The sequence below is a fragment of the Bacillus sp. RC51 genome (assembly GCF_044908115.1).
GTDB classification, from domain to species: Bacteria; Bacillota; Bacilli; order Bacillales; family Bacillaceae_G; genus Bacillus_A; species Bacillus_A mycoides.
This window is the reverse complement of sequence record NZ_JBIYCW010000017.1, coordinates 1-57671: the sequence shown is the minus strand read 5'-3', so window position 1 is coordinate 57671 and position 57671 is coordinate 1. Positions and strand designations below refer to the sequence as shown.

Here is a 57671-nt window from a genome sequence, read left to right as displayed (position 1 = left end):
ATTGCCCACCTATTTCTTGTAGCATCGTATTTACAAATTGATCATAATCGATTTGTTCTCCCGTCACTTCATTCCACAGTGAATAAAAAGCGGCTTCGCCTATCTCTTCAATAAGCTTAAAATCAATTTCACTTTCTATATCTTCTACTTCATATATATCCTTAAATACAATCATGTTTTCAGTAATATATTCAAATGAATACGTTTCGAAACATTTCTTATACACATCATAATTTGGGCTTTTTGAAGAAATCTCAAATTGCAATTCTTCTATTCCATCTTTTTCAGCTTCAGCAACGCAATATTGCATTATCTCTTCTAATTGCTCTTCTGTAAAAACCTCTGCATCATTTTCTTTTATTATTATAGAAGAAGCATTTTTTCTTATTTTAAAATGTTTTTCTAACTGTTCTATAGTCATCATATACTTCCCTCATCTATGTCATACTCGAATTTCTACTTGTTCTCCTTGCATGAGCAGGATTGTCCTTGAATATATAGAATACTAGAAAACATTGCATCTTTAAAGTGCGGAGGAGGTTCTCCATTGGATATTACAGCGCTGCAACAACAGTTAGAGCTTATACAACAAAATGACTATACGCAACTGCAACATATAGATATTAATGAGTTAACGCTCAATATGCTTCAGTATATCGGAACAACTGATAGTTACGTTCGTTACCAACTTATATATAAATGTTTTGCACATTTCATTCATCATGAATTCCTTATGGACGATCAACTGAAATTACTTCTACAAACTTGTTTAAGTGATGAGTATTTATATTGTGACATTCACTCCCCACTTACAGATGGGGTTTTCACACGTTCTTATACTGTTTCGTTAATTGCATTAATACTCCAATTCGCTAACTCGCACTACTTTTTTACAGAGGAGGATATCGAAGAAATAAAAAACAAACTCATTACATACACAAACTTAGAAATGGATTTTCGAGGCTATATTGAAAATAAAGGATGGGCTCATTGTCTTGCCCACGTATCTGATGCCTTTTCTGAAATTGTTCACAATTCCTATACGACCTTTGAATGGTACGAGGAATTAATTCATTGTTTATTAAATAAAATTTTCATCCCATCGGATCTTTTTCATAATAATGAAGATGAACGAATTGTTACACCGTTACTATCTATGCTATATCATGACTTCCCGCAAGATGAGTTAATTTCAATTATTTATAAAAAAATAAAAAGGCTGCCTCAAATTAGAAAACGCCTTTCCCTTAATGAGTATTGTATTTTATGCGCAAACATTAAAATCTTTTTACGCACATTATTTTTTAGAACAAAAGATGATCATAACTTAGCATTTACAGCACGTAAAACAGAAAAAATGTTAAAAGAACTGCCTAATTATTATTAAATATAAGGAGAAGACATATGGGCTATATTGAAGACATGAGAAATCTAGTAGGAAATCATCCACTCATTTTAATCGGATCACACGCCATTATATTAAATGAGAAAAATGAAATATTACTGCAGCTCCGTACAGATTTTAATCGCTGGGGCATTATTGGTGGCGCCTTAGAATATAACGAAACGTTAGAAGACGCTTTACAACGAGAAGTATATGAAGAAACTGGACTTATCATTAAAAATCCAGAACTATTCCGTACATACTCAGGACCTGATTTCTTTCAAATCTATCCAAACGGCGATCAAGTACACGGTGTACTCGCTGTTTATATTTGCCGAGAATTCCACGGTGAGCTTGTATGCGATCAAACGGAATCGAAAGAACTGCGCTTCTTTTCACTTGATGAATTACCTAGTAATCTCCCTCCTGTTATTGAGAGAATTATTAAGGCGTTTCAGCACTCCAATTAAAAAACATTACATATTAAAACAACCTCATTTCCCGTTATTATAACGAGAAATGAGGTTGTTTTATTTCACTGTAAATCCTAATTATTACCTTAATAGTTAGATTGTTATCTCGATCTGGTTTCCTTCAGGATCACTTACTACACTTTCATAGTAACCATCCCCTGTAGTACGTGGGCCGTTTAACACAGGGTATCCTGCTTCTCTTAATGTATTAGTTAATTCATTCACTTTTTCTTTACTACCTACAGAAAAAGCAATATGCGCATATCCTATTGTTTGTGTTTGTCTATTATCGTCTATCCCTACTTGCCTCATAAGTTCTAGACGTGCTCCACCTTCAAAAGTTATAAAATAAGATTCAAACTGCTTTTTCGGATTGTGATATAAGCTATTTTCTTCACCACCGAAGTACTGTTTATAGAAATCACGCATTCCTTCTAAATCATTCACCCAAATTGCTACATGTTCAATTTTCATAATCGACACCTTTTCTTTTATGTTATTCAACCGACAATTGGATGCTTCATTGCCAGCACATTTAATTTTCTTTATTTGTTCTAGTAATCATAAGATCAAGCCCAAGGCTTTTTAACCCAAATAAATAATCTTCTTTCCAATTACTCACTGTTATTTTCGGAATATGTTCTTCTGGAATGTACTGCGGACAACTTTTTACAATTTGCTCTATTACGAATTGATTCACTTCATCATCACAGAAGATAAACGCATGCGGGTTAATAATAGCTATACATGTAGCTATTAAACGAGTAATAGCATCTATATTATATTTTTCTGGATTATTTGCATCGTTAACTTCGTCTTCACTTCTTAAAGCTTGTAAGAAATTTTTATTATCGTACTGCGGAACGAAAGATATCTCTCCTGAGAAAAAGGTGCTTCCTCTCACTACATCTCCATTTATCATAATCCCTGCCCCTGGGCCATTTTGACCTGAATACAAATACACAAGAGATGAATTGTCGTTATTTCCAGTGCTTTTATAATAACCAAGCACTGCTGCATTCATATCGTTTTCTATTACTACAGGTATTGAAAACAGATCCTCCAAGTGACTTTTTAAATTAAAGTTTTGGAACTTTTCATAACCAGGAATATAGAAAATACGACCATTATCAACCGAACCAGGCACACCAATTGATATAGAGCTGATTTTCGGAAATGTAGCTATAAGACCTTCTATATGTTCTGTTAATAAATGTACGCCCGTATCCATCAATACACTTGAAGTACTTCCTTGTTCTTTTACTTCCCCTAAACAGTTGAAAATTGTATAGTTTGTCTCATTTTTTTCTAAAAATATCGCTAAACCTAACATATATTCCGGATTATACGCATATCGTTTCGCTCTTCTTCCGCCACTTGAATCATCTAAACCGACTAAAGTGACTTCACCGTCTTGTTTCATATTTTCTATAAATTTACTTATCGTTGGAAAACTAATTTCTAATGTATTACTAAGCTCAACTTTCGTCGCACTTCCTTGCTCTAGAAGAGCTGTACGAATGCCGCGAAGGATCGTCTCTTTAATCGATTTTTGAGTAACAAATTGTTCACTCAAATCGCTCACCACCTTAATCAACATACTTATTAAACTCTTTTAATAAGTTGCGTTGACAATATATCATACATCATTTTCTAAAGCAATAGAGATGATATATTTCCGCTGCATGCCATTCTTATTTAACCCGATGTATTCTCTCTCGTAATAGACGATACAATTCCTGACAAAAGAACAAATAATAAAACAGCTAGCAAGGCATTACGTATTCCGAATGCTTCCCCAAGTATCCCTAAAAATGGCGGTCCGACTAAAAAGGCTGTATAACCAATGATAGAAACTGCAGCAACATTAGAAGTCGCATTTTCACGGTCATCTCCAGCAGCTGACAGACCAATTGGGAACCCTAGCGCTGCACCAATCCCCCACAGTACTACACCAAATGCTAGAAAATACGAATTACTCCCAAATATTACGATTGAAACTCCTAGAATCGCCATCATAATGGTGGCACGTACGACAGCGACACGACCGAATCGATCAAGGAAATAGCTGCTACACATACGAGTTAACGTCATTGCTAATACAAAAATTGTGTACATAATAGAACCTGCCACTATACTTTGCTCGTGTCCATCTACCATCACGATAGGTAGCCAATCATTTGCACTACCTTCTGCAAATGCCATTCCGAGTACAAAAAGACCAATTAAAAGCACCTTTTTTTCCATACGTAAGGTCGTATGCTTCTCTCTCCTTTTGTTCCGCGATTTCTCCGTCTTTCCTGTTCCATGCGGAAGAAAACGATACACCATACATACAAGTAATACAAACACGACCGAAATCGCAAGAAACTGATACAGAATCGGAATGTGAAGCGACGCTGCGACAGAACCACTGAGCGCGCCTACTAAAGTTCCTACACTAAAAAAGCCATGGAATTTCGGAAGAAGAGTTGTTCCTAATTTCTGCTCAATGGAAGAACCTTCTACATTCAATGCGACTTCTGCTAATCCGTATCCTACTCCAAATACTAGTAAGCTACTAAAAACCCCCATACTAGAAACAAAATAAATATTTATACCTAAACAAATCAATCCAACAATCATAAAAAACATACTGCCTATAATAACGTCTCTAGCTCCCTTACAGTCAATGAAGCGGCTTGCACTTAGTAAACCAATTATTGAACCGACAGATAGTCCGAACAAAATCCAGCCCATTTCTGCATTTGACACTACTAAAATATCTCGAGTAGCTGCTGTTCTTGAAATCCATGTAGCAAACGCGACACCTGGCAAAGCAAATAAGAGAAAAAGAGCATTTCGAGAGGCACGTAATGTCTTTGTATGATTGTCCGCACTATATTTCTCCATATGAAACACCTTTCACATTGTCTATACGATAATTTACGAACTAGTGAAAACGCCCTTTATTCGTCTATCGTTTTAATAACTTTAGCTGGATTACCACCAACTACTACATTATGAGGTACATCTTTTGTCACAACTGCCCCTGAGGCAATTACAGCATTATCACCAATTGAAATACCAGGGTTAATAATAGCGCCCCCGCCAACCCAAACATTGTTACCTATCTTTACCGGCTTTCCATATTCTTTGCCAGAGTTCCGCTCTACCGGATGCAACGGATGCGTAGCAGTATAAATGTGAACACCAGGTGCAAACATACAATTATCACCGATTCGCACTTCACAAACGTCCAAAATCACACAATTAAAATTTGCGAAAAAGCTCTTTCCAACATGGATATTGTAGCCGTAATCACAACGAAAATCAGGATTAATTTGGGCTTTCCCATCAGCTGAAGAACCTAAAAGCTGATTTAATAACGTAAAACGTTGTTCATCTCCTGTCTCCATCGCCTCGTTATAAAGGCGTGTTAAACGTTTTGCATCCACCCTATCAGCCACTAATTCTTCGTCATCCGCAATATACATTTCTCCCGCTAACATCTTTTCTTTCTCTGTTTTCATCCAAGCATCTCCCTCGTTATAGAATGAATTACACTTATTAAACAACTTTAATAAGTGACTTTAATTATACTTATTAAACACATTTAATAAGTATCCCTATATTAGCATATTTTTTAATATGTGCAACTAATAAGTTTTGAAAGGAAATGTGAACTCCTTACTTCACCTAATGATATTACTTGGTGGCATTTAACTAATATAATGATTGATCCATTGTTTTTCATTAAAACCATTGAGACTCATCATCATATGAAATCCTCTCCTTTAGGGGCTATACTATACATTTATTAATGAGCACACCAATATTCAAATCAATTGTTAATAAAAAGAGATTGACCCAAAAGTAGCTGAATAGCAACTTGGGTTAACCTCTTTTATTTATTATCCTTATTTAACTCTTCTACAATGTCCCTTTTCCCTATTCTATTAGCAAAAGGTATAAAAATAATAAGGACTATTCCGAACATCCCCGCTATTACCGTTACGATAAGTTTGAAATCAAAAAATAAAGGTGTACGATCTATTATACTTACCATATAGGTTAATAATGCTCCTATAACAGCCCCTAGTACGATTCCAATAAGTACATATAAATTAACTTGCGTCAAAATAATTTGTACAATCCCTTTTTTCTTAACTGTTATTGCTCGTAAAATAGCATACTCTTTTCTTTTAGATTGAATATTATTTATAAGTGTATTACATACCCCTAATGTTACACTAAACAAAATTACTACAATAACAACGATGAAAATGGACCACCTTTGCTTAAACATTAAATTAGATTGTTTTAACGATTGAGCATAACTACTTATTTTTAATTGTGGATATTGACCTTTCACTTTCTTTAATTGCTCCAACGTCTCTCTCTCGTTATTTGAACTAATAAATGCCCGCTCAAAAACTGTATAATCTTGTTTATATGTTACATTACTCCAATCCATAAGTACTGAAGGAGAATTCGGTAGCTCGTTAACAATTAATCCGATTTCTACCTTACTAGTCGGTCTAACTTTTTGTTCCTGTTCTGAAAATAGACCCAATTGAACGATATCACCTACATGAATTTTATACCGCTCCGCTAACTCTTTTGTAACAATTATACTATTCTCCAAATTTGCAGGTACTTCTGACAGTAATCCTTGCTTTTCCATTTCCTTTAAATCACCTAAATTATAGTCAAAAGTAATATATTTTTCACCTTGTTTTAATTCTGCCAGTGAGTTCGTACTAATTGTACTAGCTCCTTTTACACTACTTATTTCTTTAAATATGTTTTGTATATGAGGTAAGGTAATGGTTGAATCATTAGTCAAACGATTTTCCACAACAATATGTGTTGGAAATTCTCGTTTTAAATATCTTTCATTATTTTTTTGCATCGTTTTAAATATAGTGGAGCCGAAGACAACTATCACCATCATTGTACTTATCATTAAGATAACAAATGTATTTTTTCTCACTTGTGGAATTACATTTTTAATAGCAACAAATGTATTCCTTCCAAATATTTTTTTCATCATAGGTAGACATAATCTTAATATCCAAGAAAGATAAATAGGAAATAAAACATACACTCCTAAAACAAGAAATATAGATCCTATTAATATCACTATCGCCTGTGTATCTCCAGTATTTGCTACAAATCCACCTAAAGCAGTTAAAACTATGCTACTAATTAAAAGGAATTTCCCCATAATACTGCGTGTTTTATTATTAGAAAAATCGGATTCTTCATTTTCGCGCATAAGCTTTACTGGCAATATTTTCGAACTTCTATATGACGGATATAATATAAACAGTTCAATAAAAAAGATACTACAAATCACAGTTACAATTGCTAGTTTATAGTCGAAACTCATCGAATTAATTTGAAAAGCAAATAAATGCTCTAGCCAACTTTGTAAAAAACGGTTACTTATTACAGCTAGTAACAAACCAAATATTCCACCAAAGAAATTAATTACACTACATTGAATGAATATAACTGTAAACATTTGTTTCGTTGTTGCTCCCATTGATCGCATAATCGCAAATTGACTTTTATATTTATATAAAAACACTTCAAAATTAGACATTAATAATAATGAAGTAATAATAAGTATTAATACAGATAAAATAACTATAAAAATATGTAATGACGCTAAGTTACTTTTTAAAAACTCGTCTTCCTCCGCAATATCGATTCTTAATTCTTTGTCTATTTTATGAATTTGATTAGACAAAGCTAGTACATCCGCATTCGCTTTTGCTTTTATCAACACATAAGTAGCTTCATTGTGTTTACCCGTTTTTTCATATACGTGCTGTTTCACCGCACCTTTCGATAAAACGAGTATATCTGGAGCTGAACCTCCAGCTTCTATATCAGATAACACTTCTTTTACTACATAGGATTTATTTTCTATTTCAATCTTTTCCCCAACGTTTACTTGTAGAGTTTCTGCTAATCCATGATTTAATGTTACTTCTTCATTTGATAGATTTTTAGAGAAGTGATATCGACTTTTCGATAACGAATCATTTTGAACACCTACTGTATAAATAGCGGTATTCAATTTATTCACTTGCAAATGATTTACTAATACTTTTGATATGTATTCAATATTTTTTTGTGCTTTAATATTTTGTAGTAAAGATTTATCCATCAACTTATTTTGATCAGGGTTATATCCAACTGATAAATCCATATCTCCATATACATTTTTCACTTCATTTATAACAGACTGTTTCGCATGACTCGAAAATACAACCATCGTAATAATTAGAGAAACAGCCAACATAACGCTAACTATAGAGGAAATAGCAGTGAATTTATTCGTCTTAAAAAAGCGTAAACTTAATCCTCGTACTGATTTTATCATTTTGATTTCTCCAGTAATTTTTTAAATTTATCTAAAATGATATTCATATCATTTACTCCATGAGTACACGTATAATCATCAACATTTTCTCCATCATGAAAGAAGAGAACCCGATCTGCATACGTAGCAATGTGAGGATCATGAGTAACAAGAATCATACTTTGATTGAATCTTTGTTTCATATCGACTAGTACTCGTAAAATATCATTAGACGTATTCAAATCTAAATTTCCAGTAGGTTCATCTGCAAGAACAATTGGAGGAGATGTTATTAACGCCCTACCAATTGCAACACGTTGTTGTTGTCCCCCAGAAAGCTGAACTGGTCGATGATTTCTCCAATTTACTAAACCAAGAACATCTAATATTTTATTTGTTTTTTCTCGTATCTCCTCTTCTGAATCAGCTGATAATATGAGGGGTAATGCAATATTTTCTTCTACAGATAAATCCTTTAATAAATGGAATGACTGAAAAATAAATCCTATGTTATCCCGCCTGTATTCCGTCGCATATGGTTCAACAAACATATTGTTAGGCACTTCACCATTTACATATACAACTCCCTCATCAGGCTTGTCTAAAGCACCAAGTATGTTAAGTAATGTACTCTTCCCAGATCCACTCGTCCCCATTATGGCAAGGAGTTCTCCTTTATTTAACTCCAAAGATACATTTTGTAACGCCCTAACATTTGTATCAACACTCTCATATGTTTTACTTAAATCTTGAACTGCTAACACAACTTCACTCATCATTATTCACCTCAACATTATTAAGTTTTATTCCCTCCACCAAATTAACCTGAATTAAAATTTTTTCTTTCAAATTACTAGGTGGTACAATTTCTGTTCCTATTTGAAATAACAACATTTTTAATTCGAGAATTGCATCCATCTCTATCCCTCCCTTAATCTATATTGGTAACAAATTTAAATTTCGTTCGATTTTTTTATAAAAAAACAAGGGAACGCTTAACGTTCCCTCTCAAATCCAATTCGTTTTTTAATTTCCGCTAAATTCACCTTCGCGATAGCTCGTGCCCTCTCAGCACCTCTCTCTAACGCTTCATATAATAAATGCGGCTCATTCATATACATTTCGTATTTTTCCCGAGGACCTGCTAATTCACGGTCAACAACACGGAATAATTCTTTTTTCACATCGCCCCATCCAATGCCGGTCTCATACTTTTCACGCATCGACTGCATTTCATCTTCTGTCGCAAATTCTTTATAAATTGTAAATAACGTTTCTAGCTCTTTCGGTTCATTTGGAAGTGAAGAATCGGTTTTGATTTTAAATATTAACTTTCGTAGCTTTTCTTGCTCTGCAAATAATGGGATTACATTTCCGTAACTTTTACTCATCTTTCTTCCATCAAGGCCAGGTAAAATGGCACCCTCTTCTTGTATGACATACTCCGGAAGCGTAAATGTCATGCCAAATGTATGATTAAAATACGTCGCAATATCACGCGCAATTTCAATATGCTGAATTTGGTCTTTTCCAACTGGTACATGAGTAGCTTGAAATAGTAATATGTCAGCTGCCATTAAAATCGGGTACGTATATAACCCCAAATTCACTCCCGCATCTACCTCTAAACCCGCTTCTTTATTTTGCTCCACCTTCGCTTTATACGCATGAGCACGATTCATAAGACCTTTCGGAGTTAGGCAAGCTAATATCCAAGCTAATTCTAAAATCTCCGGCACTTCTGTTTGTCTGTAAAAAATAACTTCTTCACCAAGTCCAAGTGATAACCAAGTAGCTGCTACCTCTTTCGTATAACTACTAAACTGACTCGGATCATGCACAGCATTTAACGCATGATAGTCAGCTATAAAATATAATGCTTTTCCTTCATTATTTTTTGACATTTGTAATGCTGGTTTAATTGCACCAATATAATTTCCTAAATGCGGATAACCTGTCGGCTTAATTCCTGTTAACATTATTTTTTCACTCACACTAACTCCTCCTTCCTCAACATAAAAATAAAAAGAACCCCTCATCCTATAAAAAGGACGAGAGACTCCCGCGGTACCACCTTAATTAGCTATCATTAGCTCACTTCATACTTCGATAACGTGAAGTAACCGTCTTTACCTACTCATTTCAGTGAGAAGCTCCAGAGCCCATTCCATATTCATCCCTTACTGATTTCCACCACATATCAGCTCTCTGAAAAGTTTTGAATATGTACTCTTCTCTTTCATTGCTTTTTAGTTATTTTTTACAGTTTATCACATTCCCTTTCCAATTAAACCCTAATTTTCTGTTTTATATAGCAGGAATTTCCACCTTAATTGTCTAATAATATATAGGTTTGCAGAAATACTCGAAACAACTTTGGAGGTTTTTTCATGGTAAAATATATATCCATTTTAGGTTCAACAGGATCCATTGGTACATCTGCATTAGATGTCGTTTCCGCTCATCCTGAACATTTTAAAATCGTCGGTTTAACCGCAAATTATAATATCGATCTTCTCGAAAAACAAATCGAATCGTTTCAGCCTCGTATTGTAAGCGTAGCGACAAAAGAATTAGCGGACACATTACGTTCTCGTATTTCAACAAATACAAAAATTACATATGGAACTGATGGTTTAATTGAAGTATCTACCCATCCTGATACAAATCTTGTATTAAGTTCAGTTGTCGGTGTTTCAGGTTTACTCCCAACAATTGAAGCATTAAAGGCGAAGAAAGATATCGCTATCGCTAACAAAGAAACTTTAGTTGCAGCTGGACATATCGTCACCGAACTAGCGAAACAAAACGGATGCCGCCTAATTCCAGTTGATAGTGAACATTCAGCCATTTTCCAATGTTTAAATGGGGAAAATAATAAGGAAATCGAAAAATTAATTGTTACAGCTTCTGGCGGCGCTTTTCGTGATAAAACACGTGAAGAAATGAAAATATTAAAAGCGAAGGATGCTTTAAAACACCCAAACTGGTTAATGGGCGCAAAACTAACGATAGATTCTGCCACGTTAATGAATAAAGGGTTTGAAGTGATGGAAGCTAAGTGGCTATTCGATATTCCTTATGAAAAAATTGATGTTATGATTCATAAAGAAAGTATCATTCACTCTTTAGTGGAATTTATTGATGGATCAGTCATGGCACAGCTCGGTGCTCCTGATATGAGAATGCCGATTCAATATGCATTTCACTACCCTACTCGACTACCTTCATCCTATGAAAAATTAAATTTATTAGAAATTGGTAGTTTGCATTTTGAAAAACCAAATTTAGAGAAGTTCCCCTGTCTACAATATGCATTTGAATGTGGAAAAATTGGCGGTACAACTCCAGCCGTATTAAATGCAGCGAACGAAATTGCAAATGCACTATTTCTTAAAAATGAAATTGCATTTTTCGATATAGAAAAAACAATTTACAATACAGTTGAAGCTCATCATAACGTAAAAGATCCTTCACTCGATGCTATATTAGAAGCTGATCAATGGGCACGCCAATACGCAAATCAATTGTTAATGAAAAAGAGCTAAAACAGATTTCTCTGTTTTAGCTCTTTTTTTTACGTATTCAACTTAACAAATCTATAACTATGCGTAACTAACACTTTTAATATCGCATATCCTGGAATTGCTAAAATAATCCCCATAATTCCAAATAAATTTCCAGCAGTTAAAATAATAAAAATGATAGTAATTGGATGAATGTCTAACTTTTTGCCCATTACTTGTGGTGAAATAAATTTCCCCTCTGCTAATTGTACAACCATCATGACAATAATTACTTTTAAAATCATTGCTGGCGAGTCAATAAAAGCGATAATTAACGCTGGCGTTATAGCGATAATTGGCCCTACATACGGAACAATGTTTACAATCATCGCCAAAATAGCAAGTAATACAGCGTATTTAATGCCGATTATTAGATAACCAATGAATAGCATAATACCGATAAATAAACTAACAATAATTTGTCCTCTAATATACGAACTAATCGCATAATGCATATCATCTAGTATTCTCTTCGCAGCTGGCTGTCTTTGCTCAGATATAAACTTTAAAAAATGATTCGGTAATTGCTCACCATCTTTTAAAAGATAGAACAAAATAAATGGAACCATTACAAATGTTAAAACAACTTCAGTAATTGTACTTAAAAATCCAGTTACATTTCCTGTTACTGATGATAATGATTTTGTAAAGTTCATTGTAGAATCTTTTACGATATTAGCAAAATCAATATTTAAACTTTCCTGCATTCTACCAATTACATTACTTTCTCCAAATTTACGTGCTGCTCTTTCGATTTCATGCCCGAAATATGGCAAGTTATCTATTAAAGCATTTACTTGATCTTTAATAATTGGAATAACCGTGACCGCAAGAAAAACAAATAATCCAAGAACAATTATATATATCGAGGCAATTGACACAATTCTCGACACACCTTTTCTTTCTAAAAGAGAAACGAATGGATGCAATATATAAAATAGTACTCCCGCTAATAATACTGGGAAAAAGATTGTTTTTAAAAATACGACGAACGGTGTAAAAACGAATGATATTTTTGTAAGTAATAATATATTTACAAACAGCAACGCGAATCCAAGTAGTACAGCTAAATAATTTTGTTCTTTAAAAAACTTTTTCAACTTATCTCTTTTTCTTATATTTACTTTCTCCAAGTGTACCACCTCTCTAATTAGGAAAAGCCCTAAAAGGGCTTTATAAAACAATCAGTAATAGCCTTTATTTTCTTGCAGCTTTTACTACAAATGATACAATAAGAATTAACACAATTGCACCTAATAATGCTGGTACGACATGAATCCCACCAAACGATGGCCCAAAAGATCCAAATAATCTACTACCTAACCAAGCTCCTAGTAAACCAGCAATTATATTTCCAAACATACCAGCTGGAAAATTTTTACCCGTTATAGAACTAGCAATTATACCTATAATAGCACCAACTATTAATGTAATAATCCATCCCATTTTTAGTCCCTCATTTCTATTATAGTTTGTATTATCAAATACAAGAGTAGCTAAACTCTTATATAAGATTACGTATTTATCTACGCTAACCATATCCTACTATAGAAATATACCTACGAACATTTTATGTATGGAGATACATATATTATATGCAAAAAAGAAAAAAATTGTCAAACTTACCCACAAATCAATTATATTAATATATCATATTTAAAGGAGGCGTTATTATCTATGATTCATAAATTACTTCCCACTTCTTATGAAGTAGCAACATCCATTTTAAATGTTCAAATTCCAGCTTATAAAATTGAAGCAGACTTTTTAAACAGTACTGCAATACCTCGTTTATATGATACTGTAAACGATATTCAAAATTGTGATGAAACATTCTATGGATATTTCTCTGAAAATAAACTCGTCGGCTTTATTTCTTTTATACAAGAAGAAGAACTAATCGATATCCACAGATTAGTTGTATCGCCCGATTTTTTTCAAAAAGGAATCGCAACGAAACTGCTACTTTATATATTTAACATGTTCTCGTCTTCAATGACATACATTGTACAAACAGGTAAAGCCAATACTCCAGCTCTCACATTATATAAAAAACACAGCTTCATTGAAGTAACAGATACAACACTACCTGATGGCATGATTCTTACGCAACTTAAAAGACAGAAAACACAAAATAGTTTGACTTAATTATTTATTTATGTTATTTTTTACTTTATACAACCTTTTGCTGAGTCCATTTTTTGGAGCGGGGGAACCATTTTTGTAGCTATGCTACTTGGGGCGAATCTTTTTTAAGTAGGGAAACTCTCACTTCCCGAGTCCGACAGCTAACCTCGTAAGCGTAATGGGAGAGGAAGGTGCTTTTTGCCTATGTTACACACTTTGCCTCCTTAGTTATAAATATGGAATCGATATCAATCAGAAAACTATATTTATAGAAAAGGAGACTGGTACAATGTTACGTTTATCAGATCACGCAATAAAAATGATGGAGCAAAGACTTCGACTCGAACAACACCGCACATATCAAGCAAATAAAGTTGTAGATAACTTACATCACAAATACTTCTTTCAGCATATTTTTCAGCCGAAAAGATAAAAAAATGTTCATTTAAAATAAAAAAACACAAGGAATGTCTTCATTGACACACCTTGTGTTTTTTTTATTTCCTATGCTACCTTTATAATATCCTCACCACATTTAAACTTGCCGTAATTGTTCCTGCAATAGTGGTCACATGCCCAACACCTAATGGACCATTTTGTAATATTAACGTTGAATTTGCACTCGCTACATTCACAAGAAGTGTATTTGAAATAGCTGGTTCGATTACTACAGTTGATGTCGTTACGTTTTGTATAAAACTCCCTGTTAGTTGTGTTCCATTTAATAGTAACCTAACAGATACAGTCTCATTCCCACCATTCGCGTCCCCTTGGAAATAGTAGCTTACTAAATATATTCCTGGTGTGGATACCGTGACATTTGTAGCACTAGTTAAAGATACACCAGTTCCATATACAGTAGATCCTGAATTAATTGGAATGTTGGCATTTGCTGCAATTGTACTTGTTGATGTAGAAAAGAAATAGCCGCCACCTGTTGATATTGCAGACGATCCAGTTGGACCGGTTGATCCAGTTGAACCTGTAGCACCAGTTGGACCCGTTACTCCGGTTGAACCGGTTGCACCGGTTACTCCTCTTATTCCTTGTATCCCTGTCGGTCCAGTCGCACCTGTTGAGCCAGTCGATCCAGTTGCTCCCGCCTGACCCGTCACACCTTGTGGACCTTGGATTCCTTGTATTCCTTGTGGACCCGTTACTCCCGTAGCTCCGGTCGCTCCCGTTGGTCCCGTTATCCCTTGTGGACCTTGTATTCCTTGCACCCCTTGTGGACCCGTTGCTCCCGTAGCTCCTGTTGCTCCCGCCTGCCCCGTTACCCCTTGTGGGCCTTGTATTCCTTGCACCCCTTGTGGACCCGTTGCTCCCGTAGCTCCTGTTACCCCGGTTAGACCAGTTGGACCTGTTGATCCGGTTATTCCTTGTATTCCTTGAGGTCCAGTTGGGCCTGTTGGACCAATCGGACCTTGAATTCCTTGAAGACCTTGAATGCCCTGTGGACCGGTTGGCCCCTGAATTCCTTGTATTCCCTGAATTCCTTGCGGGCCTGTTGCACCCGTTGGACCAGTTGGACCCTCTGGACCTTGCACTCCTTGTATTCCAGTCGCACCGGTTGGACCTATATCTCCTTGTGGACCTTGTATTCCTTGAATTCCTTGAGGACCAGTTGGACCTGTTATACCACTTGGCCCTTGCACTCCTTGCACTCCTTGAGGACCAGTTGGACCAATCTGACCTTGCATTCCTTGTAGACCCTGTAAACCTGTTGGACCGGTTGCTCCCATTACTCCTTGCTCACCTTGTATTCCTTGTATTCCTTGCGGGCCTGTTGGACCAATTGGACCTTGTGCCCCTTGCACTCCTTGTGGACCAGCCTGGCCTGTTGCTCCTATCGGTCCTTGTACTCCTTGTAAACCCTGTAATCCAGTTGGACCGGTTACTCCCATTACTCCTTGCGGACCTTGAATGCCTTGGTCACCCGTTGGACCAGTTGCCCCCATCGGTCCCTGTACTCCTTGCAAACCTGTTAAACCAGTTACTCCGGTTGGGCCAATCACTCCTTGTACGCCTTGGATTCCAGTCGTCCCAGTTGCTCCTGTCACTCCGGTTGCCCCAGTTGCTCCCGTCGGACCAGTTGGACCTCCTGGAGATCCTGCTGGACCAGTCGGGCCGGTTGGGCCTCCTGGCGGACCGGTTGGACCGGTTGCTCCTGTTGGACCAGTTGCAGATCCAGTTGGGCCGATTCCCCCAGTTGAGCCTGTTGAGCCTGTTGGACCTGGATCCCCTTGCAAGCCCGTTACTCCTGTTGGTCCTATTACACCTTGCACTCCTTGTATCCCCTGAGAACCTGTTGGACCAGTTAGACCCATCTCACCTTGTGGCCCTTGTAAACCTTGAACGCCAGTTGCTCCTGTTGATCCCATTGGCCCTTGTTCCCCTTGAATTCCTTGAGAGCCTGTTGGACCCGTTGGACCAATCGGACCCTGAATGCCTTGTATACCTGTTACACCTTGTAAACCACTACTCCCTAAATCCCCTTGCATACCTTGTATACCAGTATTTCCTGTTGGACCAGTCGGACCTAATTCGCCTTGCACTCCTTGTATACCTTGTATTCCTGTTGGACCCGCCTGCCCGATTTCACCTTGCATACCTTGAATGCCTTGTATTCCTGTTAGACCTGTTTCTCCCATTGGACCAGGTATTCCTTGGATTCCTTGAATTCCGGTTGGACCGGCTGGCCCCCTTTCTCCTTGTATACCTTGAACACCTTGAATTCCCTGTGGACCTTGTTCCCCCATCAGTCCTTGGCTCCCTTGAGAACCTCGTGGCCCAGTTAAACCTGTTGGGCCTATTGGACCGATTTCTCCCTGCACCCCTTGCACTCCTTGAATTCCGGCCGGACCAGTTGGACCAATTGGCCCTTGAACGCCTTGTATTCCTTGCGGTCCAGTCGGTCCACCTAAAGAACCTGTCGGACCGGTTGGACCAGTTGGTCCCGTAATACCTGAAGGCAGAAAAGGAATAGGTGCTTGAAACTTACTACACTTATCTTGCTCCTTCACAAGCATCTCCCCCCCGTTATAACATATCAAACTATTTTTAATACATTTAAACTAGCTGTTATCACACCAGATAATGTTGTTACATGACCAATAGCTAATGGACCATTTTGCAAAGATAAAGTAGCATTTGAAGAAGCAACATTAATGACCATCGTATTAGAAATCGCTGGTTCTAATACAAAACCTGCCGTGACGTAAAAAATAAAACTCCCTGCGACTTGCGTACCATTTAACGTAAGCCTCACGGAAATCGTTTCATTTCCAGCAGTTGGATCACCTTGAAAATAATAGCTGACTAAATATATTCCCGGCGTACTTAACGTTACAGTTGTTGCATTTGTTAAACTGACCTCAGAACCAAAAACTGTAGATCCGGAATTAATTGGTATTAACGCATTCGCTGCAATTGCACTCGTTGAAGTAGAAAAGAAATAACCGCCACCACTAGGTAAACCAGTCGCTCCTGTTGCACCTACAATTCCTAAAAAACCTATAGGCCCTTGACTACCAATGGCTCCAGTAGGTCCCACAGCTCCAATCGGCCCTTGACTACCTTGCGCTCCAGCTGGCCCTTGACTACCGCTTCCCCCTGTTATTCCACTTGCTCCAGTTGGGCCTTGTATTCCTTGAATACCTTGCACACCTTGGATTCCGGTTACTCCAGTTGCACCGATAGGTCCTGTCATTCCTGTACTTCCTTGTATACCTATAATCCCTTGAACGCCTTGTATACCTTGTGCCCCGGTCGCCCCTGTTTCTCCTGTCGCTCCTGTTTCTCCAGTTACACCTGTTATTCCAACATTTCCTTGTGGTCCCTCAGCTCCTTGACTACCTTGCGCACCTTGCACTCCTTGTGGACCTGTTATCCCGTTTTCTCCTAAATTCCCTTGGGGACCTCTAATTCCTTGTGCACCTGTTGGACCTGTTACTCCTTGTATTCCTTGAACTCCTTGAGAGCCTTGCGCTCCTGTTGGACCTACTATACCTTGTATTCCTTGAGACCCTTGCAAACCAATTGCTCCTGCCTGACCTGTTATTCCTTGAACTCCTTGCATTCCTTGAGAACCTTGTGGACCAGTCAATCCATTTTCCCCTTGTATTCCTTGAGGTCCTTGTATCCCTTGAACGCCAGCTGCTCCTGTTTCTCCTCGTATTCCTTGAGGTCCTTGTATTCCTTGTGCTCCAGCTGCTCCTGTTTCCCCTCGTATTCCTTGGGGACCTTGGACTCCTGCCGCTCCTGTTGTGCCTGTGGGACCTATTATTCCTTGTAACCCTTGTATTCCTTGTGCTCCTGTAGGACCAGTTCCCCCTTGTATTCCTTGCATACCTTTAGGACCTTCTGCACCAGTTGGACCAATTTCTCCCTGCGGACCTTGTATTCCTATTGGACCTTCTACACCGGTTGCTCCTGTTATTCCTTGGTTACCTTGTGAACCTTGTGCACCTTGTACTCCAACTGCTCCAACTACACCTTGGGAACCTCGAGGACCTATTACACCTTGAGGACCACTCGGACCAGTTATCCCTTGTATTCCTTGTATACCTATTGCACCAGTCACACCTGTTACACCTTGTGCACCAGTTTCCCCCGCTGGACCTGTTGGTCCACCAGGTGGACCGGGTGGGCCAGATGGACCAGTCACTCCACTAGATGGACCAATTGGACCAGTAGTGCCCATCGGACCACCCGGTGGTCCTTCTAGGCCTTGCGTACCAATACTCCCTGTTGCTCCTGTTATCCCTCGTACTCCTTTTGCTCCTTGAAAACCTGTGGATCCATTTATTCCTTGTATTCCTTGAACACCTTGTGGACCTTGAGGACCTATTACACCTGTTAGCCCCCTTATTCCACTTATACCTTGAGGTCCTTGTATTCCAGTAGAACCAGTTGGGCCAGTTACACCTTGTAGCCCTTGATCACCTTGTGGTCCTTGCCCTCCAGTAATTCCTTGTATTCCTTGCGGGCCTTCTTCTCCTTGTATGCCTGTAGTTCCATCCTCTCCTTGTATTCCTTGCGCTCCTTGGGGACCTTGAGGACCTGTTACACCTGATATCCCAGTCCCCCCCATTTCTCCTTGTATTCCTTGTGCGCCAGTTTGTCCTTGCTCTCCTGTCTCTCCTTGTATTCCTTGGGGACCTTGTAGCCCTTGACTACCAGTAGGTCCTGTAATCCCTTGTATACCTTCTAGTCCTTGTAATCCAATATCACCAACTGGACCTTGCTCTCCAATTAATCCTTGAGGACCTTGCAAACCAACTGGACCTGTTACACCTTGCTCTCCAGTATCACCAACGGCACCTTGTATTCCTTGAGCTCCTGTTGTCCCTCGCGGACCTTGGATTCCTTGAATACCTTGAGGACCTTGTGGACCAGTTGCGCCTCTAGGTCCAGTGATTCCCGGAGGCCCGACCGGACCTTCATGCCCTCCAGTTGGACCTGTTGGACCACTGTTACCAGTAGGGCCAGTTGCTCCTTCAAGCGGAAGAGGCAGTGCCACTCCAAATTTTTTGCACTTTCTATGATGACGCACAACAATCCCCCTTCCCCAAAATAATTACACTTTTTATATGAAATGCATTTTTATATGAAAAGTACATCTTTGACCTCATTTTTTAAAAAATAAAAAAGCCTATCATTTCATTTATTTGAAATGATAGGCTTCTTTTTATAAAGCACTTTACTTTCTCACCTTAATAATAAAAGTCGTTGGCACCATTCTAGCTTTATATAAAGAATAATATTTCGTAGACGGCTCAGCTAGTTCTTCATCAAATGAGATAGATGGTTCAGGCTCTTCTATTCTCTCAATTGTAAATCCCACACTATTTAACTCATTTATGTATGTACTTGTTTTTCTCTTATATAATGTCGCTTGTACATTTTCTCCTTTAAATGTTTCAAACGTAATAGGAGTTTCCTCATGATAAGAAGACTTTAAAGCAATTTCTTCTGTACCATACTGTAAATTTGAATATACCGGATGCTCCCAACTAAAAACAAAGCTTCCTCCTGGCTTTACATATGAATGAATCAGTTCCAACACTTTTTATTTAAAGCTAACATTTGTGTACCTTTCATATCCTACATTCCCCCATCCAATTTTCTTCCCCTACTATAAATTACACATTATAACCCGATCTCCCTTTTCTCTTCGCCCGGTAATTTTTCACTTTCGCGATCGTTCCGCACGCTCTTCCTCCTTCTTCTCCAGCATACATACCGCACCATCTTTTACTTCCATTTCGCGAATGATCATAAAATACCCAGCGACAATCTGGGCATGCTTTTAACCTTCCCCACAAATTTTCTTGAATCGTCATTAAAACAATGCTTAATACTTTTGTATATACATTCTCTTCGTACACAGGCTCATATGTAATACCTTTCATATCTGCCTTTACATGTACATGAAATGGGTATTTCTCTAACCACTTTTGCAATGATTCTCCACCTTCAATTGTCACCCGAATATCTTCTCGAAAACTTTTTAATTCCTCTATCGTATGAAATGGAACCTCTTCATGAAAATATTCTTTCATAAAGAGCATGATATCCTCTTCTGTTTGCAGCATATCAATTGGCTCTCTCGTATCGTTTGGTATTTTCCATGTATTTAAAAATTCCCGAATATATTCTAATTCATTTGGTGCATTTTGATTCAATTCCATCCACCTTCTTCTTAAAATTTACTTTTTTCTGACTTTATGTATAATTATAATATAAAATAGTTAACCATTAAATAATTTTACTGGTTACAATATTAGGAGGAGTTCTATGAAAAGTTTCTCAATACCGATACGTTTCATGCTTATTTCTTCATTTTTTATGTCTTTTGGGTACTTTGCAGTATACGCATTTTTAGCTATTTATCTATTAAGCTTTCTTCATTTTTCTGCTGTTCAAGTAGGAACAGTGTTGACGATTATGATAATCACATCACGAGTTATCCCATTATTCTCAGGATTAATTGCTGACAAAATAGGCTATATCATTATGATGATAGCCGGATTATTTTTAAGAGGAATCGGATTTATCGCTTTAGGAATATGCTCTGATTTCTATACAATTTCTATTTCTTCTGCACTTATTGGCTTCGGAACTGCATTTTACGAACCTGCTGCGCGCGCCATATTCGGCTCACAACCAGCTCATATGAGAAAAAATTTATTTACATATTTAAACCTTAGTTTTAATTGCGGTGCAATAATCGGACCAATTGCAGGAGGGTTCTTACTCTTACTCGATCCAATCTATGCTTTTTTTCTAACAGGATCTCTTATGCTGTTATTCGCTTTTATCTTTTACTTACTTAAAAATCACTTCCAAGTCACTACTGAAAACACGTCTATTACATTAGGGCTACAGGCTATCTTACAAAACAAATCTTTCCTTTTGTTTTCATTTATTATGATTTTCTTCTATATTATGTTTACTCAGCTTACCGTCGCACTTCCACTTCATATGAAAAACATTAGTAATAGCAACCAGCTTGCTACACTAGTTATTACGATGAATGCAATAACAGGCGTCATATTTATGGTGTTATTCCGAAAACTATTTCACAAATACAACACACTTTCAATTATTAAATACGGTGTTTTATTAATGAGTATTTCCTTTTTACTCATTCCTTTATTTCAACACCCATATTGGCTATTCATTTGTGTAATTTTATTTACAATCGGTGAAACACTCGTATTACCTAACGCTGATATCGCTATTGCAAATTACAGTAACGAATCATATACAGCTACTTACTTCGGATTCTATCAACTATCACTCGCATTTGGTTTTATCATCGGTAATTATACCGGTACATCTTTTACATCCAACTTAAACGGCATGTATACACCATGGCTTATTTTCGGCGGAATAGGACTTATTGGTTTTATTTCACTACATATTTTAAATATTAAAAAAGGGATCTCTAAAGAGGATATATACCTATGTAATCAGACGAAACATCTTTAACACATTACAATTGTGATGGTACCTTTAGACAAGCAGCCTATAATAAAAAAATTCGACCATCATGTTTGACAGTCGAATCTTTTTATTTTTCATATTCAAAATGATTATGTCTTTTACAACCAAATAAATAGCAAGCCCCTATATAGTCCGTTTCAAATTCTAACCCTGGAACATATCCAGATTTGATATGTTCTATCATTTTTTTATAACAATTATTCTCTTCTATATATTCCTCAATTAACTCTTTCTTATCGTTTTCTGTCCAATTTTCTTCTACTTCTTCATTCTGAACATCTTCTATTTCTACTGTCTTCGCTTCGATAGATTCCCGTATAACTTCATTTATACAGGAGAAATTATTAGCTTTATATAGAGCATAAACAAATCTACCAATCCAATTGGGACTTTTCCAGTATTCTTTGTATCCCTTTTCGAACCATTCAATTGCTTCTTTATAGCAATTCAACTCAACATATAAATCTGCTACATTAATTTCTCCTACAAAATCATCAGATTTCCTGTTAAAAGCATCCAACTTCTCTTTCGCTTCTGTTTTTCGCCCTAAATCAATTAAACATTTTACATAGTTATACATTATAATGTCTGAATCCCCTGCAACTCGCAAGAAAAATTCCGAAGCTTTTTCCAACTCTCCAAGATTATAATGAGCTACAGCTACATTGTGATATGCTTCATCGGATGGTTGAATCGAAATAGATTTTTGTAATGCATCTTTCGCTTCTTCCCACTTTTCTTGTTTCATGTAAATTTCCCCTAAGATGTTATAAGGAAAGTATGAGGAAGGATTCAACTTAACAGCTTCTTTTATTAATTCAAGAGCTTTACCATCATTCTCTTCCTCATAAAAGTACATCCAAGCAAGATTATTGAGAGATTGTACACCTCTAGATTCATGTACTGCTTGTTGAAACAGTTCCATCGCTTCCTCATATTCATTTTGTTCAAACATTTCAATTGCCTTCTCGTTAATGTTCAAGTAACTACCTCCGAATTGAATGGATTCATCTATTCCCTATCATCATTTTAATATGTAAAAATTGTAATTTCTATAAAAATAAGATTGCTTCGTATTAAGCTCTTTCTCCTGTCTACATTTCATCATATATTTGGATATCCAATTCGTAATGATTTTATCAACACCGCTTTCTAAAGAAAATAAATACCTACTGTAAAAATACTGATTCACCACAATAAGTAAACTTTTCAATCTCCCTTAAATTGGATATATAACCTATTTTAATTTACATATTATGGTACAATAAAAGAGTGCTAGCTAAACATTTACGTTCCACACTAGCAGTCTAGCAATACCAAAATCAAAAATCACTTGAAATCGGGGGAGCTTATGAAAAAGAAATTAAGTGTTCTTCTATTCATTGGAATCATATTATCTGGATGTTCCACTATAGCAGAAAATTATTTAGAAACTGGAAACGGCAGTATTGAATTATTAACACCAACGATTACAACAAAAGATAATGAATTAGAAATTAAGACCGAGGGCATTGATGAAAATAAAGTGACTTTTATTTATGTTGCCAATAAAAAAGTATTGGAACAAAAAATAAATAATGGTGAATCCTACAAACTTAACATTAAAGATATCGAACACGCTCATAGGACGGACTACAAGCCAAGAGTTCAACTTTTGCAAACGAAAGATGATAAAGAAGATGGAGACATGGCAACCTTTAAACAAGTTAGATATACAGTTGAAAAAAAGTAGTTTTATAGTTATTTCATTTAAATATAACAACCGAAAATATACTTTTAACAGAGGGTAAATATAAGAGGTGCTAATATGAAAAGACGATGGATTTTTTGGTGGATTGGTAACATATTTTGGATTACCATTTTTGGGATATTGGCAGCTATCATTTGGCTAAGAGAGGTTGATGGTGCTGGTGTTACTCAAACACCTGAGCTGAAATTAGTGGCATTTATCGTTTTATTAATTGTTTTTATATTACCGATAATTATTCAATCTATATGGCTAATTGTTAATTTGAGAAAGAGCAATAAAAAATAATCATACATAATTTTTTTTAGAATTATACGAGAAACCATAAAAAAGAGAGGAATTTTTTTAAAAATAGATTCCTCTCTTTTACATTTTCGTATTCATATAGGATTATGGTTATAAACTTATTTTTAAGCCATACTACTCCTTTTTCTTACGATGCATGTTCATCTTTCTTCTTCTTCAACAACGCTCTCTTCTTCATCGCCTTCGTTAAGTATCCACCTTTAAACGAACGGATTTCATAAGAAGACATAAACGCTTTTGGTGCAATTTCATTAATAATTTCTAACAGTTCTTTTTCTCTAGAACGCTTTGCAACGATATCTAAGCGATAACGTATAGAATTTATTCCTTCACCTTCAAATACTGTAACGCCAAATCCAAAATGGCGTAATTCATTTACTAATTCATTACAACGGTCTAGTAAACTAACTTGATACGTAATATATCCAATTGCTAATTTATTTTCTATATAACCGCCTAATAATAGTCCCGCACTAAAGCCGATGACATAGGCAACAATGTTCATCCAATTTGATAAATCTTGAAACACAATACCTAAACTGACAATATAAATTGCTCCTTCTAACAATCCTACACCTGCAGCGGATCTTGTTTGATTCTTTACAAGCAAAATCGTACGGATTGTTAAAGTTGGAACGTAAATAATTTGAAGCACAAAAATAAGTAAAGCTTGTAACATTGGTATCCACCTCTTTCGCAAATTCTTTTGTCATGATAACATACATAAGCTTTAGAAATCGATGGGTTTTTTAATTTTTTTTATTTTTTTTTCATACTATTGAAATGCCCCAAAAATAAGCGTATTATGTTTGGCATAAATTCGATAAGTACCAGTAAATCATTCGTATTATATCATTTATTTTTAAACGCAAAAAAGGAACCCCATTAGGTCCCTTTCATCAGAGTTCTATGTTTTTCGAAGCATTTTCCTTTTGCTTCTCTTCTTCTTTTACTAGCTGCATATTTGCATAGGCTAAATTCGCAATCATTAAAAAGTGGCCACCCAATATTCCAGTACCAAATGCCCACATTTCCATTTCATGCTCAATTTCAAACATAATGATAGCCCCTAATATTGCGGCTGCAAATCGGTTTAGAACTCCTAATCCAGGAGCCTTTTCTTTCATCACGATACTTCTTCCTAATTTCTCCACTCTGCGAGCTAATAGCCAAAGACAATATGCGCTAACTGCTAAACCGATACCGAACCCTGTCACTTGTTTCCCAAAAGGAGTAACCGCCCACATTAGTAGTAAACCACTAAAGATCGTATACAATTGTAATCGATATACACGTAAGGCTACTTGAATCAAAATATCCGCTCCTAATTTCACATTTTATTATGTGTCAGAAGAAAAGCAGCAACTTACACAGTTGCTGCTTTCTCTTGTTCTTGTTCATGATCCATTTTTTGAATTTCAACACGTTTAATTTGATAAGCATCTTTTTCTAACACTTTAAATTCATAGCCTTCTGCTTCAACGTATTGTCCTTCTTCGATTTCATGATTTTGCATCATAATCCATCCACCGATTGTATCCACATCGTCTTCTTCAATGTGTAATCCAAACAAATCTTTTACTTCTGATATAAGCACTTTTCCATCAACAATTTTATGATATTCGTTCACATGTTGAATTGGTGGTGCTTCATCTTCATCATATTCATCACGAATTTCGCCGACGATTTCCTCCAATATATCTTCAAGCGTTACAATTCCAGCTGTTCCTCCGTACTCATCATATAAAACAGCCATTGGAATTCGCTTCTTCTGCATTTGCAGTAATAAATCATGAATTGGAGTCGTTTCCATAACTTCAATAATCGGACGCATATACGTGCGAATCGATGATAAATCTTCTTGATCGTTGTTCATATATCGAATAAAGAAATCTTTTACGTTGACCATACCGATAATATCATCTTTATCTTCTCCAAAAATCGGATAACGTGTGTATCGTTCATTTTGGATTACTTTCATGTGTTCTTCTACTGAATCTTCAAGATAGAAACCAACGATTTCTGTACGAGGTACCATTATCTCTTTCGCGATGCGATTATCAAATTCAAAGATATTATTTACATACTTGTATTCAGCTTGATTAATTTCGCCACTTTCATAGCTATCTGAAAGAATAAGACGTAATTCTTCTTCTGTATGAGCTACTTCATGTTCAGAAGCTGGTTTCAAACCGAATAAACCAGTTATAACACGAGCTGAACCGTTCAATACCCAAATAAATGGATACATGATTTTATAGAACATCATTAACGGAGTTGCCAATAACAACGTTACTTTTTCAGCCTTTTGAATTGCCAGCGTTTTCGGAGCTAATTCCCCTACTACAACGTGTAAATATGTCATTAGCATAAAAGCAAGACCAAAAGTTAATACTGATGAGATGGAAGGATTTATGTTCCATTTCTCAAATAACGGGTGTAATAACTTTTCGATTGTCGGTTCACCTAACCAACCTAATCCCATCGCTGTAACTGTAATACCTAATTGACAAGCAGATAAATATTCATCTAAATTTGTTGTTACCTTTTTCGCTGCTAACGCACCGCGTTTCCCTTCCGCAACAAGCTGATCAATACGACTTGAACGTACTTTTACAATCGCAAACTCTGCTGCTACGAAAAATCCAGTAAATGCGATTAAAATCGCAACCATGACTAAATTAAATATTTCCAATGAATCCCCTTAGTTAAAAAACTAAGGTGTCCACCTCCTGTATACTATAATGTTTTCTTATTTGTTCGTTAGAAAACATAGCCCGATACAAAAATTAAAGAGGTCGGATTTCACTTATCCTATAATAATAGAGCAAGCGTTTGTATTAAAGCTGTCGTTTGACCAGATAAAGATTTCGATATTTTTTCACGTTGTGAATCAGTCAATTCATCTAAAAGCGGCTTTAACTCCGTTAACTCTGCTTCTAATCGATGAATATGGTCTGTCACTTCATTCACTTGTTTCGAAACGTGTTCATTGATACCGAGCAGCTTTTTCTTCTCCTCGATTCTCTCTTTAATCTCACAAAGCGGCATATGCATTTCTTTGCACTTCTCAATAAATTGTAATGTCTCAAATGCTGTTTCGTCGTAATAGCGATAATTAGATTGAGATCGCTCCGCTTTTAAGATTCCTAGATTCGTATAATAATCAATCGTTCGTTTCGACACGTGAGCCATGAGAGCCAACTGTCCGATTCGATACACCTTCCCAACGATCTTCCCCCCCTTGTTTATATTACTACCATCATACAATACATAAACTGTACAGTCAAACGTGACGGTTTATCATTCATAATTTATACAAAATTTATCGTCTCATCTTATACAATCTAATCTATTAATTTAATTGTATAATAAAATACTTAAATTCAAAAAACCAAAACGAACGAAATATAACTATGAAATTTCCCGTTCCTTTCTAATTTAAGTACATATCATAATAACATCGATATCAAATTCTTTTTATAATTAGGAGGAAAAAATGAAAGCTGTTATTCTTGCAGGTGGATACGGAACAAGGATTGGGGAAGAAACTCATTTAAAACCAAAACCTATGATTGAAATTGGAACAAAGCCTATTCTATGGCACATTATGAGTTTGTATAGTCATTACGGCATTACTGAGTTTATTATTTGCTTAGGCTATAAAGGATATGCAATTAAAGAATTCTTTCTAAATTACAACTTACACATGTCCGATTTCACGATACATTTAAGCGACAATACAATTACTAACCATTCTCATCGTATAGAACCATGGACAATTACACTGATTGATACCGGTCTAAATACCGAAACAGGTGGACGAGTTAAGAAAATACAAAATTTCGTCGGGGACGAACCTTTCTACCTCACTTATGGCGATGGATTAAGTAATATAAATATAAAAGAACTCATGGCATTTCATAAAAAACACAGCAAAATAGCTACTGTTACTGCCGTACAACCTCCAGGCAGATTTGGTTCTCTCGTATTAGATAAACAGTCTGTAACATCCTTTCAAGAGAAACCACTCGGGGATGGCGGATGGGTTAACGGTGGATTTTTCGTTTTAAATCCTGATATTTTCAATTACATTAGTGGAGATAAGTCTGTTTTTGAAACAGACACTTTAGTTCAGTTAGTAAACAAAAACGAATTGGCCGCATATCAACATACTGGTTTTTGGCATCCAATGGATACATTGCGCGATAAAAATAAATTAGTCGAGCTATGGGAAAGTAATAACGCTCCGTGGAAGGTTTGGTAATATGGCTTCATCATCTTTTTGGAATAAGAAAAAAGTATTTATTACAGGACATACTGGCTTTAAAGGCTCATGGCTTACCCTTTTTTTAACTTCATTAGGTGCAGAAGTAGTTGGCTATTCTTCTCACCCCCCATCCACCCCTAACCTTTTTGAACAATGTAACGTATCAAAAGAGTGCATAACAATTAAAGGCGATATTACAGATTACGATTCTTTATTCCATGCCCTGAAACAACATAACCCTGACATACTATTTCATTTAGCAGCTCAGCCAATCGTCACCGCTTCATACAAAAATCCTATCGAAACATTTAAAACGAATGTTTTAGGTACTGTTCACGTATTAGAAGCGGCAAAACATATAGAAAGTATACGTGGCATTATTAATGTTACAAGTGATAAATGCTATGAAAATGATGGGAGCGGTAACCGGGCATTCGTGGAAACTGACCGACTAGGAGGTTTTGACCCTTATAGTGCTAGTAAAGCTTGCGCTGAACTAGTTGCAACATCATATCAAAAATCATTCTTCCACACTAACACTCTGAAACTTGCCTCAGTAAGAGCAGGTAACGTCATCGGCGGTGGTGATTGGGCAGAAGACCGATTATTCCCGGATATAATCCGTGCATATTTACAAGATAATACATTAAATATTAGAAACAAAAACGCTATTCGCCCATGGCAACACGTATTAGATCCTTTACATGGCTATATTCTTTTAGCTGAGAAGCTTTGGAAAAACCCCGAATATGCAGCAGCGTGGAATTTCGGTCCGATGAATGAACTTAACAGAACAGTTCATGATGTCATTCAATCTATAATAAAATTATGGAATCAACCACTAACAATACTTTTCCCTCATACAAATACTCTTTATGAATCACCTATTTTAACACTTGATAGTACAAAAGCAATAAATAAACTCGGTTGGACTCCTAAATTATCAACAGATCATTCTATCGCTTGGACTGTTGATTGGTACAAAAAATATGCATCTGGTGAAAATATGGAATCTTTCACGCGACAACAAATCGATGCATTCAAAAATTTATAAGGGGGCTATAAAATGGAACAGAAAAAATGCCGTTTTTGCCATTCATTACTCACAAATACTTTTTTAGATTTAGGCGTTTCTCCTCTCGCTAACTCATTTGTAGCTCCAGAACACTCATATAAAATGGAGCCATTTTATCCGCTGCACACGTTTGTTTGTAACTCTTGTTTACTTGTACAATTAGATGAATTTGAATCTCCGTACAATATTTTTCATGACTATTTATACTTTAGCTCTTATTCCTCCAGTTGGCTACTACACGCTAAGCAATATGTAGAAATGGCGATTAAGCGTTTCAACTTAACAAACCATTCGAAAGTGATTGAAATCGCAAGTAACGACGGGTACTTATTACAATACTTTCAAAAAGAAAATATCAAAACGTTAGGAATTGAACCAGCAAAAAATGTAGCAGAAATCGCTATCCAAAAAGGAATTCCTACTGAAGTGGATTTTTTCAGCAATAACTTAGCAAAAAAGTTACCACAAGCTGATTTAATCGTCGCAAATAACGTATTAGCACATGTTCCAAACTTGCATGATTTTGTTGCCGGTTTAAAAACATTATTAAAACACGATGGCACGATAACAATTGAATTCCCGCACTTATTAAACCTCATATCCTTTAAACAGTTTGACACGATCTATCATGAGCATTTCTCCTACTTCTCACTTATAAGTCTTCAAAAAGTTTTAGCTCATCATCATTTACAAATTGTCGATGTAGAAGAACTTGCAACGCACGGTGGTTCATTGCGTATTTTTGTAAACCATCACAGTGACTCATCCACTATCCATTCCAGTGTTACAAATATAATCCAAAAAGAAGTAGATCATGGGCTAGATACATTAGATTGCTATCTCCTTTTTTCTGAACGCATAGAACAATTGAAAATAAGTATTTTAAAGTTTTTTATCGAAGCAAAAGCTTTAAACAAACAAATTATCGGTTACGGCGCTCCTGCTAAAGGAAACACCCTTTTAAATTATTGCGGGATAGGAAAAGAGTTTCTAAATTATACAGTAGATAAAAACCCTCACAAACAAAATCTCCTTCTACCAGGAACCCGCATCCCAATACAATCTCCTGAAGAAATAAAACGTACAAAACCTGATTATATTCTCATACTTCCTTGGAATTTGAAAGACGAAATTATGAAAGAATGCTCTTTCATTCGTGAATGGGGCGGCAAATTTTTAGTAACGATTCCAGAAGTTGAGGTGATTGAGCCATGAAAAAAATCCTTGTAACAGGCGGTAGTGGATGGATTGGTAAATATGTTGTAAATTCTCTTATACAAAAGGGCTATGAAGTGCACGCCACCTACAATACAAATAAGCCTTCTCACCTTTCTTGCCATTGGCATAAAGTAAACTTACTTTGCGATGAAGAAGTAAAAAAACTCATTTACGACATGAAGCCTAGTCATCTCATTCATTTAGCTTGGGAAGCAGTGCCACCAGCGTGTTATGTATCTATTAATAATTACTATTGGCTTACATCCAGTATCTCATTAATTCAACACTTCACAACATGCGGCGGAAAGCGAGTCATCGTTGCCGGTACTGGCGCAGAATATGAATGGTTTAACGGCGTATTATTTGAAGATTCACCGCTTCTTTCCTATAAAACCCCGTATTCATTATGTAAAAACGCACTACATTACTGGCTACAATCATACGCTGGGCAAACCGGCCTCAGCATGTGTTGGAGCCGCATTTTTCATATGTATGGCCCTCACGAACAAGGGAATCGACTCGTTTCTAACATTATCACGTCCTTATTAAAAAATGAGGAAGCACTATGTACACATGGAAAACAATTAAGAGATTTCCTCCATGTGAGTGACGTCGCTGATGCTCTCGTAACAGTATTAGAACGCAATGTTACAGGCACAATCAATATCGCTTCTGGTCAATCTGTACAAATTAAAGAATTAGCTTCTATCATTGCTAAAAAGATAGGAAAAGAAAATTTAATTAAACTAGGTGCGATTCCTTTCTCTAAAGATGAACCTTTATTCGTCGGTGTTAATGTAGAACGTTTAAAAACTGAAGTAAACTGGAAACCGACGTACAATCTAAATACTGGAATCGAAGAAACAATTTTATGGTGGGAATCATTTATAAAAAAGCATAACGATACGCAGTACTAAAACGTAAATCCTTCGTCCCTCTCGCTAATTCCTTATACCATTCTTCTAATCTTTCAGGTGTAATAATGTGATGTGTCCCCATTCCTGCATGCTTACTACCTTCAGAAAGAGTCGGACCAATTTGTAATTTCCTCTTCCTCATCGCATCGTTCCACGGACTAAATCCAAACCATGCAATACAAGCAAGAGGTGGGTAATTCATAAATTCATGTGCAGTTAAATGCCTTCCAACAGTGTAGCTTCCATGTTCATTATTATGAATGAATCTACCTCTTCTCCATAATCTCCAATCTTCCGGTAAGTAACCGTGAAATCGTTGTTTCATTAAAGGTATTCCAAAGTTAAGTTCCGGATAATTATAGTTAAGATCATCGACCATAATAAGCCCTTCCAGCCAATACATCCTCTCTCCCAATTCATTTAGTGATTTCCAAAACTGATTTTTATCTTGCACACAAAGAAACTCAGTCGTATTTAAAATCATTTTCCAACCTTCTACTTCTTGTTCCACCCTCATCACTTCATGGTCTGTCGCTAATGCATCAAACTCTGGATTTGTAGAATCTCGCACTTCCCAATGCGGTGCGAATTTTTTGCAAATTTCGACTGAACGATCTGTAGAACCTTTATTAATTAAAATACCATGATCAAACAGTTTCGTATGATGCATAAGCCACCACGGTAATAAATACTCTTCATTGTAAAAATGAGAAATAACGGTTGTAGTTATAATAATCTCCTCCTCTTTCTCTATTAATCTACTTTTTCATCCTACTCTTAATATACTTATCAGTTATGTAATTGGTTTCTTTTATTTTTAAAATATGTTTTTCTACCATATACTATGCTTTCTTCGACAACCACCATTTTCTAAAGAATCAACTCCGTACAATTAACATCCCAATAAACTGAAAATTAAGTTATAATATCATTATAAAATTATGGAGGAGGAATGCGCTCATGTACTACAACACTTCATTCGAAAACGATCAACCTGTAGTCCGTCTATAATCTAAGACGGGCATTCATATAACAAGTGCACTATGCCTCGTCTTAGGGAATAAATCATAACCCTAAAAATAGACGGAGGTAATTCAAATGAAACAAACAATTTTAGGAGCTATATGTTTATCTCTAGCAGCAAGTATTTGGGGCGGTATGTACGTCGTTAGTAAATACGTACTCGACTTTATCCCGCCACTTACACTCGTTTGGCTACGTTTTATTATCGCTTTTGTTGTTTTATATGTGATTTTGAAAATAACTGAAAAAAAGCAAAAGAAAAAAGTACCCATCCACAAAAAAGATTGGCTATTATTTACTTGGATTGGATTCATCGGGTATTTCATTTCAATCACATGTCAATTTATCGGAACGAAATTATCCGATGCTCATACAGGCTCCTTAGTGACATCAGCTACACCTGCATTTATGGTTATATTTGCAGCGTTCATTTTAAAAGAGAAACTAACTACTCGTAGACTTTTATCAACTATAATAGCGACAATCGGTGTCATTATCGTTATCGGATGGGATATTGAAATCGGCTCCTATTTTATCGGTACAATCATTTTAGTTGGAGCTGCTATTACGTGGGCTTTACTATCCATTTATGTAAAAATCGCTTCCGCTCGATTTTCATCTTTAATTATTACAACGTACGCAATATTCTTTTCATTCTTTTTCATTACACCTTTTATGGTATGGGAACTCCAATCAAGTCCTATTGAACATATAAACATGTACGTATTATTAGGCGTACTCTATTTAGGAATTGTCTCAACCGCAGGTGCATTTTTTCTTTGGAATAAAGGGTTAGAATTAATGGATGCTAGCATTGGCTCATTATTTTTCTTCTTTCAACCTATCGTCGGTTCAATACTTGGCTGGCTCCTATTAAATGAGACGTTAAGTAGTAACTTTTTCATTGGTGGTATCCTTATTATATGTAGCGTTATAATTACTACTTTTGAAAAGAGAACGTAGTATAAAAAACAGGCAGAGACTTAGTCTCTGCCTGTTCGCATAATTGGGTCTTGGTCGTGAAAACCAATGCAAATTGGTATATTACTTTGCAAACCACTACGTGCATTGATAAAACTACACACTGTTCTTGCGATTAAATATAAAGTAATACCTACAGCCTTTTTATTTGAATCAAAGCCATTTTCACCATAAATATCAGCTAACTCTCCTAAAGATGGTCCTTCTATTTCATCCGTCCAATCACTGGCCCAATCATCATCCTCTACTTCAAGAAACATGTAATCGTCACAAACATATAACTGACTATCCCACTCATTATCAAGGTCATATTCAAAATAAATTGCCTTCGCTTCTTCACTTTCAGCGACTTTTAATGCTTCTTTCAAACCTATCCTCATACTTTCCTTGTATGAATCTAATGGAATCAATTTAACGCGCTCCGCATCCTCACTTGACGCTAGTGTGCTACAAATATCATAATACTTCGATTCTATTTGAGATACTGATAACGAAAATACGTCTTCCTGCATTTCCTCTAAATACTGAAACATATCCAAACTATTTCACTCCATACTCTTTACGCAGGCCAATGTGCTGGACGAGACAACACTTTCGGTAATTTCGTATGTTTGTCCCCTTTCGCCGCATTAATTTGGACTTGCGTAAGAAAAATACTATTCGTAAAATCTGCCCCTCTAATATCTGCATCACGCAAATCTGCTCCAATGAGATCCGCTCCGCGTAAGTCTGTACCATTAAGGTTAGCCGCAATTAAATACGCCCCTCTTAAATTGGCTCCTTGTAAATCTCTCTTTTTTAGATTCGCTCCCATTAGGTCAGCCCCTCGGTGACTGATCCTTTTCTTACTTTTAGAATTCATTTCCTTCCAGACTAGTTCACTCGTTTCCAGAAGGAGAACATTCACTTCCGCTCGGTGTAATGGCACATTTACTTCCATTAACTCATCTGGACTTAAATTAGAAAGACGCTCTGTCTCTTCAATTGCTTCCTTCAGCTCTTTATGAATTGTCTGCGTCGACTTTAATAGAATAGCCTCATTCAAATACCACAGCATTTCATGAAGCTGATGCATAACCGGAAAAGCATCATACATTTCTCTCGCATGCTCGGCATCTTTCCGCCAATCAATTCCTTTAAACGTAACTTGAGAAATCTTTTGCCCAGCACCGAAACATTCAAATACTGTACAACCTTTATACCCTTTTTCTCTAAGATCTCTATGTATACTACATTTATAATCTGATTGTAAATTTGTACAAGGTTTACCACCATCTTTATTCACCGCAAAATCTACTGATGCTGCAAACGGTAATGCTACACAACATAAACCAAAACATTTTTCACAATCCGCTTTTAAACTATTGTGATTTGCATCCTCTTCTACATGAAAATAATCGTTATTATTAGTCAAAATATATACCCCCTGCTACCTTTCAACTATTCCATAATAATCCAACTATAGTAAATTATCAAATTTAAAATAAACGGTTATATTTCATTTCAAACAACAACATAATCCATCTATTTCTTTTCATTTAAAAAGGACACCCACTACAACATTAATTATAATTAAATTAAGAACTTTCGAATAACAAGGAGGATTACGATGGCATTAGAAATGAAAACAAACTGTCAAATTTGCGACCATTCCCTTCAGCCTGATTCTGAAGCATACATATGCGTGTATGAATGTACATTTTGTGCACCATGTACAGAGGAAAGACAAAACGTTTGCCCAAATTGTGGCGGCGAGTTAGTACGTAGACCGAAAAAGAAATAATAAAAAGGCAAAAACGAACAGGAATATGTTCATTTTTGCCTTTTTATTTAACCATTAAAATTACTTCTATTATTGATTTAAATGATTTTTAACTGCTCTTATAACCAACTCATGATCTACTTCTGGTGGTAATCCTGAGACGGTTATCATTCCAATAACCCCTACGTTTTTTATTTGGATAGGAAAACATCCACCAAACGCAGCATATTCCGAGCCATCTAAACGGTATTTTTCATGATATGGAATTCCGCTTATTTCACTTTCTATCTGCATATAATACGAACTATGATTATGCAGGGAAACGACCCGTTTTTTACGCTCAATCCATTTCGTATTTTCCTCAGTTGTCCCTGTCATCTTGAAATGAAATAATTGCACACCATTTTTGGTTATATCAACAGCAATCAACTTTCCCTCTCGCTTTGCTGTTTCAACGATATATAAGCCTAATTGCAAGGCATCTTCATTTGTAAAAGAGGAAAATTGAAGTGTTTCCTCCTCTATTAATATTTGTTTACTTATTTCACTCAAATTTGAAGTACTCATATCTTTAACCTCCCTAATTGTCTTATACCACATTGGCATTTTTTAGAATTACCAGACTCTATAGTACCGTAACGCTTGTTTTCTTCTTACTGGTGCTATTATGAATTATATTTAACACATTAAAAATGTATGTACTTTAAAGTGCTATAGATACTAAACATTTAGTACAAGAATTGTCTACTTCCTTGATTAATTAAAATATAGTAAGGTGTTTGCATTTTTACAGTGCTACAATGTCCTTGCGAAAAGATACTATATTTTACTCGTGTGAATACCGAAAAAGCCAAATTAATACACGCGAATTCATTACAAGAAATACAAAAAAGCAAAGCGCCCACGCTTTGCTTCCTACAAAATCCCTTTTAACTTTTCACAAATTAACTTCGCTAAATATTCATAACCTTGTGGTCCGAAGTGTAAACCGTCTTTTTCATCATCTTCTACAAATCTCTTATAATCCTTTTCTTGAATCATTTCAGCGTACAAATTGAGAAAATGACTTCCTGTTTCTTTCGCCACTTCCTCAACCACATTTACATATTGACCGAGTACTTCATTCGTTCTATTATGTTGCCTTGCTTCATCAACTGGTGCAGGACTAATAAGTAATACTTTTTCTGATGAAATCGCACTTACAATTTTCTCTAAATTTTCTTTGTAAGATTGTAATGGCACTGGATCAAATAACACCGAATCATTCGTACCAAAAAAAGCTGTTACAAAGTCTGGTTTATATGATACTACATCGTCTTCAATCCTATTTAACGCATCGAACGTATTATCACCTGGAACACCCGCATTAACCACTTTCCAATTTGGAAACATCTCTTGCAAAGGTGGTGTTAACCTCGGCATTCCATCAAAAAATGTTTCATCAGCTGTAATACTATCGCCAAAGCATACTAACGTTTTCATAAATCTAACTCTCCTTTTAAGTATGAAACAACTTTCCTTCTATAGCTTTCACATATCTTTCCGCAGAACGTTCAACTGCCTCATTTGCATTTTCTTTTACTACTCGGTGAAAAGCATTATATAAACGATTAAATTGTAACGGTTTCACTCGATTCGCCATTTTCTCAACTTTTCTCGCCGGTAATGGAATTAAATTGGGATAGCTGTACATGAAGCTCACCCACTGTTGATCCGCTACAACTTGTATGATATCACCTGTTAATAAAATACCTTTCCCATCATTTCCTTCTTCCCAGTGTAATACAGAACCGCCGCTAAAATGCCCTCCGAGACGATGAACAGTAATTCCATCCGCTAATGGTAAAGACTCACCAGACCAATAAATAATACGACTACTTGGACGCATAACCCACTCTTTATCGTCTTCATGTATATAAATTGGTACATCTAATATTTCTGCCCACTCTACTTGAGTTGAATAATAATGCGGATGAGATAGTGCAATCGCATCTAATCCGCCCCACTCTTTTATCTGTTCAACTGTCGTTTCATCTAAATAAGTAATACAATCCCATAGCAAACGATATGACTCTGTTTTGATTACAAACGCCGTTTGCCCGATCGCAAATTCTGGTTTTGTCGTAATACTATAAAGCCCATTTTCTTCTTCTATAATTTCATTTTTATATGTATCACTCGTTTGCAAGTTTTCTAAAGTCGTCCAAGACTGCCCTTTCGGATTAACATATTGTCTCTCCTCATCACAAATAACACAACTTACCGGTTCTTCCACACTCGCTGCATACTGTACTCCACACGTTGTACAAACGAAATTATTCATAGTTATTCCCCTATCCCTTTAATTTTTTATTAAGCTGATATTTGTTGATCGTTTTCTGCTTTTTTATTTTCAAGTGATACGCTTATAAGAGTAATAAAGTAGACAACTGTAACCGCCATAGGAATTACAATAAATCCTTTTTCCGCAAAAAGAATCCCACATACTGACGTTACTAATACAGTTCCTACTGATAAAAAACCATAACTTTTACTTTCATAAATCCATACATATGGTAAAAAATGAACACCTATTAACATCGCTACTACAAAAGGTAAGCACTCCGGAAATTGAAAATATGCAAGTAATACAAACGGGATATTCAATACATTTATCCCACCAATTACTCCAGCTAAAGTCCCTAGCGGGTTTCCTTTCGCAAACATGTCAATTTTTAATATAGCAGCTATCATTAAGCCGAAAGGAAACACACAGCCCATACCAATTAAATATACCCACACAACTTGCTTTTCTGAAAGAAGAACACCAGTTATGCTCGCTACAATCCAAAATAAAAGACCAGCTATTATAACAGGAAATCCCTTCTTCGTTTTTTGTGCTAAATCGCTTTTTGCTTCTGAAATGTTCATTTCTATATCTCCCCCAAAATATAAGTGCTATAATGTCGTCTTATTTTCGCTATCGAACATAATCTCATTCATCCAATAACGCCAAACTACTAAGTAATCTTCTAAATCTTTTGGGTGGTGTCTTATACACGTATCTATACGTAAATATAAGCCTATGACTATTTCCTCATATAAATTTCGTTCTTTTTTATGAAATACACATTGTTTTATCACATAATCAATCGTTTCTTTTGTTACATCTTCTGGAGTTGAACAGAACGCGTAAATTAAATCATATATAGGATCTCCTAGTACTGGTAATGGATCAATTACACCATACAGCTCATTCTCTTGGAATATAAAATTATGAAATCCGAAATCACCATGTAATAAAAATGGCTGATTTATTCCAGTCCCCCTATTTGGACTATTCGCTAGTTTAAGAACAATTCTATACTCTTCCTCACTTATGTAACGTCTTACATTTTCATAAGCTTTCATCACATTTGCCGTTAAAAATTCATTCCAAGATTGAACCAGACTTTCTTTCCATCCCCAGCCATCTGCACCTGGAACAATTTTATACTTATTGATAACTTCTTTTACAAGTGTAATAAGCGTACTTCGTTTATGTCCTTGTTCGTACGAAGTACTACCTTCAAGGAAAGAATACACAACATATGTATGTAAAGGTTCTTTATACAAAAGCTTTGAAAATAACGCATTCCCCTCATAAAAAGAAAGAAAATTAGCTTCTTCACGTATTACTTTCGCTTCATTCGATTTCACAACATATCTTCCATCCAACAAATATACAGTACTTGTCGTTCCTCCGCTCAACACTTTCATGCTATTTGGATAATGTGAAATAATCTTCTCATTAACTAATTGTTTAGCGATTACTGAAATGTTCATTCACTCACCCTCACGTCTGAAGATTCCTTCAATTCAAAAGACAACTTTACTATTATTTGACAATCACAAGAGAATCCCTTCTAACATCTTAATATTACAGAAACTAATTTTCATTTTATCAAAACGGCTTCCTTCAAGATTTCATCATATAATTCATTCCATTTATAATGATACGCTGCACTCTCTTCTACTCTAACAAACATCCTTTTATCGGATTCATACTCACCGTCAAACTTATGCACTTCATTAATCTCCATCCGGTAGAACGGCTGATACCCTACTTTTGGATACGGACTATTTTCATTCCAATTTGGATTATCACTATGGTCAACGATAATATATCCAAATAAAGTACATTCTCCTTTTACATAACCTTCTTCCCACGCTTCTCTTTTAAAACATTCTTCTGGTAGTTCCCCTTCTTCTATATGCCCACCAGGAAAGTCCCAACCACGCTGCTCATGGTCTATCAGTAAAACCTTATTATTATGAAAACAAAAACCGTGAACACTCGTGATTCTTTCGTATTCTGGCAATATACAATCTTTTTTCCACGTTAACCTCACTTTTGATTCCCCATAATTTGCGCATATAGTTACCATTTCCCTCACTCCAAATGCTCTTCATTTAATCTAATAATCTCTATTGCACGATCTCTTTCTTTTAACTTACGAGCCAAACTTTCTACACCAAATACTTCTGTAAATGTGTGGCTTCCTACAATTAAATTTATCCTTTTAAATTTTGCATGTTGCACCGTATATAATGTTTTTTCTCCTGTTATGTACGTATCACAACCTTTTTCTAGCGCACGCTCAATCAAATTTGTATCGTTCCCTGCACCTGTCAATATCGCAATCCGTTTCACTGGTCTGTCATGATTTTTCCAGCTCTTCACTTTCTCTTCCATTCTCTCTTCAAGTTTTTCAACTAAATTTGAAAAGGGAATCGCTTCTTTATATTCTCCTATTCCCGGTAGCTCTTCTTCCTCATACGTGGAATATTCCAGTATTGTATCAATCCCAATTTCATTAAATAACGACGTACACGTGCCAAACTTTACAAAATCTAACGGCAAATGAATCCAAAAATGATTCATTTCATATTCTTTTAATTTCTCAATACAAGCCTCTTCCATACCGAATAGAAAACTCCACGGTGCATGATGTGTCACTATCATATCGACACCATTTCTATACGCTTCTTCAATTGTTTCTAGCGTCAAATTTGTCGTGTAACCTATTTTGTGAAATTCCTCTTTACTAATGTGAGTAAAGCCATACTCGTCATCACCGTATTTATTTAGATGCTCTTCAAAAAGTGATGTAATATGTTCTTTAAACTGCGTTATATTCATTTTCATTTCTCCTTTCATTTACTTTTATATTTCAAAAATAAGGAAATACTATTTAACGACGTTACATACATATAGGAGGACAATATGAAACCTGAATTTTTAAAAGCTATACATGAAGCGATTGGAAATGTTGAGCATATTCATATAGAAGAAAGTGGTGCAGATAGTTTACTTATCCACCATGATGATGCACAGCAATTAAAACAAGTTGCTGAAACGTTAGAACACAATAATTTCCGCTCTACTATTAGAACAGCTGGAGATGCTTCTTATATTGAAGTGTTGAACAGATAAAGAGAAGTCCCAGCTATGTGCTGGGCTTTATTCTTTTATATTGAAATTTCAAACTCTTTCACATACACCGCTGTTCCAGCAATATCAATTTGTAAGTTATCATTTTCTACATCTTTCGTTACATAAACCATTACACGACCATCTTTATTTATTTCCTGTCCTTGCTCAACGATTAACTCCAGTTCATGGTCAAAATCTTTCTCCAAATACGTCGCATAATACGCTCCCATTACACCTGAAGCTGTTCCTGTCACAGGATCTTCTATTGTTCCAGAATAAGGTGATGAGAAATGACGACCGTGCATTTTTGCTTCTGCATCATATGTTTCCAAGCAAAGTGGATGAATAGAAGCGTTAGATATTTCTTTTAATACCGATGGAAATTTATCATTATTAGGTTTCATTCTTTCACATGCATCTAGATTTTTAATCGGTACAATTACAGTCCAGTTCCCCGTACTTCCATATACAATCGGTACACTTGCATCTAAATCCGTTACTTCCAAACCGATACTATGAGCTAATTCTTGTTTTGAACCTGCAAAATCTTTAAACTGAGGTGCTGCCTGCCTCATTTTAATAAAGGTTTCTCCATTTTCATTTGCACCTATTTGTATTGGTAAAACACCTGCCTTCGTTTCAATCGTAAGGTTTGTTTTTTCTTCTAATAAACCTCTTTCACGCAAGGCATATATAGTGCCAACTGTCCCATGACCACATAAATTCATTTCAAACCCTGGTGTAAAATAGCGCATTCTTATATCTGCTACTTCTGAAGAAAGAACGAAAGCTGTTTCGTTAAATCCAACCTTTTCAGCAATACGCTGCATTTCCTCTTCCGTTAATCCATCCGCCTCTAGTACAACACCTGCTGGATTTCCCATATTTGGTTTATTCGTAAATGCGTCGTAATGAAATACGTTTATAGTCTTCATTTCTTTGTCCCCTAATCTTCTTCTAACTTTCCAATTGTTAATACTTGTAAGATTGTACTTTACCACTTCAATTCCCCTACACCCGGCTCAATAAACTTACCCGAAACATCCTCATTTGAATCTATTACCCAATCATATATATTTTTTGCTCCTTCAGCCGGAGTCATATTCGCATCAAAGGCACCAATGTCAGTCTTTAATTTTCCAGGGTGAATTGCGGTTACACGAATTCCTTTATTCTCAAACTCTTGTTGTAAGCAGAGCGTTAACATATTTTGTGCGGCTTTTGCGATCCGATATGAATATGAGAACTTACCTTGTGGAAACTCTTTGTTCGCCATTTTATGCAATGAACCTAAACGAGAGGATACATTTATTATTCTTGGTTGATTCGACTTAGTTAAAGCCACATATGTACCTTTTACAGCTCGAATAACTCCTAAGCAATGAACATTAAATAGTTCCATTAACTCTTCAGAATTTGTACGTAAAATCTCGGTTTCCTTACCAGTAATTCCAGCGTTATTTATAACTAGATCAATATACTTTGTATATTCCTCCAGCTGGTTCTTAATTTGCTCCGTACTCTCATCAATCGATAAGTCTGCTAATATAGGAAAACATCTAGAACTAAACATTTTCTTCAATTGCGTTACCGCAACCTCAGTTCTAACTAGCGGATAAACAATATGTCCATTTTCATGAAACACTTTCACTAGCTGTAACCCTAATCCACGATTTCCACCTGTAATAAGTACCCTCATATATCCATCTCCTTATTTTTATAATAAATAAGAAAATCTGCCCACTTACCATTCCCCATAGAAAATGCCTCTCTCGTACATTCAAATGAAAAACCAGCTCTTTCTGCAAGACGAATAGATGGCTCATTATCGATATGTATATGTAATTCGATTCTATGAAATTGAAGGCCATTAAAAAACAACGGCAGCGCAGCTATTACACTTTCTGCTCCGTATCCATTTTTCCAATATTGATTATGAATAGAGTAGCCCATCATCGCCCATTGATAGTCCATACGTAAAATTTTTATAAGTTCTAGCTTTCCAATATTGGCGCCATCTTCTTTCTGAAAAATACCTAGAACGTACATTTCATCCCGTCTTGCCGCCTCATCAAATCCTCTTATCCATTCCGTAAACCATTCTTTCGTTGAAGACGACATGTCATGATAGCCATCATCGTATTTATATTGAGATGGTAACCTCTTATTGAATCCATCTAACCAACTTTCATAATCCTCTTTTTGAAATGGACGAATAATCAGTCTCTCTGTCTCTACTTGTAATAGTGGCAGCTTCATTTATATCTCTTCCTTTAATTTTTAATTGAATATTCTTTATTATCTTACACAAAATACAAAATCTAGTAAATCATTATGTTTTTTATAAACAAAAATCCAGTTATGCTTTTTACATAACTGGATTCTTCATTATTTAATAACCTTTTATTTCACAAGAAAAACATCCCTTAATTCCCTCTTCAACACTTTCCCTAAAGCGTTTTTCGGTAATTCGTCCATAAATACAACTTCTGGTATTTTATAGCTTGCTAGTTTTTCTTTACAATGCTGAATAATCTCTTCTTCTGTTAAAGACGTTTGAATGTCCTTTACAATGTAAGCTGTTGGAACCTCCCCCCAAAAGTCATTTGGGATCCCAACTACTGCAACTTCTAAAACGCCATTTATTTCATGAATTACATCTTCTACTTGATCTGGATATACGTTGTCACCACCGCGTACGATAACGTCTTTATATCTTCCCATAATATGTAGAAATCCATCATCATCTATCATACCGGCATCACCCATGTTAAACCAATTATCTTTTACTACCTTCTTTGTTGCCTCTTCATTATTCCAATATCCTTTAAACATGTACGGGCTTTTCACGTGAATCTCTCCAACTTTATTTGTTGTTAGCTCATCACCTGTTTCTGGATGAACAATTTTCAGCTCTACATGTTTCAAAGTTTTCCCTACAGAAGACATTTTTTCTTTTCCCATATTTGGATGCCAAGAAGTTACTACCCAACCTTCTGTACTCCCATAACCTTGCACCATATAAATGCCTTTTTCCATATATTTTTGAATGAGTGTTTCTGGCACCTTTGTACCACCACTTTGCGCTACTTTAAAGGCCGAAATGTTGCGCTCTTTTTTATCTAATTCATCAAGCATGTAACTATAAACAGCTGGGAACGCAAGCATCGTAGTAATTTTCTCTTCTTCAATCTTATCCCAAATAAGAGTAGGATTCGAATCAGCTAAAAAGACCATCGTAACGCCATGATAAATACAATTTAAAATAGAAAGCACGCCACTCATATGAAACAATGGGTGCACTGATAAAAAGCGTTCACCTGCTGGAATTTCTCTTTGCCCCGCAATTTCAGTAAAATAATGGTGTAAGTTTTTATGACCAATTACACATGCTTTTGCCTGTCCAGTCGTTCCTGAAGTAAATAAATAAATGGCATCATCATCTTCATGAACTTCCACATTCGGCTCTGTTATTGGCTGTTCCTTTAATTTTAATTCAAATGAGCCAAATCCTTCTTTTGTCGTCTCAATTACATAAGGAATTTCTTTAACTCCATTAATCTTTAATACAACTTCACTAAATTCATCATCAATAACTAATACTTTTAATCTCGCTTCTTTTACAATCGATTCTAATTCATAAGCAGTAAGCTGATGATTAAGCGGAATAAATACCGCTCCAATTTTTAAGCTTGCCATCATAACGCTTGGAAACGGATGATTATTTTTGCATAAGATCCCTATGCGATCCCCTTTTTGTACACCACTATGTAACAAGTAATGTGCAAGCTGATTTACTCGTTCATTATATTGTTGAAACGAATACCTTTTCTCTCCCCCAACAAGCGCTTCCAAATTTGGTGATTGTATTGCTCTTTTTGGTAATAATTGTCGCATCGTTCTCAAGTAAAACTCCCCTTTATATATGTTAGGTTTTTTATTTTACCAGATTAAATATTAATTTACTAAAGATTACACTTAGTGAATATAAAATAAATAAAAAATAGCCATCTACTTATCAAGTAAATGGCTATTTCTCCTCATATATTAGAATACTTCTTGTTCATAACATATTGTACATACTCAGGTGCACTTTTATTAATCTCTTCATCACTGATTTCATATTCTGCTCCATATAAATAAAATGATGGTATAAATTCCATTCCTGTATATAAGCTTGTAGCGTGAAATGGTTTCGTTAATTCATCCATTGTGGTTCCGCTATTTTTATAGTCTTTTTCTAATCCACCTATAGAAATAGCTACACCAAACTCTTTCCCCTTCACTTTATCCCCATTAGATCCGTAAGCAAATCCATATGTTAATACATCGTCAAACCATTTTTTTAATAATGGTGGTGAGCTATACCAGTAGAACGGAAATTGAAATATATATCGGTCATGTTCTACTAACAGCTTTTGTTCCTCTTCAATATTAAACTCCCAATTTGGTGCCACTTTATATAGTTCATGCACCGTAATTTCATCTGAATATTTCTCAAGTTCTTCTACCCATCTTTTATTAATTCGAGACTTTTCAATATCAGGATGTGCTACAATTACAAGTGTTTTCATATATTTTCTTCCCCCTTATAAATAATTCAAACGCTTTAGTATTAGTATGAATGAGTCACATATAATTGAAAAGTACGTACTTTCAGGTGCTATAGGAACCTTGAGGTACCTTTGGAGGTGTTATATGAATCAAAATGATGACTGCCCAATTGCAACGACACTCGATGTAATCGGTGGAAAATGGAAAGTTTATATTTTATGTGTTTTGATGGATGGAAAAATGCGAACAAATGAAATCAAACGAGAAATTCCAAACCTTACACAAAAAGTTCTTACACAGCAACTTCGGCAACTTGAAGCTGATGGGATTATCCATCGTACCGTATATCAAGAAGTACCACCAAAGGTTGAGTACACAATAAGTGAACACGGAAAATCTTTAATGAAAATTATGAATGAACTATTTGAATGGGGAAAAGATCATCAGATGAAAAGATTAAATGACTAAAAGAACCCTACCTACTTTGTTACATCTTCTATGCAAAGAATTCTTTTGAAATTTTGTAATAGGAGTATCGTCACATAACTATTAAGTTAAGAAAATAGATTACCCCCAAAATGAACTTCTTTGCTATAAAAGACAAAAAGTTTCTGTTTTGGGGGCACTATAAAATTTAAACTTGATACCGATGTGTTACTAACCCAATTTGATATAGGCTTCGTGAATTTCGTGTGTTTGTCCTCGTTGTAGCTGGAATGGATTTGGCAATTATTACAGAAAAAAGAAACAACCTCTACTATGATTGACGTTGTATGAGCTTAGCTTGATAGCGATGTGGCTGAACCCCTAAACTTACAATTTTCTTTTTTCGGTCGTATCGGGCCTTATAGCATTTAGGTAATCAGCTATTTGTTAATCGTGAGGCAGATATTTTTAGCTAAAAACCCAATAATAGAAATATAATACAGATTACGAACCCTTTTACACGTATCTCGGCTGAACCTCAGAATCACATATTGTTATGACTACTGCTATTCTTCTCTAATTACATCTATAACGTTATCCTTTTTAATTTTCCGAAGCGGAATTAGTACCGATACATAACTAATCAACAGTGCAGTTATAAATGTGATAAAGCTAGCCTGATAAGGAATAATCCATTCAAACGACACCGTATTTGACAGTGCTACATAAAGAATATACGACAGCATACAGCCGAAAAAGATTCCTTGTATACTTCCAAAGAAACCGTACAGGAGTCCTTCATATATAACCATCTTTTTCAAATCCTTTTGCGACATACCAATCGATTTTAAAGCAGCTAATTCTTTTCTTCTCATAATGATGCTGACTGTAATGGTATTTAAAATATTTACACAACCAATCAGTGTAATAACAGCTATAAATCCGTACCCTAATATTTTTATATAAAGTATATTATCTTTATGGAAATTACTTTGAACAATATTATTTTTTACATCTATAGGTGCATCTCCACCCAGTTTCTTTTGTATATCTAAAATTGTAGCATCAGCCTGAGCTTGATTTTCTAATTCAATTTCAAAACCTGTTAATTTTTGTGGGGATTGTGTAATATAATCAGCTACTTGTTCGCTAGTAATAAAAGTTATGGTATCCATCGCTCTGCTCATATTAAAAATATCCAATTCTACAATTGCGGCTATTTTTAAAGTTTCTAGTTTTTCTTCATTGTAGGAGGTTTCCTCTGTAGATTTTCTTTCCTGCTGACTTGTTAATTGGATTTCATCCCCTACCTGAAAAGTACTTAGAGAACCTATATATTTTTTACTTGTATTCATATCATTTGATGCAGCTTGTTTTACTAAAATAACTTCTTTTTCACGATTTAATTTTGAAATATCAATTCTTCCACTAGTTACATTTTCAGCTAGTTTCTTTAAACTATTCTCATCGTATGCTTTTATTTGTGTTTTCATAATTTCTACAGTTTGATTATTATATTTTACTTTTTGATACAGCGATTCATTTCCTTGTAATTCTTTAATTTGTTTATTTTTTGGTACTTTCGTATAAAATTCATTTGCCTGATATTGCTTGTACAGCTTCTCTACATTATTGACTTTATAAATATTTCGACTCATACGATCTATGCTAGGCTTGTCTAAATTTGAATTAAGCATAACTGATATGTCCGATTTTAGAGCTTGAATTTCCGGTTGTTTACGCTGAATGACAGTATCTATGAGAAACGTAAACGTAATATACAGTACACTACTTATAATAATAGACAATATTGTAACTGTATATCTATTGGGATTCCTTTGGATATTTTTTAATGCCATACTTAACGGAAAAGATAGTGGTTTCTTTAACTTTGTTCTCTTTTTTTTCTTTATTTTTTCTTTTTTTATAGCTAATCGGCTACTTACGGCCAGTAACGGTGAAATTCTACCTGCAAAAAAAGCAGGAAAATAGCTTGAAATATAGACAGTTATCAATGTAATTAAAGAACTTACACATATAATTAACCAATCGAATTTAATTGTATATCCCATAGCGTTTTTAAGTACGTTTATCAGTACTTGATTAAGTAAAAAGACTACTAATATACTGCACAAAATCCCAAAAAAGATAGCAATAATAGAAAGAAATGTTGCTTCCCTTATCACAATTTTTCTAATTTGTTTTTTTGTAGCTCCTATACTTCTCAATAACCCAAACTGTTTCATTCGCTCTACTATACTAATTTGAAATGCATTGTAAATAATAACAATCGTAGAAATCACAACAATCCCAATACTAATAGTGGCTGCCACCATGATCTCCACACTAGGCTTTAAGGCTCTCTTTAATTCGTTATTTACTTTTATATTTTCTTTATTCGTCAATAATTTAAATTGATTTTCAACTTCATCAAAGTTTGCGTACTTATTGAATTCAATCAATACGCTACCTTCTCCAACTTTAAACTTATTTTTATATGTCAATAATTGACCTGTTTTATTTTCCTGAGTACTACTAGACTTATTTAGCAAACCAACAAGTTTATATTTTTTTTCATGAATAGTAAACATACCGCCTACTTTAAGATTGGGCCCAAAGTAAGGTAGCATCCATTTTTCCAAAACAGCCTCGTTTTCATTTGAAGGTAGCTTACCTTGTACAGGCATACTAGAATTTAACAGCTTTAATGCTTGTTGGTCTGCATACATATAAGAGACAGCTATTTCATCAACATTGAGCGTCTCTCCTGGAGTTATGGTGCCATAAGAAGATATATTCGGATTACTTTTTATCATATTGAAAAGCTTTTGATTATAATTTTCAACTGAAATATTTGCGGAACCCATAGAACCTTTTTTAGCATTTTCAATTCCCGAAGTGTATCCGCTATTAAAAAACAGTCCAATCGTTGTTATTAGCGCCAATGCTAAAATAATCCCTGTTAATGTTAGCAAAGTACGTTTGATATTACTTCTGAGATATTTTTGACTTAACTGTTTGTAACTACGAATCAATATTCCTCCCCTCCACAGTTTGCATGATTTTGTACTAATTGTTTATCTGAAATAATCATTCCATCTTCAATGGTTATTATTCGATCAGAATTTGATGCGATAGCAGGGTCATGGGTAATTAAAATCACCGTCTGATTATATTTTTTAGCTGTTACTTTTAATAAATTCAGAACTTCATTTGTATTTTTTGTATCTAGATTTCCGGTTGGTTCATCCGCTAAGATAATATCAGGTTTATTTATAAGAGATCTACCAATAGATACCCTTTGTTGTTGACCACCCGATAATTCAGATGGCAAATGATCTCGTCTTTCATTTAATCCTAGAGTTCGTATAATTTCATCCAGGTAATGATCATCTACCTGTTCCTCATCCAATAGAGCTGGCAAAGCAATATTTTCTTGTACATTCAAGACAGGAATCAAATTAAAAAACTGAAATATAAAGCCAACTTTTCTTCGGCGAAAAATAGATAGTTCATTATCTTTATAATTGTAGATATTTTCACCTCCTATAAACACATTTCCTGAACTCGGACGATCCAGCCCTCCTAAAATATGCAATAACGTACTTTTACCAGAACCTGACGCTCCAACTATGGTTACGAATTCTCCCCTATGAATGGAAAGATTAATTCCTTTTAACGCCTGTACTTGCGTTTCTCCCTCTCCATATGTTTTTACTACATTTTCTAATCTAACAACCTCCATACAACTCATCCTTTTCACAGATTAATTTTGAATCTCTACAAAATAGATTTTATCCTTATCGTAGTCACCATTCTCGTCTTTCACTTCATACACTTTTGTAATGTTTTCAACCACCTTTTTTACCTTGTTTTTATTTTTATAATCAAAATTTTCTTTTGCAAACTTAATTAACGAAAGACTTACTTCTTTTTCTTTTAATTGTTTATATGTTTCCTCATTAACAATTACTATTGGTGATGAAAAATAACCAATCCAATTATTTTGTTCAATATGTTGAACAGGTATCATTTGTCCATTTAAATTTAAATTCCCATCCTTTATTTCCTCATCTTCTGCTGTTTTCCTATAAAACAAGTTTTTTCCACTCGCTAATTCTTTTATTTCTTTTACCGGGGTTGAAGTCATTGAAGAACTATCTTTTTCTAAGGGCGTTCTTATAATTCCTTTTTTTAAGAATTTTTCAGCTGTAGATTTTGTAATTACCGCATATTGTTTCTTTCTAACAAATGGTTTATCAAGTTCCTTATCCATCTCTTCTTCAGTCATATTTCCTGCTTTTTCTTTCCATTCTTTCTTAATTTCTTCGTTCTGTTCGGTAGTGAGTTCTTGTTTTATTAATTCTGTGACCAATTTATAACTATAATCTGCTGTTTGTACGTTTTGATCTTTATACAGATTTTTAACAGCAGATATATTTTCTTTCGTTCCCGATACCATGATACCGTTTACTGGTTGTGAGGGACCATTTATATAACGATTTACAGCAAACCCTATACCTATAAAAATTGCTGTTACTGCTAGAAATCCTATTACCTTTTTCATTTTCTTCCTCCTCATATACTATGTTTAATCTGGGATTAGAACAGTGGTTTTCTTCTTTAAATAAAACAGTGGCTAAAATGCTAAAAGTCTTAATAAAGAATGATTACCTTCAGTATAGACGTCTTTAATTGCTAATTGAATAACTCTTGTCTTACTATATATACTTTAATCTTACAGTTTAGTAAGATTACTAAATCTAACTTTTTATATACTCGTAACTCTGCTCAAGATATATTTTAAAATTGTACACTTAAATGGCTTTTATACACTTATTTAAGTACACACATACTTTTCAAATTCTCGAAAATCCGCTCCCATTCGGCTCTTAATCTCAATGAGCTGTTTTTAAAATTCATTTACATAATTAATGCGAATCCAATTTTCATTTAACATTTTTGTATAAGATAACTTTAATAAAACATTACTGATTTTATAAAGACGTACAAATTCAACAGGACTCTATTACAAGGTTTTTCAAAATATAAGCAAGAACATGTATGAATTACGTAAATATTCTGCTTTAAATAATTGTTGTATCTCATTATGTGCTGAAAAGCTGAAAGCCGATTTGGGTATTATGCTTATACTCAGAAAAGCCTCTAAAAGTCCATTTCCATACTAAACTATTTTAAATTAGCCAATCAACGTGTAAAATAACTGTCATAATCTAAAATACTGCCATAATCAAAGACAAATGAGGAGAGATACTGTGGATAAAGTATTATTCGTTGAAGACGATAACGATCTAGGAATGGCTATTGAGTTTACTCTAAAAGGAGAAGGACTTGAGGTTATAAGAGTTTCTACTGTACAAGATGCAAAAGATCAATACGAAAATAATAAATTTGACTTAGCTATATTGGATGTTGGACTCCCAGATGGAAATGGGTATGATTTATGTACCTATCTTAAAAGAAAAGGTGATATACCTATTATTTTTCTCACAGCACTAGATGAGGAGGCAAATGTAGTAATGGGCCTTGAAATTGGTGGGGATGATTATATAACAAAACCCTTCAGGGTAAAAGAGCTATTATCTAGAGTAAAGGTACAATTAAGAAAAAAAATTAAAACAGCTTCTAATACTATATTGAGGTCTGGAAATATACAGCTTGAAGTTGAGGCGGCCAGAGCTTTTAAGCATGAGAAAAGTATAAATTTAACGCATTTAGAATACAAACTCTTATTAACGTTAATGCTAAATCCTCATAAAGTATTACAAAGAAATGAGATATTGAAAAAAATAGCAGATGAAAGTGAAGTGTTTTTCGATGAAAATACTCTTTCTGTTTATGTAAAAAGATTAAGAAGTAAAATTGAGGATACTCCACAAAACCCTAACTACATAATCACACAAAGAGGTCTCGGATATTATTGGAATAAAGACGTCAGTAAGGAGTAATTTAATGATAAATCGAGAAATAAAAATTAATATACTTACATTAGCATTAATCTCTTTTTTATTTATTATATATCAAGTTATCACAGTTCATATTCTATATGACCATTTAAAAAATGATTATATTACTATTTGGAGTGAAATTACCGGAAAACTTATTGCACAAAACCCAGAAAATGAATACGAAATAATACAAACACTTACAAATGATACAGCGAATAAAAAAGATTATTCCAGTGATGGAGAAATGCTATTAAATCAATATGGTCTATCTGCTGAATTGGATTCAAGACTTTTTCCTTATTTAAATAAACATATATCCCAAAACAATATATACATGCTCCTTGGAGTAATAGGGTTCAGTTTAATCCTAATTTTTCTAAATTACTTACAATATAAATCTTTTTTCTTAAAAATTAGAAATGTAACAGCTGCAGCGAATAAAATTATTGAAGGTGATTACACCATTGATATCAAGGAAAATAGAGAAGGAGATTTAGCTAAACTTGCTAATTCTTTTCATAAACTGAAAAATGTTATTAGAAAAAGTATGCATAATTTATTGGAAGAGAAACAATTTTTAATTCAAACTTTACAAGATATTTCTCATCAACTAAAAACACCACTCTCAACACTAACAGTGAACAACGATATCTTATTACAAGGTAAATTAAATGAACAGCAACATCATTTTTTACACAATAATGATGTTCAAATTTCAAGAATCAGCTTTTTAATACATAATTTATTAAAAGTTTCAAAAATAGATGCTAGGGCAATACTATTTGAAAAAGAAAACTCTGATATTATTGATACAATTTATGAGGCCATTGCTAGTTTGAACAGTAAATTAAATAAAAAAAATATGAACATACATTTAAAAACCAATGAAAAAATATCACTTTTCCATGACAGTATTTGGATGCAAGAAGCTTTATTAAATATTTTAAAGAATTCTATTGAACATTCAAATGAGAATGGTTCCATTTATATTGAAGTCACAAACTCTCCTATTCATACTGAAATTATAATTCAAGATTTTGGTGAAGGTATTGCATCAGAAGATTTGCCATATATATTCGATAGATTTTACAAAACAAAAAATTCTAATAAAGAAGGGTCCATTGGAATTGGCTTAGCACTAACAAAATCAATTATCGAAGCTCATCATGGATTTATTAAAGTAGAAAGCCAAAAACACTCATTCACAAAATTCACAATAACTTTTATGAAGTATTAATAGTTCATAAAAGTTATTGTAAAATCCTAACCTTTGAGTATAATTTTAAAAAATTAATCATCTGTTGAAAAAAAGAAATTCGATTAATTTTTCATAAATGACTGTAGAGAGATAAATTTTTCGTTTTGGGGGTAATTAAAAATTTTAGCTTGATAGGCCTAGGATACCGCCACATCGCTATCAACTTAAGAAAACAAGTTACCCCAAAAAGAGAAAAATAAACTTCGATGCTATAAAAACACAAAATTTCCATTTAGGGGGTACTTTAAAATCTTAGCTTGATGTGCATGGGAAGTACCTCCAAAAACGAAAAAATTTATTTGGCGGGATTTGCTTTTGTTATCTTCATAGCGATTCGGTATCGCCACATCACTATTAAGTTAACAAAACGCTGACTTCTCAAAAGAACTAACTGCAGGGAAAGAAAATTAAATATTCTTATAAATATAACTCTCGTATAGGAGTCTTAAAAATTATAGCCACAGAATTACTTTCGTATCCTCTTCTTAATTTTGCAGGCTAGAAAATCAGCATTTAAACTAAACTTGCTAATATCGCTTTTGTACGATTGTCCGTTACCTCATAATAAATTTCTAATCCTTTTCGAGTACCTGTAACGATTTTAGCAGCTTTTAGTTTGGATAAATGTTGACTAATTGTACTTTGGGGCATTTGTAAATCCCCATACATTGTTGTTACATTCGTAGGGCCTTTTGCAAGCATTATTTTTACTAAGGATAAACGGACAGGATGTGCCAATACCTTTAATACTTCAGCGATTTCTTCATACATTTCTTTTGTTTTTTTCATATTTTTTCTCCCCTTTTATATAAATATTAATGATATCCATATATATAATTCGAAAGGATATACGATTTTATGTCCGTCATTTTAAAAAATATTAAGAAATTCCTTCAGATGGAAGGAATCCCTCTGTTCAATATTCTATAGATTTTTCTTCCACTCGATATTATGTGGTAGGAGCTTTCCTTACTGAGACCCTCTACCATTGTTCCCTTGCTGATTCCCATTATTTCCTTGTGATCCTCTACCGTTGTTCTCTTGCTGATTTCCATTATTCCCTTGCGATTCTCTTCCGTTGTTCCCTTGACCATTCCCATTATTTCCTTGCGATTCTCTTCCGTTGTTCCCTTGACCATTCCCATTATTTCCTTGCGATTCTCTTCCGTTGTTCCCTTGACCATTTCCATTATTCCCTTGCGATTCTCTTCCGTTGTTCCCTTGACCATTTCCATTATTCCCTTGCGATTCTCTTCCGTTATTCTCTTGCTGATGCCCATTATTCCCTTGCGATTCTCTTCCGTTGTTCCCTTGCTGGTTTCCATTATTTCCTTGTGACTCTCTTCCCTTGTTTCCTTGCCCATTTCCATTATTTCCTTGTGACCCTCTGCCGTTGTTTCCTTGCCCATTTCCATTATTTCCTTGTGACCCTCTGCCGTTGTTTCCTTGCCCATTTCCATTATTTCCTTGTGATCCTCTTCCGTTGTTCTCTTGCTGATTCCCATTATTTTCTTTTATTTGCTTCGGTTGTTGTTCATTAGATTGCTTTTGTTCTATATGCTCTTTCTTCTCGTTGCTTTCTTCTTTTACAGGAGATGCGTCCGATGATGCATCAGAAGATGACTTTTGTTGTTCTTGATTAGGCGGCGATGCAGGTGGAGTAAGCGATTTCTGCTTCTCTTTCTCTTGCTTTATATAAACACCTGTGCCAACTCCTGCTTTATTGGCATCCTCCCGTATTTGCATCGTACTGCTTTGATATTCGACTGTAACATGTTTTATCTCATACTCTTTCTTTAATTCCTGCATAGCCTTTTCCAACTGTGGTTCTAGCGATTTGTCCTTTGTAACAGCTGTTAGCATAACTTGCTTATCATTCGTTAAGTACTTATCCTTTTGACTCTGCTTTATAATAGTACGTATTACGTCTTGCAGATGCTTATTTTCCCACCCTTTCATTTCTTTTAAAATACGCCTTCCATCATCATTACAAGCCCGCAAATCTATAACACGAAGATCTTCCGTTACGCTCGCCTCTAAACTTGGATTTATATCAACTGAGACATAAGCAAACACTTTTTCTTCCGGTTGATTGTAGAAAAACAGCAATACGCATAGAAAACCAGCAACAATTACTGTTGTAGGCTTTAAGAAAGGTGGCATTGAAAAACGCGGTGCTCTTTGCTCTTGTTCGTTAAACGAGATTTCCTCTCCAATCATGTAAGAGTGTACTTTTCTTTTAAACGTAATAAACTCTCCATTTGGAGTTAAAACAACTACGTTATGTTTCTTTATATCCATCACAATTCCTTTATTCATCATGCTTCTCCCCTCTTATATAATCCAGAATATATGTATAGTTGTTTGCAAAGATAATACACATCGCAATAATGTATTTTCGATGTCGCTCCAACGTTTTACGACTTACCCTAACACGTGGTTCAATATGTTTAAGGGGTAACTTTTTCTTTCGGAATAGCTCTTCCATCATTTTCTCGTCTTTTATAATAATCTTTACAATTTCTATTAAGTGCTCACGCGTATCACGATGCTTAGGTGATTCCTTAGCAAGCTCTGAAAATGTGATTTTAAACTCAGCTAGCACACTTTGAAAATGAAGAATTTCCTCCTTACGGTTACTATTTTCCATCTCTTTCATATACTCCGTAAGCGATACTTGTATTTCTAATATTTCCTCTTGCTTATCTTCTTTTAAAAAGACAAGATTATGCTTAGACTCCTTGCGTATATAGTCAATTACATCTCTTTTTATAAGAAGATCAGCAAACGCTAGAAAAGATTTTCCTTTTTTATATGAATACTGTTCAATTGCTTCGTTAAACGCAAACAATCCAATACTATATTCATCATCCTGTTCTGTAATGTACCTGCGGCAGACAGACGAGATTGATTTTCTAATAAACGGCTGATACTGTACGATAAAAGCTTCCTTATCTCCTCCGTTGTTTTGTATGTTAAATACGATATTTTCTATTTTCGTTTTTTTTAAGATTTTCATTACTAAACTCAACACTAGTAATCTCCCTGCCTCCTTCTGCTTCAAATAGCAAAATGGTCACTAAACAAGTGACCATTTAACCACATTTTCTTAGTACTTTTCTTTGGGCTTGTCTACTTGCTGGTGCTCATATTTTTCGAGGCCGACTTTTTATATGACTATTTTTTCCACTTGTACTAAAGTGAAGTCTGTATTTTGTATTACTTTCTTGTTTTCTTTTGCAATACCACTTGTTCTTCTTGCTCTTTTCTATTTTAGCTGCAATCTTTGAATAACTCTTCGCTATATTTTTGGTAATTTTAGCTTTTTCTTTCATTTGTTTTCTTCTACTTATATATATTCGAAGGAATAAATAATTTTATGGGGGTCAAAAAAATATTTTTTATAAAATAGTTATTTTTTCAAAAATAAAAACCATCAATTGGAAGAAACTCGTTATAACTCCTCCTTATGGTAATTCCTTTGTAAACCTTTTTATTTAAATGTATAATTGTATTAAAAGTCTAAAATTTCAGAATCGGAGGGCAGCGTCATGAAAAGTTTTGGTACGTTAGTAATCTCTACCGTCATTTCAGCAGGCTTAGTGTATTATAATATCGATTCCTTTTATAATAAATTTACATCCGGGAATACATATTACTGGGTAAACGGTATCCTAGCTGCTGGATTCCTTATATCCTTAATTATCAACATAAAAGATATCATCAAGAAAAACTACACAACTTCTGAATCAAATTAAGGAGCCTATTATGGTTCCTTTTTCTATGCAAAATAAAAAAGCAGCTGTTAAGCTACTTTGAATTCTTCTTATCCCCAAATGAAATGATATATATATTCTCCCGTTACACGTTCATTAATTCCAGCGATCCTAGCGAATCTCATTAAGTCCGCCCCTTGAAGAAAATACACCGAGATCGTAACTGGTACTTGTGACCACATGAATTGATAAAGCTCATTCACTCTCTGATTCGTCGAAACGATTAAATCATTTACAGGTCCATGATTCCATGCAGAGGTTTGAACTGAAGTGAACGGAAGGTCTTTCCCATTAACCACTATTCTTACCACACTTTGAGTTATGTCCACAACAATCCCCTCCACCATTACAGAATTTAGACCTGTTTCTATACTCATATTCTTGATTAATAATAAATGTTTAAGGCAAACCCCTATTTTCATTTCTACTCAAAAACAATTTAAATGATAAAATAAAAAAGCAGCGCATTCGCTACTTTAAAATCTACATACTTCCCTTTTCTTTTGCTCTCTCATAAAGAACCGTGCGGCTTACACCTGTAACTTCACATATCTTCTTTACTGTAAGCTTGTTTTCCTTTCGGTTTGCAAGCAGATCTAAAGCATGTTCCATATTAGGATTATCATCATCGTACTTCTTAGGGCGCCCTTTATAAACACCACGCTCTTTAGCTAGTTCAATACCTTCTCGTTGCCGCATTCGAATTAGTTCACGTTCTAACTCATTAACACCAGCCATTACAGTGAGTCGGAAAGTGCTGTATGGATTATCGCTTGTAGTATCAAGCCAATTGTCTTTTAACGACTTAATAGAAGCCCCTTTTTCTTTAATTGTTTCTATGATACATTTCATTCGCTAGATTGATAAGCATTTCAAATGCCATCCCACGGTTTCCGAGTCCCATTGTTATTCCTCTCTTTCTATTAGTTGCGATAGGTAAGACTTTGAAGTTATCTCCATCTTTTCCCCCGCTTAGCACTGTACGTGCGACTTTCATCGCATACAGCGCCCCATCTTAT

At 35.1% G+C, this 57671-nt stretch carries 60 protein-coding genes, 3 pseudogenes, 1 riboswitch and 1 other annotated feature (1 of these 65 running past the window's edge); of the genes and pseudogenes, 19 read left to right on the top strand and 44 right to left on the bottom strand.

Features of this window, described 5'->3' with window-relative positions; all coding sequences use genetic code 11:
• Window positions 1-424, bottom strand: partial view of a GNAT family N-acetyltransferase gene (locus tag ABH959_RS25280; protein WP_002084403.1) — the 5' portion only. It extends 299 nt beyond the left edge of the window; the window shows 424 of its 723 coding nt (coding positions 1-424); its start codon is at window positions 422-424; its stop codon lies off the left edge, out of view.
• Window positions 425-547: 123 nt separating this feature from the next.
• Between ABH959_RS25280 and ABH959_RS25275 the strand changes: the two genes are divergently transcribed.
• Entirely contained in the window at window positions 548-1387 is an 840-nt protein-coding gene (locus tag ABH959_RS25275; RefSeq protein ID WP_113770438.1) for a DUF2785 domain-containing protein, read from the top strand.
• Window positions 1388-1404: 17 nt separating this feature from the next.
• Complete coding sequence (locus tag ABH959_RS25270; protein WP_113935935.1) at window positions 1405-1854, top strand: NUDIX hydrolase; 450 nt, start codon at window positions 1405-1407, stop codon at window positions 1852-1854.
• Between the two features lie 96 nt (window positions 1855-1950).
• Here the strand turns inward: ABH959_RS25270 and ABH959_RS25265 are convergent, their stop codons facing one another.
• From ABH959_RS25265 to ABH959_RS25230, 8 genes are all read right to left on the bottom strand, one after another.
• A complete protein-coding gene (locus tag ABH959_RS25265) occupies window positions 1951-2331 on the bottom strand; it encodes a VOC family protein (RefSeq protein WP_098636524.1) in 381 nt (126 codons plus the stop codon).
• A gap of 61 nt (window positions 2332-2392) precedes the next feature.
• Window positions 2393-3433 carry an ROK family transcriptional regulator gene (locus ABH959_RS25260; protein ID WP_113935936.1) on the bottom strand — a complete coding sequence of 347 codons (1041 nt, stop codon included), beginning with the start codon at window positions 3431-3433 and terminating at the stop codon, window positions 2393-2395.
• A gap of 122 nt (window positions 3434-3555) precedes the next feature.
• A complete protein-coding gene (locus ABH959_RS25255) occupies window positions 3556-4749 on the bottom strand; it encodes an MFS transporter (protein WP_404493334.1) in 1194 nt (397 codons plus the stop codon).
• Between the two features lie 56 nt (window positions 4750-4805).
• The gene (locus ABH959_RS25250; RefSeq protein WP_404493333.1) at window positions 4806-5369 is read right to left on the bottom strand and encodes a maltose O-acetyltransferase; all 564 of its coding nucleotides are present in this window, start codon (window positions 5367-5369) and stop codon (window positions 4806-4808) included.
• A 374-nt stretch (window positions 5370-5743) separates the two neighbouring features.
• On the bottom strand, window positions 5744-8233 hold the full coding sequence (locus ABH959_RS25245; protein ID WP_113935937.1) for an FtsX-like permease family protein: 2490 nt from the start codon (window positions 8231-8233) through the stop codon (window positions 5744-5746).
• On the bottom strand, window positions 8230-8988 hold the full coding sequence (locus ABH959_RS25240; protein ID WP_113935938.1) for an ABC transporter ATP-binding protein: 759 nt from the start codon (window positions 8986-8988) through the stop codon (window positions 8230-8232). The genes ABH959_RS25245 and ABH959_RS25240 overlap by 4 nt, the downstream gene beginning before the upstream one ends.
• Window positions 8981-9130, bottom strand: coding sequence for a hypothetical protein (locus ABH959_RS25235; RefSeq protein WP_181777889.1), 150 nt, complete (start codon window positions 9128-9130; stop codon window positions 8981-8983). Before ABH959_RS25235 ends, ABH959_RS25240 begins: the two co-directional genes overlap by 8 nt.
• A gap of 77 nt (window positions 9131-9207) precedes the next feature.
• A complete protein-coding gene (locus tag ABH959_RS25230) occupies window positions 9208-10251 on the bottom strand; it encodes a tryptophan--tRNA ligase (RefSeq protein WP_113935939.1) in 1044 nt (347 codons plus the stop codon).
• 5 nt (window positions 10252-10256) lie between these two features.
• Window positions 10257-10464 (bottom strand) — a binding site (T-box leader).
• A 138-nt stretch (window positions 10465-10602) separates the two neighbouring features.
• Between ABH959_RS25230 and ABH959_RS25225 the strand changes: the two genes are divergently transcribed.
• Window positions 10603-11760: a 1-deoxy-D-xylulose-5-phosphate reductoisomerase gene (locus tag ABH959_RS25225; protein WP_219374850.1), complete on the top strand. Its 1158-nt coding sequence runs from the start codon at window positions 10603-10605 to the stop codon at window positions 11758-11760.
• A gap of 29 nt (window positions 11761-11789) precedes the next feature.
• On the opposite strand, the gene ABH959_RS25220 is transcribed toward ABH959_RS25225, so the two are convergent.
• Both ABH959_RS25220 and ABH959_RS25215 read right to left on the bottom strand, forming a co-directional pair.
• On the bottom strand, window positions 11790-12911 hold the full coding sequence (locus tag ABH959_RS25220; protein ID WP_201065059.1) for an AI-2E family transporter: 1122 nt from the start codon (window positions 12909-12911) through the stop codon (window positions 11790-11792).
• A 64-nt stretch (window positions 12912-12975) separates the two neighbouring features.
• Complete coding sequence (locus ABH959_RS25215; RefSeq protein WP_002033357.1) at window positions 12976-13224, bottom strand: GlsB/YeaQ/YmgE family stress response membrane protein; 249 nt, start codon at window positions 13222-13224, stop codon at window positions 12976-12978.
• Between the two features lie 231 nt (window positions 13225-13455).
• Between ABH959_RS25215 and ABH959_RS25210 the strand changes: the two genes are divergently transcribed.
• Complete coding sequence (locus ABH959_RS25210; RefSeq protein ID WP_113935943.1) at window positions 13456-13926, top strand: GNAT family N-acetyltransferase; 471 nt, start codon at window positions 13456-13458, stop codon at window positions 13924-13926.
• Window positions 13927-13954: 28 nt separating this feature from the next.
• Window positions 13955-14097: riboswitch (cyclic di-AMP (ydaO/yuaA leader) on the top strand.
• A gap of 97 nt (window positions 14098-14194) precedes the next feature.
• The gene (locus tag ABH959_RS25205; RefSeq protein WP_000945246.1) at window positions 14195-14338 is read left to right on the top strand and encodes a hypothetical protein; all 144 of its coding nucleotides are present in this window, start codon (window positions 14195-14197) and stop codon (window positions 14336-14338) included.
• An 82-nt stretch (window positions 14339-14420) separates the two neighbouring features.
• On the opposite strand, the gene ABH959_RS25200 is transcribed toward ABH959_RS25205, so the two are convergent.
• The 4 genes and pseudogenes from ABH959_RS25200 to ABH959_RS25185 all read right to left on the bottom strand — a co-directional run bounded on the left by ABH959_RS25200 (window position 14421) and on the right by ABH959_RS25185 (window position 20591).
• Window positions 14421-16934, bottom strand: coding sequence for a BC_3345 family exosporium-associated protein (locus ABH959_RS25200; RefSeq protein WP_113935944.1), 2514 nt, complete (start codon window positions 16932-16934; stop codon window positions 14421-14423).
• A gap of 20 nt (window positions 16935-16954) precedes the next feature.
• The gene (locus ABH959_RS25195; RefSeq protein ID WP_113935945.1) at window positions 16955-19459 is read right to left on the bottom strand and encodes a collagen-like protein; all 2505 of its coding nucleotides are present in this window, start codon (window positions 19457-19459) and stop codon (window positions 16955-16957) included.
• A gap of 147 nt (window positions 19460-19606) precedes the next feature.
• Window positions 19607-19975: pseudogene (locus ABH959_RS25190) on the bottom strand (SAM-dependent methyltransferase); the annotation flags it as partial.
• A gap of 73 nt (window positions 19976-20048) precedes the next feature.
• Window positions 20049-20591: a CGNR zinc finger domain-containing protein gene (locus ABH959_RS25185; protein WP_113935946.1), complete on the bottom strand. Its 543-nt coding sequence runs from the start codon at window positions 20589-20591 to the stop codon at window positions 20049-20051.
• Between the two features lie 112 nt (window positions 20592-20703).
• Here ABH959_RS25185 and ABH959_RS25180 point away from each other — a divergent pair, with 112 nt between their 5' ends.
• The gene (locus ABH959_RS25180) at window positions 20704-21900 is read left to right on the top strand and encodes an MDR family MFS transporter (RefSeq protein WP_113935947.1); all 1197 of its coding nucleotides are present in this window, start codon (window positions 20704-20706) and stop codon (window positions 21898-21900) included.
• Window positions 21901-21982: 82 nt separating this feature from the next.
• Here the strand turns inward: ABH959_RS25180 and ABH959_RS25175 are convergent, their stop codons facing one another.
• On the bottom strand, window positions 21983-22897 hold the full coding sequence (locus tag ABH959_RS25175; protein WP_113935948.1) for a tetratricopeptide repeat protein: 915 nt from the start codon (window positions 22895-22897) through the stop codon (window positions 21983-21985).
• Between the two features lie 369 nt (window positions 22898-23266).
• Between ABH959_RS25175 and ABH959_RS25170 the strand changes: the two genes are divergently transcribed.
• Window positions 23267-23647: a hypothetical protein gene (locus ABH959_RS25170; protein ID WP_113935949.1), complete on the top strand. Its 381-nt coding sequence runs from the start codon at window positions 23267-23269 to the stop codon at window positions 23645-23647.
• A 75-nt stretch (window positions 23648-23722) separates the two neighbouring features.
• Window positions 23723-23950 (top strand): DUF3923 family protein, encoded by a 228-nt coding sequence (locus tag ABH959_RS25165; RefSeq protein WP_016091820.1) that lies wholly within the window; start codon window positions 23723-23725, stop codon window positions 23948-23950.
• Window positions 23951-24095: 145 nt separating this feature from the next.
• Here ABH959_RS25165 and ABH959_RS25160 read toward each other — a convergent pair whose 3' ends face one another.
• The 4 genes from ABH959_RS25160 to ABH959_RS25145 form a co-directional block, all read right to left on the bottom strand.
• Window positions 24096-24647, bottom strand: coding sequence for a DUF2179 domain-containing protein (locus tag ABH959_RS25160; RefSeq protein WP_002014015.1), 552 nt, complete (start codon window positions 24645-24647; stop codon window positions 24096-24098).
• 220 nt (window positions 24648-24867) lie between these two features.
• Window positions 24868-25281, bottom strand: a complete 414-nt coding sequence (locus tag ABH959_RS25155; RefSeq protein WP_002084378.1) for an ATP synthase subunit I — start codon at window positions 25279-25281, stop codon at window positions 24868-24870.
• A gap of 53 nt (window positions 25282-25334) precedes the next feature.
• A complete protein-coding gene (locus ABH959_RS25150) occupies window positions 25335-26663 on the bottom strand; it encodes a hemolysin family protein (RefSeq protein ID WP_016091821.1) in 1329 nt (442 codons plus the stop codon).
• Window positions 26664-26782: 119 nt separating this feature from the next.
• Entirely contained in the window at window positions 26783-27190 is a 408-nt protein-coding gene (locus tag ABH959_RS25145; RefSeq protein WP_081338161.1) for a MerR family transcriptional regulator, read from the bottom strand.
• Between the two features lie 277 nt (window positions 27191-27467).
• On the opposite strand from ABH959_RS25145, the gene rfbF reads away from it, so the two are divergent.
• The 4 genes from rfbF to ABH959_RS25125 are packed head-to-tail and all read left to right on the top strand — an operon-like array spanning window position 27468 to window position 31448.
• Entirely contained in the window at window positions 27468-28235 is a 768-nt protein-coding gene (gene rfbF, locus ABH959_RS25140; protein WP_113935950.1) for a glucose-1-phosphate cytidylyltransferase, read from the top strand.
• A 1-nt stretch (window position 28236) separates the two neighbouring features.
• A complete protein-coding gene (rfbG, locus tag ABH959_RS25135) occupies window positions 28237-29292 on the top strand; it encodes a CDP-glucose 4,6-dehydratase (protein WP_113935951.1) in 1056 nt (351 codons plus the stop codon).
• A gap of 12 nt (window positions 29293-29304) precedes the next feature.
• Window positions 29305-30528, top strand: coding sequence for a class I SAM-dependent methyltransferase (locus ABH959_RS25130; protein WP_113935952.1), 1224 nt, complete (start codon window positions 29305-29307; stop codon window positions 30526-30528).
• Window positions 30525-31448 (top strand): NAD-dependent epimerase/dehydratase family protein, encoded by a 924-nt coding sequence (locus ABH959_RS25125; RefSeq protein ID WP_404493331.1) that lies wholly within the window; start codon window positions 30525-30527, stop codon window positions 31446-31448. Before ABH959_RS25130 ends, ABH959_RS25125 begins: the two co-directional genes overlap by 4 nt.
• Here ABH959_RS25125 and ABH959_RS25120 read toward each other — a convergent pair.
• Window positions 31417-32202: a glycosyltransferase family 2 protein gene (locus ABH959_RS25120; RefSeq protein ID WP_113935954.1), complete on the bottom strand. Its 786-nt coding sequence runs from the start codon at window positions 32200-32202 to the stop codon at window positions 31417-31419. The genes ABH959_RS25125 and ABH959_RS25120 overlap by 32 nt on opposite strands.
• Window positions 32203-32546: 344 nt before the next feature.
• Between ABH959_RS25120 and ABH959_RS25115 the strand changes: the two genes are divergently transcribed.
• Window positions 32547-33434 (top strand): DMT family transporter, encoded by an 888-nt coding sequence (locus tag ABH959_RS25115; RefSeq protein ID WP_404493330.1) that lies wholly within the window; start codon window positions 32547-32549, stop codon window positions 33432-33434.
• A 20-nt stretch (window positions 33435-33454) separates the two neighbouring features.
• On the opposite strand, the gene ABH959_RS25110 is transcribed toward ABH959_RS25115, so the two are convergent.
• Both ABH959_RS25110 and ABH959_RS25105 read right to left on the bottom strand, forming a co-directional pair.
• Window positions 33455-33991 carry a hypothetical protein gene (locus ABH959_RS25110; protein ID WP_113935956.1) on the bottom strand — a complete coding sequence of 179 codons (537 nt, stop codon included), beginning with the start codon at window positions 33989-33991 and terminating at the stop codon, window positions 33455-33457.
• 20 nt (window positions 33992-34011) lie between these two features.
• Window positions 34012-34866 carry a pentapeptide repeat-containing protein gene (locus ABH959_RS25105; protein ID WP_113935957.1) on the bottom strand — a complete coding sequence of 285 codons (855 nt, stop codon included), beginning with the start codon at window positions 34864-34866 and terminating at the stop codon, window positions 34012-34014.
• 195 nt (window positions 34867-35061) lie between these two features.
• Between ABH959_RS25105 and ABH959_RS25100 the strand changes: the two genes are divergently transcribed.
• Entirely contained in the window at window positions 35062-35235 is a 174-nt protein-coding gene (locus ABH959_RS25100; RefSeq protein ID WP_001162783.1) for a DUF1272 domain-containing protein, read from the top strand.
• A 69-nt stretch (window positions 35236-35304) separates the two neighbouring features.
• On the opposite strand, the gene ABH959_RS25095 is transcribed toward ABH959_RS25100, so the two are convergent.
• The 7 genes from ABH959_RS25095 to ABH959_RS25065 all read right to left on the bottom strand — a co-directional run bounded on the left by ABH959_RS25095 (window position 35305) and on the right by ABH959_RS25065 (window position 40375).
• Window positions 35305-35781, bottom strand: coding sequence for a heme-degrading domain-containing protein (locus tag ABH959_RS25095; RefSeq protein WP_002137361.1), 477 nt, complete (start codon window positions 35779-35781; stop codon window positions 35305-35307).
• A 348-nt stretch (window positions 35782-36129) separates the two neighbouring features.
• Window positions 36130-36696 carry an SGNH/GDSL hydrolase family protein gene (locus ABH959_RS25090; RefSeq protein ID WP_113935959.1) on the bottom strand — a complete coding sequence of 189 codons (567 nt, stop codon included), beginning with the start codon at window positions 36694-36696 and terminating at the stop codon, window positions 36130-36132.
• Window positions 36697-36712: 16 nt separating this feature from the next.
• On the bottom strand, window positions 36713-37537 hold the full coding sequence (locus ABH959_RS25085) for an MBL fold metallo-hydrolase (protein ID WP_113935960.1): 825 nt from the start codon (window positions 37535-37537) through the stop codon (window positions 36713-36715).
• Window positions 37538-37566: 29 nt separating this feature from the next.
• Window positions 37567-38124: a DUF7010 family protein gene (locus ABH959_RS25080; RefSeq protein WP_404493329.1), complete on the bottom strand. Its 558-nt coding sequence runs from the start codon at window positions 38122-38124 to the stop codon at window positions 37567-37569.
• Window positions 38125-38151: 27 nt separating this feature from the next.
• Window positions 38152-39018: a phosphotransferase gene (locus ABH959_RS25075; protein ID WP_113935962.1), complete on the bottom strand. Its 867-nt coding sequence runs from the start codon at window positions 39016-39018 to the stop codon at window positions 38152-38154.
• Between the two features lie 110 nt (window positions 39019-39128).
• Window positions 39129-39620 (bottom strand): NUDIX hydrolase, encoded by a 492-nt coding sequence (locus ABH959_RS25070; RefSeq protein WP_002014049.1) that lies wholly within the window; start codon window positions 39618-39620, stop codon window positions 39129-39131.
• 5 nt (window positions 39621-39625) lie between these two features.
• Complete coding sequence (locus ABH959_RS25065; protein WP_113935963.1) at window positions 39626-40375, bottom strand: Nif3-like dinuclear metal center hexameric protein; 750 nt, start codon at window positions 40373-40375, stop codon at window positions 39626-39628.
• A gap of 84 nt (window positions 40376-40459) precedes the next feature.
• Between ABH959_RS25065 and ABH959_RS25060 the strand changes: the two genes are divergently transcribed.
• Complete coding sequence (locus tag ABH959_RS25060; protein ID WP_002066340.1) at window positions 40460-40669, top strand: hypothetical protein; 210 nt, start codon at window positions 40460-40462, stop codon at window positions 40667-40669.
• Between the two features lie 35 nt (window positions 40670-40704).
• On the opposite strand, the gene ABH959_RS25055 is transcribed toward ABH959_RS25060, so the two are convergent.
• The 5 genes from ABH959_RS25055 to ABH959_RS25035 all read right to left on the bottom strand — a co-directional run bounded on the left by ABH959_RS25055 (window position 40705) and on the right by ABH959_RS25035 (window position 45243).
• Window positions 40705-41604 (bottom strand): PhzF family phenazine biosynthesis protein, encoded by a 900-nt coding sequence (locus tag ABH959_RS25055; RefSeq protein WP_113936103.1) that lies wholly within the window; start codon window positions 41602-41604, stop codon window positions 40705-40707.
• Between the two features lie 59 nt (window positions 41605-41663).
• Window positions 41664-42368, bottom strand: a complete 705-nt coding sequence (locus tag ABH959_RS25050) for an SDR family NAD(P)-dependent oxidoreductase (RefSeq protein ID WP_113935964.1) — start codon at window positions 42366-42368, stop codon at window positions 41664-41666.
• Window positions 42365-42928, bottom strand: a complete 564-nt coding sequence (locus ABH959_RS25045) for a GNAT family N-acetyltransferase (protein ID WP_113935965.1) — start codon at window positions 42926-42928, stop codon at window positions 42365-42367. The genes ABH959_RS25050 and ABH959_RS25045 overlap by 4 nt, the downstream gene beginning before the upstream one ends.
• Before the next feature lie 144 nt (window positions 42929-43072).
• The gene (locus ABH959_RS25040; RefSeq protein WP_113935966.1) at window positions 43073-44575 is read right to left on the bottom strand and encodes a class I adenylate-forming enzyme family protein; all 1503 of its coding nucleotides are present in this window, start codon (window positions 44573-44575) and stop codon (window positions 43073-43075) included.
• Window positions 44576-44709: 134 nt separating this feature from the next.
• Entirely contained in the window at window positions 44710-45243 is a 534-nt protein-coding gene (locus tag ABH959_RS25035) for an NAD(P)H-dependent oxidoreductase (protein WP_002066333.1), read from the bottom strand.
• A gap of 124 nt (window positions 45244-45367) precedes the next feature.
• On the opposite strand from ABH959_RS25035, the gene ABH959_RS25030 reads away from it, so the two are divergent.
• Window positions 45368-45691: a winged helix-turn-helix transcriptional regulator gene (locus ABH959_RS25030; protein ID WP_113935967.1), complete on the top strand. Its 324-nt coding sequence runs from the start codon at window positions 45368-45370 to the stop codon at window positions 45689-45691.
• Between the two features lie 524 nt (window positions 45692-46215).
• On the opposite strand, the gene ABH959_RS25025 is transcribed toward ABH959_RS25030, so the two are convergent.
• From ABH959_RS25025 to ABH959_RS25015, 3 genes are read right to left on the bottom strand one after another with little or no spacing between them, the layout of a single operon-like run.
• Window positions 46216-48684 (bottom strand): ABC transporter permease, encoded by a 2469-nt coding sequence (locus tag ABH959_RS25025; protein WP_113935968.1) that lies wholly within the window; start codon window positions 48682-48684, stop codon window positions 46216-46218.
• On the bottom strand, window positions 48681-49394 hold the full coding sequence (locus ABH959_RS25020; protein WP_016091832.1) for an ABC transporter ATP-binding protein: 714 nt from the start codon (window positions 49392-49394) through the stop codon (window positions 48681-48683). Before ABH959_RS25020 ends, ABH959_RS25025 begins: the two co-directional genes overlap by 4 nt.
• A gap of 21 nt (window positions 49395-49415) precedes the next feature.
• A complete protein-coding gene (locus tag ABH959_RS25015; protein WP_002137382.1) occupies window positions 49416-50216 on the bottom strand; it encodes a lipoprotein BA_5634 family protein in 801 nt (266 codons plus the stop codon).
• A gap of 709 nt (window positions 50217-50925) precedes the next feature.
• Between ABH959_RS25015 and ABH959_RS25010 the strand changes: the two genes are divergently transcribed.
• Together ABH959_RS25010 and ABH959_RS25005 are read left to right on the top strand one after the other, a co-directional pair.
• Entirely contained in the window at window positions 50926-51618 is a 693-nt protein-coding gene (locus ABH959_RS25010) for a response regulator transcription factor (protein ID WP_002137384.1), read from the top strand.
• Between the two features lie 4 nt (window positions 51619-51622).
• Window positions 51623-52855: a sensor histidine kinase gene (locus ABH959_RS25005; RefSeq protein ID WP_113935970.1), complete on the top strand. Its 1233-nt coding sequence runs from the start codon at window positions 51623-51625 to the stop codon at window positions 52853-52855.
• A gap of 534 nt (window positions 52856-53389) precedes the next feature.
• Here the strand turns inward: ABH959_RS25005 and ABH959_RS25000 are convergent.
• The 3 genes from ABH959_RS25000 to sigI form a co-directional block, all read right to left on the bottom strand.
• Entirely contained in the window at window positions 53390-53665 is a 276-nt protein-coding gene (locus ABH959_RS25000) for an ArsR/SmtB family transcription factor (RefSeq protein WP_002146515.1), read from the bottom strand.
• Window positions 53666-53845: 180 nt separating this feature from the next.
• Window positions 53846-55198 (bottom strand): anti-sigma factor domain-containing protein, encoded by a 1353-nt coding sequence (locus ABH959_RS24995; RefSeq protein WP_142675672.1) that lies wholly within the window; start codon window positions 55196-55198, stop codon window positions 53846-53848.
• Window positions 55188-55910: an RNA polymerase sigma factor SigI gene (gene sigI, locus ABH959_RS24990; RefSeq protein ID WP_113935971.1), complete on the bottom strand. Its 723-nt coding sequence runs from the start codon at window positions 55908-55910 to the stop codon at window positions 55188-55190. The genes ABH959_RS24995 and sigI overlap by 11 nt, the downstream gene beginning before the upstream one ends.
• Window positions 55911-56427: 517 nt before the next feature.
• Here sigI and ABH959_RS24985 point away from each other — a divergent pair.
• Window positions 56428-56634: a hypothetical protein gene (locus ABH959_RS24985; RefSeq protein ID WP_000834521.1), complete on the top strand. Its 207-nt coding sequence runs from the start codon at window positions 56428-56430 to the stop codon at window positions 56632-56634.
• 68 nt (window positions 56635-56702) lie between these two features.
• Here ABH959_RS24985 and ABH959_RS24980 read toward each other — a convergent pair whose 3' ends face one another.
• From ABH959_RS24980 to ABH959_RS24970, 3 genes and pseudogenes are all read right to left on the bottom strand, one after another.
• Window positions 56703-57074 carry a hypothetical protein gene (locus tag ABH959_RS24980; protein WP_113935972.1) on the bottom strand — a complete coding sequence of 124 codons (372 nt, stop codon included), beginning with the start codon at window positions 57072-57074 and terminating at the stop codon, window positions 56703-56705.
• 61 nt (window positions 57075-57135) lie between these two features.
• Window positions 57136-57495 (bottom strand): annotated as a pseudogene (locus ABH959_RS24975) (recombinase family protein); the annotation flags it as partial.
• Window positions 57488-57556: pseudogene (locus ABH959_RS24970) on the bottom strand (Holliday junction resolvase RecU); the annotation flags it as partial. The pseudogenes ABH959_RS24975 and ABH959_RS24970, both read right to left, overlap by 8 nt.
• Window positions 57557-57671: the final 115 nt, after the last annotated feature.

Bases quoted from the DNA above. Each gene is read 5' to 3' on its own strand.
- ABH959_RS25255 (WP_404493334.1), bottom strand. From the start codon at position 4,749: ATGGAGAAATATAGTGCGGACAATCATACAAAGACATTACGTGCCTCT.
- ABH959_RS25060 (WP_002066340.1), top strand. From the start codon at position 40,460: ATGAAACCTGAATTTTTAAAAGCTATACATGAAGCGATTGGAAATGTT.
- ABH959_RS24995 (WP_142675672.1), bottom strand. From the start codon at position 55,198: ATGATGAATAAAGGAATTGTGATGGATATAAAGAAACATAACGTAGTT.
- rfbG (WP_113935951.1), top strand. From the start codon at position 28,237: ATGGCTTCATCATCTTTTTGGAATAAGAAAAAAGTATTTATTACAGGA.
- ABH959_RS25165 (WP_016091820.1), top strand. From the start codon at position 23,723: ATGAAAAGACGATGGATTTTTTGGTGGATTGGTAACATATTTTGGATT.
- ABH959_RS25245 (WP_113935937.1), bottom strand. From the start codon at position 8,233: ATGATAAAATCAGTACGAGGATTAAGTTTACGCTTTTTTAAGACGAAT.
- ABH959_RS25235 (WP_181777889.1), bottom strand. From the start codon at position 9,130: ATGGATGCAATTCTCGAATTAAAAATGTTGTTATTTCAAATAGGAACA.
- ABH959_RS25095 (WP_002137361.1), bottom strand. From the start codon at position 35,781: ATGAGTACTTCAAATTTGAGTGAAATAAGTAAACAAATATTAATAGAG.
- ABH959_RS25055 (WP_113936103.1), bottom strand. From the start codon at position 41,604: ATGAAGACTATAAACGTATTTCATTACGACGCATTTACGAATAAACCA.
- ABH959_RS25250 (WP_404493333.1), bottom strand. From the start codon at position 5,369: ATGAAAACAGAGAAAGAAAAGATGTTAGCGGGAGAAATGTATATTGCG.
- ABH959_RS25015 (WP_002137382.1), bottom strand. From the start codon at position 50,216: ATGAAAAAGGTAATAGGATTTCTAGCAGTAACAGCAATTTTTATAGGT.
- ABH959_RS25200 (WP_113935944.1), bottom strand. From the start codon at position 16,934: ATGCTTGTGAAGGAGCAAGATAAGTGTAGTAAGTTTCAAGCACCTATT.
- rfbF (WP_113935950.1), top strand. From the start codon at position 27,468: ATGAAAGCTGTTATTCTTGCAGGTGGATACGGAACAAGGATTGGGGAA.
- ABH959_RS25170 (WP_113935949.1), top strand. From the start codon at position 23,267: ATGAAAAAGAAATTAAGTGTTCTTCTATTCATTGGAATCATATTATCT.
- ABH959_RS25050 (WP_113935964.1), bottom strand. From the start codon at position 42,368: ATGAGGGTACTTATTACAGGTGGAAATCGTGGATTAGGGTTACAGCTA.
- ABH959_RS25035 (WP_002066333.1), bottom strand. From the start codon at position 45,243: ATGAAAACACTTGTAATTGTAGCACATCCTGATATTGAAAAGTCTCGA.
- ABH959_RS25240 (WP_113935938.1), bottom strand. From the start codon at position 8,988: ATGAGTGAAGTTGTGTTAGCAGTTCAAGATTTAAGTAAAACATATGAG.
- ABH959_RS25070 (WP_002014049.1), bottom strand. From the start codon at position 39,620: ATGGTAACTATATGCGCAAATTATGGGGAATCAAAAGTGAGGTTAACG.
- ABH959_RS25230 (WP_113935939.1), bottom strand. From the start codon at position 10,251: ATGAGGGGTTCTTTTTATTTTTATGTTGAGGAAGGAGGAGTTAGTGTG.
- ABH959_RS25130 (WP_113935952.1), top strand. From the start codon at position 29,305: ATGGAACAGAAAAAATGCCGTTTTTGCCATTCATTACTCACAAATACT.
- ABH959_RS25045 (WP_113935965.1), bottom strand. From the start codon at position 42,928: ATGAAGCTGCCACTATTACAAGTAGAGACAGAGAGACTGATTATTCGT.
- ABH959_RS25075 (WP_113935962.1), bottom strand. From the start codon at position 39,018: ATGAACATTTCAGTAATCGCTAAACAATTAGTTAATGAGAAGATTATT.
- ABH959_RS25065 (WP_113935963.1), bottom strand. From the start codon at position 40,375: ATGAATATAACGCAGTTTAAAGAACATATTACATCACTTTTTGAAGAG.
- ABH959_RS25125 (WP_404493331.1), top strand. From the start codon at position 30,525: ATGAAAAAAATCCTTGTAACAGGCGGTAGTGGATGGATTGGTAAATAT.
- ABH959_RS25005 (WP_113935970.1), top strand. From the start codon at position 51,623: ATGATAAATCGAGAAATAAAAATTAATATACTTACATTAGCATTAATC.
- ABH959_RS25205 (WP_000945246.1), top strand. From the start codon at position 14,195: ATGTTACGTTTATCAGATCACGCAATAAAAATGATGGAGCAAAGACTT.
- ABH959_RS25160 (WP_002014015.1), bottom strand. From the start codon at position 24,647: ATGTTACAAGCTTTACTTATTTTTGTGCTTCAAATTATTTACGTTCCA.
- ABH959_RS25100 (WP_001162783.1), top strand. From the start codon at position 35,062: ATGGCATTAGAAATGAAAACAAACTGTCAAATTTGCGACCATTCCCTT.
- ABH959_RS25225 (WP_219374850.1), top strand. From the start codon at position 10,603: ATGGTAAAATATATATCCATTTTAGGTTCAACAGGATCCATTGGTACA.
- ABH959_RS25080 (WP_404493329.1), bottom strand. From the start codon at position 38,124: ATGAACATTTCAGAAGCAAAAAGCGATTTAGCACAAAAAACGAAGAAG.
- ABH959_RS25215 (WP_002033357.1), bottom strand. From the start codon at position 13,224: ATGGGATGGATTATTACATTAATAGTTGGTGCTATTATAGGTATAATT.
- ABH959_RS25210 (WP_113935943.1), top strand. From the start codon at position 13,456: ATGATTCATAAATTACTTCCCACTTCTTATGAAGTAGCAACATCCATT.
- ABH959_RS24980 (WP_113935972.1), bottom strand. From the start codon at position 57,074: ATGAAAATAGGGGTTTGCCTTAAACATTTATTATTAATCAAGAATATG.
- ABH959_RS25180 (WP_113935947.1), top strand. From the start codon at position 20,704: ATGAAAAGTTTCTCAATACCGATACGTTTCATGCTTATTTCTTCATTT.
- ABH959_RS25030 (WP_113935967.1), top strand. From the start codon at position 45,368: ATGAATCAAAATGATGACTGCCCAATTGCAACGACACTCGATGTAATC.
- ABH959_RS25085 (WP_113935960.1), bottom strand. From the start codon at position 37,537: ATGAATAATTTCGTTTGTACAACGTGTGGAGTACAGTATGCAGCGAGT.
- ABH959_RS25020 (WP_016091832.1), bottom strand. From the start codon at position 49,394: ATGGAGGTTGTTAGATTAGAAAATGTAGTAAAAACATATGGAGAGGGA.
- ABH959_RS25000 (WP_002146515.1), bottom strand. From the start codon at position 53,665: ATGAAAAAAACAAAAGAAATGTATGAAGAAATCGCTGAAGTATTAAAG.
- ABH959_RS25270 (WP_113935935.1), top strand. From the start codon at position 1,405: ATGGGCTATATTGAAGACATGAGAAATCTAGTAGGAAATCATCCACTC.
- ABH959_RS24985 (WP_000834521.1), top strand. From the start codon at position 56,428: ATGAAAAGTTTTGGTACGTTAGTAATCTCTACCGTCATTTCAGCAGGC.
- ABH959_RS25115 (WP_404493330.1), top strand. From the start codon at position 32,547: ATGAAACAAACAATTTTAGGAGCTATATGTTTATCTCTAGCAGCAAGT.
- ABH959_RS25265 (WP_098636524.1), bottom strand. From the start codon at position 2,331: ATGAAAATTGAACATGTAGCAATTTGGGTGAATGATTTAGAAGGAATG.
- ABH959_RS25090 (WP_113935959.1), bottom strand. From the start codon at position 36,696: ATGAAAACGTTAGTATGCTTTGGCGATAGTATTACAGCTGATGAAACA.